At 62.5% G+C, this 42,441-nt stretch carries 41 protein-coding genes; 29 read left to right on the top strand and 12 right to left on the bottom strand.

Translation table 11 applies throughout. The features are described 5' to 3' along the window. Positions 1-18 precede the first annotated feature (18 nt). From P2Q66_RS17275 to P2Q66_RS17265, 3 genes are all read left to right on the top strand, one after another. Complete coding sequence (locus tag P2Q66_RS17275; protein WP_275730131.1) at positions 19-330, top strand: putative quinol monooxygenase; 312 nt, start codon at positions 19-21, stop codon at positions 328-330. Next, positions 330-866, top strand: coding sequence for a gluconokinase (locus P2Q66_RS17270; RefSeq protein WP_275730128.1), 537 nt, complete (start codon positions 330-332; stop codon positions 864-866). The genes P2Q66_RS17275 and P2Q66_RS17270 overlap by 1 nt, the downstream gene beginning before the upstream one ends. Positions 867-968: 102 nt before the next feature. After that, positions 969-2,060, top strand: coding sequence for an SDR family oxidoreductase (locus P2Q66_RS17265; protein WP_079598193.1), 1,092 nt, complete (start codon positions 969-971; stop codon positions 2,058-2,060). A gap of 24 nt (positions 2,061-2,084) precedes the next feature. On the opposite strand, the gene P2Q66_RS17260 is transcribed toward P2Q66_RS17265, so the two are convergent. The 6 genes from P2Q66_RS17260 to P2Q66_RS17235 all read right to left on the bottom strand — a co-directional run bounded on the left by P2Q66_RS17260 (position 2,085) and on the right by P2Q66_RS17235 (position 7,285). After that, positions 2,085-3,209: a glutamate--cysteine ligase gene (locus tag P2Q66_RS17260; protein WP_275730125.1), complete on the bottom strand. Its 1,125-nt coding sequence runs from the start codon at positions 3,207-3,209 to the stop codon at positions 2,085-2,087. 253 nt (positions 3,210-3,462) lie between these two features. Beyond that, positions 3,463-4,245, bottom strand: coding sequence for a PRC and DUF2382 domain-containing protein (locus P2Q66_RS17255; protein WP_115524968.1), 783 nt, complete (start codon positions 4,243-4,245; stop codon positions 3,463-3,465). A 47-nt stretch (positions 4,246-4,292) separates the two neighbouring features. Next, the gene (locus P2Q66_RS17250) at positions 4,293-4,754 is read right to left on the bottom strand and encodes a DUF4383 domain-containing protein (protein ID WP_275730123.1); all 462 of its coding nucleotides are present in this window, start codon (positions 4,752-4,754) and stop codon (positions 4,293-4,295) included. A 595-nt stretch (positions 4,755-5,349) separates the two neighbouring features. Beyond that, positions 5,350-6,045, bottom strand: coding sequence for a DUF3618 domain-containing protein (locus P2Q66_RS17245; RefSeq protein ID WP_275730121.1), 696 nt, complete (start codon positions 6,043-6,045; stop codon positions 5,350-5,352). Beyond that, complete coding sequence (locus P2Q66_RS17240; RefSeq protein WP_079598257.1) at positions 6,042-6,452, bottom strand: phage holin family protein; 411 nt, start codon at positions 6,450-6,452, stop codon at positions 6,042-6,044. Before P2Q66_RS17240 ends, P2Q66_RS17245 begins: the two co-directional genes overlap by 4 nt. A gap of 17 nt (positions 6,453-6,469) precedes the next feature. Beyond that, positions 6,470-7,285 carry a hypothetical protein gene (locus P2Q66_RS17235; RefSeq protein WP_258868518.1) on the bottom strand — a complete coding sequence of 272 codons (816 nt, stop codon included), beginning with the start codon at positions 7,283-7,285 and terminating at the stop codon, positions 6,470-6,472. A 417-nt stretch (positions 7,286-7,702) separates the two neighbouring features. Between P2Q66_RS17235 and P2Q66_RS17230 the strand changes: the two genes are divergently transcribed. Both P2Q66_RS17230 and P2Q66_RS17225 read left to right on the top strand, forming a co-directional pair. Beyond that, complete coding sequence (locus P2Q66_RS17230) at positions 7,703-8,500, top strand: GAF domain-containing protein (RefSeq protein ID WP_079598199.1); 798 nt, start codon at positions 7,703-7,705, stop codon at positions 8,498-8,500. A gap of 93 nt (positions 8,501-8,593) precedes the next feature. Next, positions 8,594-9,298 carry a GAF and ANTAR domain-containing protein gene (locus P2Q66_RS17225; protein ID WP_275730117.1) on the top strand — a complete coding sequence of 235 codons (705 nt, stop codon included), beginning with the start codon at positions 8,594-8,596 and terminating at the stop codon, positions 9,296-9,298. Between the two features lie 35 nt (positions 9,299-9,333). Here P2Q66_RS17225 and P2Q66_RS17220 read toward each other — a convergent pair whose 3' ends face one another. Continuing rightward, positions 9,334-10,383, bottom strand: coding sequence for a LacI family DNA-binding transcriptional regulator (locus tag P2Q66_RS17220; RefSeq protein WP_275730116.1), 1,050 nt, complete (start codon positions 10,381-10,383; stop codon positions 9,334-9,336). Positions 10,384-10,620: 237 nt separating this feature from the next. On the opposite strand from P2Q66_RS17220, the gene P2Q66_RS17215 reads away from it, so the two are divergent. The 17 genes from P2Q66_RS17215 (at position 10,621) to P2Q66_RS17135 (ending at position 28,566) form a co-directional block, all read left to right on the top strand. Beyond that, the gene (locus P2Q66_RS17215) at positions 10,621-11,949 is read left to right on the top strand and encodes an extracellular solute-binding protein (protein ID WP_275730114.1); all 1,329 of its coding nucleotides are present in this window, start codon (positions 10,621-10,623) and stop codon (positions 11,947-11,949) included. Further along, a complete protein-coding gene (locus P2Q66_RS17210; protein WP_275730112.1) occupies positions 11,946-12,881 on the top strand; it encodes a sugar ABC transporter permease in 936 nt (311 codons plus the stop codon). The genes P2Q66_RS17215 and P2Q66_RS17210 overlap by 4 nt, the downstream gene beginning before the upstream one ends. Position 12,882: 1 nt before the next feature. Next, positions 12,883-13,788, top strand: coding sequence for a carbohydrate ABC transporter permease (locus P2Q66_RS17205; protein WP_275730111.1), 906 nt, complete (start codon positions 12,883-12,885; stop codon positions 13,786-13,788). A 29-nt stretch (positions 13,789-13,817) separates the two neighbouring features. Then, positions 13,818-15,011 carry a Gfo/Idh/MocA family oxidoreductase gene (locus P2Q66_RS17200; RefSeq protein WP_275730108.1) on the top strand — a complete coding sequence of 398 codons (1,194 nt, stop codon included), beginning with the start codon at positions 13,818-13,820 and terminating at the stop codon, positions 15,009-15,011. Positions 15,012-15,038: 27 nt separating this feature from the next. After that, a complete protein-coding gene (locus P2Q66_RS17195; RefSeq protein ID WP_275730105.1) occupies positions 15,039-16,043 on the top strand; it encodes a sugar phosphate isomerase/epimerase family protein in 1,005 nt (334 codons plus the stop codon). Positions 16,044-16,098: 55 nt separating this feature from the next. Continuing rightward, entirely contained in the window at positions 16,099-16,797 is a 699-nt protein-coding gene (locus tag P2Q66_RS17190) for a ThuA domain-containing protein (protein WP_275730103.1), read from the top strand. After that, positions 16,782-17,906: a Gfo/Idh/MocA family oxidoreductase gene (locus tag P2Q66_RS17185; protein ID WP_275730102.1), complete on the top strand. Its 1,125-nt coding sequence runs from the start codon at positions 16,782-16,784 to the stop codon at positions 17,904-17,906. The genes P2Q66_RS17190 and P2Q66_RS17185 overlap by 16 nt, the downstream gene beginning before the upstream one ends. 3 nt (positions 17,907-17,909) lie before the next feature. After that, on the top strand, positions 17,910-18,911 hold the full coding sequence (locus tag P2Q66_RS17180; protein WP_275730099.1) for a sugar phosphate isomerase/epimerase family protein: 1,002 nt from the start codon (positions 17,910-17,912) through the stop codon (positions 18,909-18,911). A gap of 50 nt (positions 18,912-18,961) precedes the next feature. Then, on the top strand, positions 18,962-20,731 hold the full coding sequence (locus tag P2Q66_RS17175; RefSeq protein WP_275730097.1) for a dihydroxyacetone kinase family protein: 1,770 nt from the start codon (positions 18,962-18,964) through the stop codon (positions 20,729-20,731). After that, entirely contained in the window at positions 20,728-21,216 is a 489-nt protein-coding gene (locus tag P2Q66_RS17170; RefSeq protein ID WP_275730096.1) for a ribose-5-phosphate isomerase, read from the top strand. Before P2Q66_RS17175 ends, P2Q66_RS17170 begins: the two co-directional genes overlap by 4 nt. A gap of 2 nt (positions 21,217-21,218) precedes the next feature. Beyond that, a complete protein-coding gene (locus P2Q66_RS17165; protein WP_275730094.1) occupies positions 21,219-22,202 on the top strand; it encodes a 3-hydroxyacyl-CoA dehydrogenase family protein in 984 nt (327 codons plus the stop codon). Positions 22,203-22,317: 115 nt separating this feature from the next. Then, positions 22,318-22,533, top strand: coding sequence for a hypothetical protein (locus P2Q66_RS17160; protein ID WP_275730092.1), 216 nt, complete (start codon positions 22,318-22,320; stop codon positions 22,531-22,533). Positions 22,534-23,229: 696 nt separating this feature from the next. Next, positions 23,230-24,426 (top strand): hypothetical protein, encoded by a 1,197-nt coding sequence (locus tag P2Q66_RS17155; protein ID WP_275730089.1) that lies wholly within the window; start codon positions 23,230-23,232, stop codon positions 24,424-24,426. A gap of 215 nt (positions 24,427-24,641) precedes the next feature. Continuing rightward, on the top strand, positions 24,642-25,793 hold the full coding sequence (locus P2Q66_RS17150; protein WP_275730087.1) for a DUF4041 domain-containing protein: 1,152 nt from the start codon (positions 24,642-24,644) through the stop codon (positions 25,791-25,793). Between the two features lie 163 nt (positions 25,794-25,956). After that, the gene (locus P2Q66_RS17145) at positions 25,957-26,523 is read left to right on the top strand and encodes a recombinase family protein (RefSeq protein ID WP_275730085.1); all 567 of its coding nucleotides are present in this window, start codon (positions 25,957-25,959) and stop codon (positions 26,521-26,523) included. A gap of 251 nt (positions 26,524-26,774) precedes the next feature. Continuing rightward, positions 26,775-27,683 carry a hypothetical protein gene (locus P2Q66_RS17140; protein ID WP_275730082.1) on the top strand — a complete coding sequence of 303 codons (909 nt, stop codon included), beginning with the start codon at positions 26,775-26,777 and terminating at the stop codon, positions 27,681-27,683. Positions 27,684-27,879: 196 nt separating this feature from the next. Next, positions 27,880-28,566, top strand: coding sequence for a hypothetical protein (locus tag P2Q66_RS17135; RefSeq protein ID WP_275730080.1), 687 nt, complete (start codon positions 27,880-27,882; stop codon positions 28,564-28,566). 148 nt (positions 28,567-28,714) lie between these two features. Here the strand turns inward: P2Q66_RS17135 and P2Q66_RS17130 are convergent, their stop codons facing one another. After that, positions 28,715-30,232: an MFS transporter gene (locus tag P2Q66_RS17130; RefSeq protein ID WP_275730059.1), complete on the bottom strand. Its 1,518-nt coding sequence runs from the start codon at positions 30,230-30,232 to the stop codon at positions 28,715-28,717. Between the two features lie 577 nt (positions 30,233-30,809). On the opposite strand from P2Q66_RS17130, the gene P2Q66_RS17125 reads away from it, so the two are divergent. Further along, positions 30,810-30,983, top strand: coding sequence for a hypothetical protein (locus tag P2Q66_RS17125; RefSeq protein ID WP_275730058.1), 174 nt, complete (start codon positions 30,810-30,812; stop codon positions 30,981-30,983). An 89-nt stretch (positions 30,984-31,072) separates the two neighbouring features. Here the strand turns inward: P2Q66_RS17125 and P2Q66_RS17120 are convergent, their stop codons facing one another. The 4 genes from P2Q66_RS17120 to P2Q66_RS17105 all read right to left on the bottom strand — a co-directional run bounded on the left by P2Q66_RS17120 (position 31,073) and on the right by P2Q66_RS17105 (position 37,011). Then, a complete protein-coding gene (locus P2Q66_RS17120; RefSeq protein ID WP_275730057.1) occupies positions 31,073-32,584 on the bottom strand; it encodes an aldehyde dehydrogenase family protein in 1,512 nt (503 codons plus the stop codon). 79 nt (positions 32,585-32,663) lie between these two features. Beyond that, positions 32,664-33,563: a 4-hydroxy-tetrahydrodipicolinate synthase gene (gene dapA, locus P2Q66_RS17115; RefSeq protein WP_275730056.1), complete on the bottom strand. Its 900-nt coding sequence runs from the start codon at positions 33,561-33,563 to the stop codon at positions 32,664-32,666. Between the two features lie 340 nt (positions 33,564-33,903). Next, positions 33,904-35,175 (bottom strand): MFS transporter, encoded by a 1,272-nt coding sequence (locus tag P2Q66_RS17110; RefSeq protein ID WP_275730054.1) that lies wholly within the window; start codon positions 35,173-35,175, stop codon positions 33,904-33,906. Positions 35,176-36,249: 1,074 nt separating this feature from the next. Further along, positions 36,250-37,011: an SDR family oxidoreductase gene (locus P2Q66_RS17105; RefSeq protein WP_275730052.1), complete on the bottom strand. Its 762-nt coding sequence runs from the start codon at positions 37,009-37,011 to the stop codon at positions 36,250-36,252. A gap of 496 nt (positions 37,012-37,507) precedes the next feature. Here P2Q66_RS17105 and P2Q66_RS17100 point away from each other — a divergent pair, with 496 nt between their 5' ends. From P2Q66_RS17100 to P2Q66_RS17075, 6 genes are read left to right on the top strand one after another with little or no spacing between them, the layout of a single operon-like run. Further along, on the top strand, positions 37,508-37,726 hold the full coding sequence (locus P2Q66_RS17100) for a hypothetical protein (RefSeq protein ID WP_275730051.1): 219 nt from the start codon (positions 37,508-37,510) through the stop codon (positions 37,724-37,726). Further along, positions 37,651-38,904 (top strand): NtaA/DmoA family FMN-dependent monooxygenase, encoded by a 1,254-nt coding sequence (locus P2Q66_RS17095; protein ID WP_345795648.1) that lies wholly within the window; start codon positions 37,651-37,653, stop codon positions 38,902-38,904. The genes P2Q66_RS17100 and P2Q66_RS17095 overlap by 76 nt, the downstream gene beginning before the upstream one ends. Further along, positions 38,901-39,473, top strand: a complete 573-nt coding sequence (locus tag P2Q66_RS17090) for a flavin reductase family protein (protein ID WP_275730048.1) — start codon at positions 38,901-38,903, stop codon at positions 39,471-39,473. The genes P2Q66_RS17095 and P2Q66_RS17090 overlap by 4 nt, the downstream gene beginning before the upstream one ends. Before the next feature lie 47 nt (positions 39,474-39,520). Beyond that, positions 39,521-40,591: a betaine/proline/choline family ABC transporter ATP-binding protein gene (locus tag P2Q66_RS17085; protein ID WP_345795647.1), complete on the top strand. Its 1,071-nt coding sequence runs from the start codon at positions 39,521-39,523 to the stop codon at positions 40,589-40,591. Further along, on the top strand, positions 40,588-41,505 hold the full coding sequence (locus tag P2Q66_RS17080; RefSeq protein ID WP_275730046.1) for an ABC transporter permease subunit: 918 nt from the start codon (positions 40,588-40,590) through the stop codon (positions 41,503-41,505). The genes P2Q66_RS17085 and P2Q66_RS17080 overlap by 4 nt, the downstream gene beginning before the upstream one ends. A gap of 26 nt (positions 41,506-41,531) precedes the next feature. After that, positions 41,532-42,419, top strand: a complete 888-nt coding sequence (locus P2Q66_RS17075; RefSeq protein WP_275730045.1) for a glycine betaine ABC transporter substrate-binding protein — start codon at positions 41,532-41,534, stop codon at positions 42,417-42,419. Positions 42,420-42,441 lie beyond the last annotated feature (22 nt).

The following is a 42,441-nucleotide window of genomic DNA, read 5'->3' as shown; positions in this document are numbered from 1 at the left end:
AGCAAGGAGAACCCCAGCATGACCATCATTGTCACTGCAGCTTTCAGCCCGAAGGAAGGCGCCTTCGACCAGGTCGTCGCCGCCCTAACCCCCGCAATCAGCGAAGTGCATCAGGAACCCGGCTGCCTGCTCTACGCGATCCATGAAGCCCCCAACAACCAGATCCTCATGATTGAGAAATGGGAATCAGCCGCGCTGCTGGACGCCCATGGCGAAGGTGAACCGGTCAAACGCCTGAACGCCTCCCTCGAAGGCCTGCTGGAAAAGCCTGTCGTAGTGACCCGGATGGTTCCGATCCCCGCGGGAACAGCACAACAGGGAGCGCTGTAGTGCACAGCCCTCTTGTCGTCATGGGCGTGTGTGGTGCAGGCAAGACTGCGGTCGGCGCTGCCCTGGCAGCCCGGCTCGGGGCAACCTTCAAGGACGCTGACGACCTGCACCCTTTGCCGAACGTCGAAAAAATGACAGCTGGCATACCGCTCACCGATGAAGACAGGTGGCCATGGCTTCGCCTGGTCGGCGAAGAACTCGCGGCCGAACACCCCCAGGGGATCGTGGTTGCCTGTTCGGCCCTCAAACGCGCCTACCGTGACGCTATCCGCGCAGCCGCTCCTTCCACCAGGTTTATCCTCTTAAAGGTCGACCCTTCGGTACTGACGGAGCGGCTGGCCCAGCGCCCAGGACACTTCATGCCTCCATCCCTCCTTACCTCGCAGCTTGAGACACTTGAGACCCTTGGGACAGCCGAAGCCGGAATGACTGTGACATCCGAAGGCGGCATAGAAGCACTCACCGAGGAAATTCTGGCGAATCTGCACCAAGTGCATCCCGCAGTACCCGCCGGTACCGATCAGAACGGAAGATAAATTTCTGCCCCACGCCTCCGAGCGCCTAGCCGGGCTGCAGGAATATCTTCTCAGGGTCCGGGCTTGTCCCAAGTGGCAGGAGCAGCACATCTGAGGAGGACCATGATTACCGGTACAGAGTCAACATCAGGCGCCCGGCGTACAGCTTTGGTGGTAGGAGCCACGGGCATCGCGGGATCCGCGTTGGTGGACACCTTGACGGGAGAGGGCTGGGACGTCCTTGCCTTGTCCCGCCGGCCCGGAGCGGAGCGCGCCGGGGTTCGGTGGCTTTCGGCGGATCTGACCTCGGCCGCAGCCTTGGCCAATGTGCTTGAGCCGGAGAATCCATCGCACGTTTTTTTCACAGCATGGTCGCGCCGTGCCACCGAGGAGGAGAACATCAGGGTCAACGCCGGCATGGTGCGTGACCTGCTCGCCGCACTCCGCGGCAAAGACGTGAGCCACGTTGCCCTGATGACCGGCCTAAAGCATTATCTCGGACCCTTTGAGGCCTACGCGGCAGGAGAAATGGCCGACACACCTTTCCACGAGGAGGAGCCGCGCCTGCCGGTGGCGAACTTTTACTACGCGCAGGAGGATGAGCTCTGGGCCGCATCGGCCGAGCAGGGGTTCACCTGGTCCGTGCACCGCGCGCACACGGTCATCGGGCATGCGGTGGGCAACGCCATGAATATGGGACTTACGCTCGCCGCCCAGGCCACCCTTTGCAGGGAGAGCGGGGAGCCGTTTGTCTTTCCCGGGTCCGAAACGCAGTGGAACGGCCTGACTGACATGACCGACGCAGGTTTACTCGCAGAGCACATGCTCTGGGCATCCACGACGCCTCAAGCCGCAAACGAGGCCTTCAACATCGTCAACGGTGATGTGTTCCGCTGGCGATGGATGTGGCCGAAACTCGCAGCCTACTTCGGCCTGGAATGGGAGGGGTACCAGGGTGAGCCCCGGCCTCTCGAGCAGTCCATGGCAGGGCGCGAAGACCAGTGGAGGGAACTTGCCCGGCGCCATAACCTCAGCGAGCCGGACCTGGACCGCGTCGCCTCCTGGTGGCACACCGACGGCGACCTGGGCCGCAACATCGAGGTAGTGACGGATATGGGCAAAAGCCGGGACGCCGGGTTCACCGGCTATCGCCGAACACTGGATTCCTTCACCACACTCTTCAACCGGTACCGTGCGGAGACCCTCATCCCCTGATCGGTCGCGCTACCTGCGACCGCGTCAGAGGGTCAACCTGCTGCTGTTTGTTGCCGCCCGCAGTGGGGTCACCGGAAGGCAGGTGAAGTGAACGGCATCGGTGACCACATCTCGTGTGCTTGCGCCACGCGCGTAGGAGCCCCGCTGCACGGCTGCACCGGTCCCCCGGCTCAGGACTTGGAACAGCAGGAACTCGACGGTGTTGAACTCTCCCTGTTCCTCGAGCACCGGCCGGAGGTGGTCCATCAGCGCCGTTACCACCTCAAAGGCGCCCCGGGGCTTTCCTGTTATCGGGTCTGCCAGCTCACCCTGCAGTCCGTAGCGGCTGGCCTGCCAGGACGCGAGTTGCAGTTGGGTAGCCGAAGTGGGGAATGGACTGACGCCGTCGCGCCACTGCCGTGCCGCGGTTTCCGCCAACCCGCGGACCAAGGCCGCCAGCAGGACGGTGTCGTCGGCAAACAGGCACACGTCGGCGACCCGGACCTCTACGGTCGGGTGCTTGTGGCTGAGCCGTGCGTCCAAGTACAGGTTGGCTTTGTCCAAGGGCACGCCGGAGCTGAGGATCTGCCCGATTTCACGGTGGTACGCAGCAGCGGAGCCGTAAATGCCGGCTGCTCCGGTGGTGGGCCACCGCCTCCATGCCTGCCAGCGGTAACTCGCGTAGCCGGAGTCCACTCCGTTCCAATACGGTGAATTGGCGCTGATGGCCAGCAGGACGGGCAGCCAAATCCGGACGCGGTCCAAGATGGCGACGCCTTCTTCTTCGGACTCGATCTCCACGTGCACGTGGCAGCCTCCGGTTAGCTGTTCGACAGCGGTAAGCCCGAACCTTTCCATCAGCTGGCCACATCGTTCACCCGGGGCGATGGTGGACTCGACCGGCAGCGCCGAAGTTGCCAACGCAACCGCCCGCGCTCCTGCCCGCCTGGCCGCAGAGTCGGCGCTCTTCCGCCCGGCGGTAATGTCATCGGCGATTTCGGCGAGGGTGACCCGCGGCAAGGTGCAGGTTTCAATCTGTTCCTGCTTCATTTCGCTGGTTAGGCGGGGAAAATCGCTGAGCTGTTCCAGGACTTCGCCCAGCGGCAGGGGCTTCCCGCTCTCGCCGTCGACAATCAGGAACTCCTCCTCAACACCCATCCTGCGCGTCATCGCAACCCGCCCAGGACGTGAAGATCCCCCGCGTGCACCCACTCAGCTGCTCGGACACCGCCGTTCTTCCGGATAACGTAAGCCACTTAGCTCCTCGGCGTAGGTCCGCGGGTTGCATGCTCAACCCGCCCCATTTTCACATACGAAGTGGTCCGGAGGACCCTGGAAAAGACCATGGCCCGCCCCCCAACGGAAAGCGGACCATGGCGGTCTCATCGACGGTCCCGGGTGTTCTCCGGGTGGTTGCCGGCCGTTAGCGGTTGGTACGGGCGTCGTCGTCGAGGTCGATGTTTTCCTTGCGGACCTCTTCGGTGACGGTGTGCTCGTCGGTCACCGTTTCCTTGTCCAGGCGGACGCGTTCGACGGGGACGGCTTCCTTTTCCACCACGGGGCGTTCCTCATGGAGGATGACCTCGTGTTCTTCTTCGCTGATGGCAGGGCCGTCCAGAGCGGCGCCCCTGTTGGCATCGGTGATGGGCTCGCGTTCCAGGCGGACCTCTTCGCGCTGGACCGGGACGGTGGTGGTGACGTTCTCGGTGACTACGTACTTGCGCAGCCGCACACGGCCAGCTTCTTCCTTCCGGGTGCCGACGTGCAGTTGCTCCTCAGACCGGGTCATCGCCTCGTCCGTGGTGGGTCCTGAAGTGTCGTGACCCACCGTGCCGCGGCCTACGGCTGCGGCGTCAGCAGTGTTCGCGTCACCGTGACGGCTAAAGCCGTTGGAGAGACCGTAGTAGGTGTAGAGCTCGTCTTCCTCGGCGGGTTCCAGATGCCCGTCAGGGGCGACACGGGGCGCGTCCTTGACCTTGTCCTTGGTGTGGGCGACGACGATGTCGTTGCCGTCCTGCGAAGCGGAGCCCAGCGGGGCGAAGGACTCATGGGTTCCGAAGAGCCCGGTCTTGACCGTGACCCAGGTGGGTTCTGAGGTCTGGTCATCAACGTAGATTTGCCCGATGGATCCGATTTTGGTTCCGTCGGAACCGATGACATTGCCGCCGGCGGTGGTCAGTGCAGAAAGGTTTTCAGTGTTAAGCACGATGTTCTCCTTCTAATGCTGTTGATGAATCCGGCGTGGGGCGCTGGTTAGCGGTGGGTGGAGCCGGCGGTGCGCGTGGTGTTGCGGGAGAGCAGGATGGCCAGGGCGATCATGGCGATGCCGAGGACGAAGTGCAGCCAGTTATCCGCGGTGTTGACCGGGACGAAGTTGGCGGGGGTGTCGTGGCCGATGATGAGGCCGTAAAGCCACAGGATGAGGTAGATGACGCCGCCGTAGAGCAGGTAGCTGCGGGCCTGTGTGTTGGTGCGGGACATCAGGATCCCGGCGACGCCGAAGAGCAGGTGGACGATGTTGTGCAGGATCGAGACCTGGAAGATGCCCAGCAGGAGTGCTTCTGAGCCGTGTCCGGCGAAGGAGAGCGCTTCATAGTTGCTGGTGATGCCCGGAATGAAGCCGAGGACTCCGACCAGCAGGAAGACAGCGCCTACTGCCTGGGCAGCTTTCTGAAGGGTGGTTTTGGGTCCGGTAGTCCGGTTTGTTGTCGCCATATTGTTGCTCCTGTCGTAGTGAGATTTTTGCTTTGCCGACCGCTGTTTGTGTGCCGGGCGGCGGTGTTCCGCTCAGAGTTCCGGAGGCGAAGGATGTGTTGTTCCAGCTGTCGGCGGAACAACACCTCATCAGGTGCTTCCGCTTCGGTGCCCTCACGAATGAGGTTTCCGGCAGCGGAAAGGACGGCCCGGCCTTCCGGGGTGAGGTAGATGTCGGCGCTCCGGCCGTCCCTGCCTGGTTCCTTGGTCAGGAATCCGAGGCTTTGCAGCCGCCGCAGCACCTTGCCCAGGCTCTGCCGGCTCACGCAGAGCATGTCGGCAAGATCCGTCGCCGTGGTTGGTTCCAGTTCCGCCGCTGTCTCGAGTGCGTCCAGTGATCCTGTGGTCAGTCCGAGCCTGGCCAACCGTCGGTTGAGCCGGCGCTCATCAAGTCGGGCCGCAATGCTGACAAGCCTGTGGGTGGCCCATTGCTCCGGAACGGTCCCCGGCTGTGCCTTCATGTGCCGCGGCCCGCCGGCAGCGGGTTGTTGCTGGTCGGGGTCCGGCGGCCTCCCCGCTGGGTCGGGGGGAGGCTTGGGGACCTGGTCCCGGCCGCTCATGTGTTCTGGACGTTGTCCTTGGCATCTGCTGCGCGGTCTTTGACGTCACTCGCAGCGCTTTGGCCCTCGGCTTTGACGTTCTGCATTCCGTCAGCGGCGGTGGCTTTGACGCTTTCCATGGCTTCCTGGGCCGGTGCCTTGAGGTCCTGGACCATGTCCTTGGCCGCGTCGGTAACGTGGGTGGCCAGTGGCTGCGCGGCGGTCTTCAGCTGGTCGGCCGCTTCGCGCTCCTTCTGGCTGGCCGGGATCAGGGACGAGACGAGCATCCCGGCCCCGAACGCGATCAAACCTGCTGCCAGGGGATTTCCCTGGGTTTGGGCCTTGACCTGTGACGGGGCGGCGCTGATAGCGGAACCGGCATCGGAGAGTTTGCTGGCAACGGTGTCCTTTGCCCCGTGCAGGGTGTCGCCGGTGGAGTGCAGGGCGTTACCGGCATGGCCGGTCCCGGAGGAGACCTTGTCCTGAACGGTGGACACCTTGTCTCCAACAGTGGTCGTGGCGGAATCGGCGACTCCCATGACCTTGTCCTTCACCCCCGTAACTGCGTCCTTGACGCTGCCCTTCACCTTCTCGGTCTGGCGCTGGACGATGTTGGACGGTGTGACCTTGTCCGCGACCGCGTCCACGTTGGTGCCCAGGCGTGCGCGGGTCTCTTCTATTTCCTGACGAATTGCATCCGGGTTATCGCTCATCGGTTTACCTCACCTGGTTTTAGGGTTGGGGGAATTTCAGACAGTGTCTCGCCGGTCTGGGGCATGCCCTTGATCTGCTTGAGTTCCTTGCGCCCCATCGAGGCCAGGACCGCGGCGATGATGCCCCAGATCACGGCGACGATCACGGCGGCCCAGCCCAGCGGCATCAGGGCGCCCAGGGCGAACATCAGCGCCAGGGACAGGAACAACAGGACGAAGTGTCCGGCCACGCCGGCGCCGCCGAACATGCCCGCGCCCTTCCCGGCCTTGGTGGCGGACTGCTTGGCTTCAGCCTTGGCAAGCTCCACTTCCTGGCGCATCAGGGTGGACAGGTCCCGGGTCACATCACCCAGCAGCTCACCCAGCGACGCGTTATCCGCCTTCTGATGCGCCTCACTCGGCGGCATCTCCGGTATCTGGCTGCTCACAGGTGACGTCCTTCCTTTGACTCGTAGGGGTCATCCTCAAAGCGCAGGGGCGTATCTTCCGCTGTGCCTGAGGGCAGGGCCGAGGTGGATACCGGAGCTCCGCCGGCCACAATGGGCTCTTCGTAAAATTCAGGGGCGCTGCCGGAGGCAAACGCGCTCTCCTGCCGGGCCGGAGCTTCAACCGTCCGAAGGGTTTGCCCTGATGTAAGGGGTCGCTGGCCAGCGGAACCCTGGGATCCCGGGGCTCCTGCCTGCAGGCCGCGGCCGAGCCGGCCCACGAGGATCCCTGCCCCTGCTGCCAGTAGCAAGAACGTGCCGGGACGGTTGCGCGCGAACCTCTGGACCTCGCCGAGCAGGTCGCCAGGCTCCTTGTTCTCGATCCACGAAGCCACCGCTTCACTGCGCTGGGCAGCCTGCCGGATCAGGTCACTGGCGATGCCCTGCTGCTCGGGTGCCTCAGCCATGGTCTGCAGCTGGCTGGAAAGGGTGCGGATACCCTCCGCAGCCTTGTGCTGCTGGGTGCCTGCCTGGCCGGACAGACCCGATTTCGCCTGGGACAGCAGATCCTTGGCGTTGGATTTTGCCTCAGAGGCGACATGGGCGGCCTCTTCCTTCGCCGTCTGGGCAACACCCTGCGCGGCGCTGGTGGCATGCCCGGCGACATTGGAAGCTTCTTCCTTCGCGACCTGCTTTTTGGATCCGGGGGCGCCTTCGGACGCCGGGGTAACGGAAGGGGTAGTTCCGACGGTCATAATCTCGGTGTCCTGCGAGGACGACCCCGAAACGTTGGTCCACTGATTTTCTGTCATCATGCTCTCTTTCCGTCACGTCAGCTGCTATCGATGCATCAGCACTGACGTAATAGTAAGCATGATTACTAATAAATAGTAAGTAGCCTTTCTACTTATTGGTGGGATGGCATCCGTCGTACTGGGAGCGACACTCGCCAAGGCGTCCCGCCGCCCCCGCTTTCGTGGCATGGACGTGAAGCCGGTCTGACTGTTCGAACTGAAAGGACGCCGGTGCCGGGTGAAACCAACAAGCTGCAACGTCATCTCGTCCGACACGGCGGCGCCACGGCGTCCGCCGAAGGCATACTGGCCCTCACCCAAGACGTCACCGAGCGGCGCCCTGCTTCCTTAAGGTAATAAGTACACTTATCACTATGGCTTCTTGCACTACGAAACGCTGGGGTAGCCAGAAGCACTGCCAGATTGGAGGTGGAAGGGATGGATGAAGCGGCGAAGCGGCGGCTGGAACTTGCAGCACTGGTCGTCGACGGTTTGCAACCGCAGGTTCTTTGGCCCTCCTATTTCGGCCAAGCCCCGTGTTCTGAGTTCGAGTTGCGCGCCTACCTTCATGGCGTCCTTGCCCTTCCCGACTTTGAACACGGCCACGGCACTGACCCGAAGGGGAAGGAGGTCACGGCAAGGCGGCCTCCCCCACAGTCCATTCCGCGCGGATCCGGTCAACCGGATGGCGTGGTGAAAAGGTCTGATGAAGATCTCTTGGCTGCGTTGGGAGCGGCGGGCAGGTTCCTTCTTACCCCTGAACGGGCAGAGGAGGAACGGTTGGCATCGTTGCGGGAAACTGACCTCCTCCACACAGGTGCGGAGGAAACTTTTGATCGGGTAGTAAATGCTGCCCGAGAGTACTTCGGCGTAGGTGCTGCCTCACTGTCACTGATCGCGAAGGACGCCCAGTTCTTCAAGTCCGCTGTCGGCCCTCTCCGGGAGGAAACCCCACGTCAAATCGCACTGTGCACAGAGACAGTTAAGCGGGACTCAATGCTGGTCATAAACGACACGCTGACTGATGAGCAATTCGCTTCGAATCCACTCGTCGTCGGGGACCCTTACATCCGTTTCTATGCCGGCTATCCCCTGCACGGTCCGCGTGGGTGGAACATTGGGACTTTGTGCGTCATCGACCAGAAACCCAGGACGTTCACTGCATCTGACGAGCTGGTACTTCGGTCCCTCGCAGCCATCGCCCAGAACGACATTGACGCACGGACGTTGCGGTGATGAGGTCGTACCCGGGACGGCGCCGGGGATTGTCCATGACACAGCTCCCGTTTACGTTAAGGCATGCCCATGACCCCTGAACAACGGCCGCCCATGATGGAGCTTCAGAACCTCCTGATCAGTGCTGAAAGCGTTGAGGCCTTTTTCTGTGGCCTGTCGGGTGTCGCCGCCGCCACGTTGACTGGACGGACCCGGAGCACCATTGACTGCGGCATCACATTCCAGGAGGGAAGCCGCCGCGTTACCGTCGCCGGCAGCAGCCCGCGCGCTGTCCGTCTGGACCAAATTGAGCAGCGCCTGGGCCAGGGACCCTGCGTAGAAGCCCTGCGAACCCTTGCCCCGGTGCTCCTGGAAGATGTCGAGAGTGACCCTCGCTGGCCGTCCTATCAGCAGGAACTCGCTTCCCAGAACTGCCGAAGCGTTCTCGGCATGCCCCTAGACATCGGCAGAGACTCCACTGCCGCACTCAATTTCTTTGCCTCCGGCCGGGTCTTCGATGACCAGACGATCAAAGAAACCGCTGCCTTCGCAGGCGCAGCCTCACAAGCTATCCGCCTCGTGCTGAAAATCAACGACGCCCAAAACACCGTAGGAGAGCTGAGGTCAGCCCTGGAAGGCCAGACACCCGTGAGCATCGCTTGCGGGATACTCATGGCCCAGAACCGTTGCAGCCAGGACGAGGCCATGACCATCCTGACAAACGCGTCGAAGGCCAGCGATAAAAGGCTGCAGGACCTCGCCAAAGAAATCGTCACCCACCTCTCCGGAGAAACCCCCGCTACCTTCTTCCAAAGTTGAAGCCCCTCAGCGAAAGAAGCAGCATCGGCGGAAACTCATCCCTTTGCAGCGCCCGCGGGAGGGGCGGTGGAATCCCGGACAATCAGGTGCGTGGCAAGTTCGACGCGGTGGGAGTCCAGGACTTCCCCGCGCGCCTGGCGCAGCAGTGACCGAAGTGCCGCGCGGCCCATCTCCTCCAGCGGCTGGGCCACGGAGGTGAGTGACGGCACCGATTCCTCACCCTGTCTTGTCCCGTCGAAACCGATGAGGCTGATGTCCTCGGGAACCCTGACCCCTCGTCGGCCCGCTTCGCTGAGGACACCCAGTGCGATGGCGTCGCTTCCGGCGAAGATGGCCGTGGGCCGCTGGTCCAGCTGGAGCAGTGCCTGGAGTCCGGCAACGCCGCTCTCGCGGCGGAACCTGCCACCGGGCACGATGTACTGGGGATCCACCGTGACGCCCCGGGCCATCAGGGCGGCCATGTAGCCGTGCAGCCGGGCCTGGTTGCATTCGGCCTTTTCTATCCCGCCGATGTACGCGATCCGCCGGTGCCCCAGGTCAAGCAGATGTTCCGTCGCGGCCTTGCCGCCGGCCCAGTTGGTTGCCCCGACGCTCACCACATCCGCTGAGGGCGGGTTGAGCGGGTCAATGACAACAACGGGAATCTTGCGTCGGCGGAACGCCTGCAGTTGCGCCTCGCTGAAAGCGGACGTCACCACGATCATTCCCGCCCGGCCTTCATCCAGCATGCGCTGCGCGCGGCGCTCAGGGGTGCGCAGGTTCGAGGGTGACGGGCCGGTGACGCTGACCATGATCTCGACGTCGGCAGCGGCGGCAAACTGCAGGATTCCGTTAAGGACCTCGATCATGTAGGCGGAGTCCAGGACGTCGATGACCACCTCGACAACAATGCCGGTCTCTCCGGCCGAACGGCGCTGCAGCGGGGACTGGTACCCTGCCTGCTCGAGAGCCGCCAGGACGCGGGCACGGGTCTCCGGCGCCACGTCGTCGCGGCCGTTCACCACCTTCGAAACGGTTGGGGCCGAGACGCCGGCCTGCAGCGCGACCATGGCAAGCGTCGGCTTGGCCTGCTCTGATATCTTCATCGATCTCACGCTTCGCAACCTTTCGAAATTTTCGTGAGCTTCATTCTGCAGAAGCAGCAACGCAACGGTCAAGGGAAGCCCTGTCCTTGTGCCAAAAATTTCGGCCGCGACCTATTGACCTCCACCAGACAGCCACTTTAGTTTAGAGCGTGACCTAAATCACCCTTTCGAAATGTTTCGAACTGGTCAGGCAGAGACCCGCACCTTGCAAAGAAGCAAACCCCAGATGGAGAAGCAATGAAGCAGCCCCAGACGTCCCGCCGCTCTTTCCTCGCCCTTGCCGCCCTCACTCCCTTCGCTGTCGCAGCGACCACTGCCTGCGGCACTTCCGGACCGGGCGCCTCCAGCGCCGGCGGGGGCGCCGGCATGTGGTACCTCTCCGGTGAGCCGAACCAAACCACCATGCAGAAGGCCGTGGACGCCTTCAATTCGGCGAACCCCGACAACAAGATCGAAGTAACCTACTTCCAGAACGACGCCTACAAGACCAAGATCAAGACCGCCATCGGCGCCGGCCAGGCCCCCACCATCATCTACGGCTGGGGTGGCGGCACCCTGAAGACGTACGCCGAGGCCAACCAGGTGGACGACCTGACCAGCTGGTTTGACGAGAACAAGGACCTGAAAGAGAAGTTCTTCCCCGCGTCCTTCGGTGCAGCCACCGTCAACGGCAAGATCTACGCGCTTCCCAACCAGTACGTGGCCCCGATCGTCCTGTTCTACAACAAGGAACTGTTCGAAAAGGCCGGCGTGCAGCCGCCAAAGACCTGGGATGACATCATGTCGCTGGTCAAGACCTTCAACGGCATGGGTGTGGCACCCTTCTCACTGGGCGGACAGTCGCGCTGGACCTCCATGATGTGGCTGGAATACCTGCTGGACCGCATCGGCGGCCCCGGCGTCTTCACCGCGATCTTCGAAGGCAAGCCCAACGCCTGGCTGGACCCCGCCGTCATCGAAACGGGCACCAAAATCCAGGAACTCGTGACGGCGGAAGGCTTCATCAAGGGCTTCTCATCGATCACTGCAGACTCCAACGCGGACCAGGCACTGCTGTTCACGGGCAAGGCTGCCATGATGCTGCATGGGTCGTGGACCTACGGCGCCATGAAGAAGGGCGGCCAGAATTTCGTCCAGGACGGAAAGCTGGGCTTCGTCCAGTTCCCCACCGTTGCCGGCGGCAAGGGCGACGCCAAGAACGGCGTCGGGAACCCTGCCCAGTACATGTCGATCTCCTCGAAGGCGACAGAGGAGGAAAAGGAGTCGGCGAAGAAGTTCTTCAAGGACGGCATCCTGACCGAGACGGTGATCGACACCTACATCAACTCCGGATCCGTTCCCATCGTCAACGGCATCGAGGACAAGCTCAACACCTCTCCGGACAAGGACTTCCTGAACTTCGTGTACGACATGGCCAAGAACGCTCCCAGCTTCCAGCAGTCCTGGGACCAGGCCCTGAGCCCCACTGCCGCCGAGGCCCTGCTGAACAACATCGACCAGCTGTTCCTGAAGTCGATCACGCCGCAGCAGTTCGCCGAGAACATGAATGCCACCCTCGGAAAATGAGTAACGCCGTCTCCACCGCTCCCACCACTGCCGCGGCCAGGACCGAGTCGGAGCAGACCGGGAAGCGCCGCGCCGCCCTCGCGTGGCTGACGCTGCCTGCGTTGTTCTTCTTCCTGGTCTTCGCCGTCGTGCCGCTGGCCGGCGTCTTCATTCTGAGCTTCACCAGCTGGGACGGCATCGGCGCCATCGGGGCGGCGGGCCTGGGCAACTGGTTCTCGGTACTTGCCGACCCCGGGCTGTACAACGCCCTGGGGCTGACCTTCCTGATCATGATCGCCTCCTGGCTCGTCCAGACCCCGATCAGCCTCCTGCTGGGTGTCTTCACTGCAGGAAGCCAGCGCTACCGGGCCGCCCTGGCAGTGCTGTACTTCCTGCCCCTGCTGCTCTCGTCGGCTGCAGTGGCCATCGCCTTCAAGGCCCTGCTGGATCCGAACTTCGGCCTGGCAACCGGCCTGGGACTGCCCTTCCTTGCCCAGGACTGGCTGGGTGTCCCGCATCTGGCCCTGGGCCTGGCCATCTTTGTGATCGCATGGCAGTTCGTGCCGTTCCATACGCTCATCTACCAGGGCGGCGTGCGGCAGATCCCCAAATCACTCTACGAAGCGGCCGAGATCGACGGGGCCGGAACCATCAAGCAGTTCTTCCACATCACGCTCCCCCAGCTGAAGTACACCATCATCACCTCGTCCACCCTGATGGTGGTGGGGTCGCTGACGTACTTCGACCTGATCTTCGTCCTTACCGGCGGCGGCCCCGGTAACTCCACCCGGATCCTGGCGCTGGACATGTACCTGCGGGGCTTCCGGGCCAACCTGATGGGCCCGGCAAGCGTCATCGCCGTCATTCTCGTCCTCATCGGCCTTGCACTTGCCTTGCTCCTCCAGCGCCTTGGGGGCAAGGACAAGCAGGGCAGCCAATTGGAAGGCCTGTAGCGTGAGTACCGTCCTGAGTAACAGCACGGAGGAGGCCCGGGTCGGCTCCCCCGCCAATATCGCCGCCGCGAAGCGGGGGTTCGGTTCCCGGCTGAGGCAGTTCAACATCCCGGCCGGCCTCGGCGGCTGGATCTGGCTCGCCATCATCATCATCCCGGTGTACTACGTGGTCATCACCAGCCTGAAGACGCAGGAAGGCTACTTCGGGCAGAATCCGCTGGCACTTCCCACATCACCGACTTTGGAAAACTACCAGCTGGTCCTGGAAGCCGACTTCGCCACGTACTTCATGAACAGCTCCATCGTTACGATCGGTTCGGTGGTTCCGGCGGTGCTGGTTTCATTTATGGCCTCGTTCGCCATCGTCAGGGGCAGCGGCAGGTTCCTCAAACTGGTCAACGGCCTGTTCCTTATGGGACTGGCCATCCCGCTCCAGGCCACGATCATCCCGATCTACCTGATGATCATCCGCCTCAACCTGTACGACAGCCTGCTGGCGCTGATGCTGCCGTCCGTAGCCTTTGCCATCCCGCTGACGGTGCTGATTTTGTCCAACTTCATCCGCGACGTGCCAAACGAGTTGTTCGAGTCGATGCGCCTGGACGGCTGCAGCGAGTGGCAGATCATGTGGCGGCTGGCCCTCCCGCTGACCCGTCCCGCCATCGTGACCGTCGCAATCTACAACGGCCTGCACGTCTGGAACGGATTCCTGCTTCCGCTGGTCCTGACCCAGAGCCCGGACCTGCGCGTCCTGCCCCTCGGGCTGTGGACGTTCCAGGGCGAGTACAGCGTCAACATTCCGGCTGTTCTGGCTTCGGTGGTGCTCAGCACGCTGCCCATCCTCGTGCTCTACGTCGTGGGCCGCCGCCAGCTGCTCAGCGGCCTCACCGCCGGCTTCAGCAAGTAGGACCACGATTCTCACGAAAGGAAATGCACATGACCACCGCAAAACCCCTGCGGGTCGGCATGGTGGGCTACGCCTTTATGGGTGCAGCGCACTCCCACGCCTGGCGAACGGCCCCACGGTTCTTCGACCTGCCGCTGCAGCCGGAGCTCACCGCGGTTGCCGGCCGGAACGCCGAGGGCGTCCGCGCCGCCGCGGACAAGCTGGGCTGGGAATCCGTCGAAACGGATTGGCGCCGCCTGATCGAGCGGGACGACATCGACCTCATCGACATCTGCACGCCCGGCAACACCCACGCCGAAATTGCCATCGCCGCCCTTGAAGCCGGCAAGCATGTGCTGTGTGAAAAGCCGCTGGCGAACTCAGTGGAGGAGGCCGAGCGGATGACCCTTGCGGCGGAGACCGCCGCCAAGCAGGGCATCATGTCAATGTGCGGCTTCAGCTACCGCCGTACGCCCGCCCTGGCCCTGGCCAAGCGGTTCGTGGAACAAGGCCGGCTGGGCGACATCCGGCACGTCCGGGCACAGTATCTGCAGGACTGGCTCTCCGATGCCAACGCCCCCATGACGTGGCGGCTGGACAAGAGCAAGTCCGGGTCCGGCTCCCTGGGCGACATTGGAGCACACAGCATCGATGCGGCCCAGTGGGTCACTGGCCACACCATCAGCGGTGTGTCCGCCCTGCTCGAAACGTTTGTCACCGAGAGGCCGCTGGCCGGTGACCTGGTGGGCCTCGGCGGCCACGGGGACGCCGGCAGCGACGCGCCCCGGGGAGCGGTCACCGTGGATGACGCAGCGATTTTCAGCGCAAAGTTCGACGGCGGCGCTGGCGCCATGGGCACGATCGGCGTCTTCGAAGCCACGCGTTACGCGCTGGGCCGGAAGAACGCCATGCGCCTGGAAGTCAACGGCACCAAAGGTTCACTGGCCTTCGACTTCGAGGACATGAACGTCCTGTCCTTCTACGACGCGGCCGAATCCCCGGACGCCGGCTTCCGCAAGATCTTCGTCACGGAGCCCGAGCACCCGTACGTCGGCAACTGGTGGCCCACAGGCCACGGCCTGGGCTACGAACACGGCTTCACCCACCAGGTAGTGGACCTGGTGACGGCGATCGGCGAGCGCCGCCAGCCCGAACCATCGTTTGCCGACGCCCTGCAGGTCCAGCGGGTGCTCGCGGCCGTGGAAGCCAGCGCCGCCAACTCCAGCCAATGGCAAAAGGTCTAGGCAATGACGACAGGACAAGGAACGGCCATGACACGACCCATCACGCTTTTTACCGGCCAGTGGGCCGACCTGCCCTTTGAGGAGGTGGCCCGGCTCGCCGGCGAGTGGGGCTTCGACGGGCTCGAGATCGCCTGCTGGGGCGACCATCTGGACCCGCGCCGCGCCGCCGAGGACGACAACTACCTCCAGGGCCGGCTGGACATCCTGGAGAAGAACCACCTGAAAGTCTTCGCCATCGCCAACCACCTCACCGGCCAGGCCGTGTGCGACGACCCCATCGACGAACGCCACCAGGGCATCCTGTCCGCTGGGATCTGGGGCGACGGCGATCCTGAAGGAGTGCGCCGCCGCGCCGCCGAGTCGATGAAGGACACAGCCCGCGCAGCCGCGCGCCTCGGCGTCAGGACCGTTACAGGTTTTACCGGTTCCTCCATCTGGAAGGCCGTCGCCATGTTCCCGCCCGCCTCCGAGGCAATGATCGACGCCGGCTACCAGGACTTCGCCGACCGCTGGAACCCCATCCTGGACGTCTTCGAGGAGGAGGGTGTCCGCTTCGCACTGGAGGTCCACCCCTCCGAAATCGCCTACGACTACTGGACCGCCAAGCGCACCCTGGAAGCCATCGGCCACCGCAAGAACTTCGGACTGAACTTCGATCCGTCCCACTTCATCTGGCAGGACCTGGACCCGGTGATGTTCCTGCAGGACTTCGCCGAACACATCCTGCACGTCCATGTGAAGGAATCGGTCCGGCAGCTTGATGGCCGCAACGGCCGCCTGGGCTCCCACCTGGCGTGGGCGGACCCGCGGCGCGGCTGGGACTTTGTCACGGCCGGCCACGGCGACGTCCAGTGGAACCGGATCTTCAGGACCTTGAACGCCATCGGCTACGACGGCCCCACCAGCATCGAATGGGAGGACGCCGGAATGGACAGGCTCATCGGTGCACCGCAGGCGCTGGCCATGGTCCAGGAACTCGCCCGGATTGCCCCGCCCGCAGCGGCCTTCGACGCCGCGTTCGCCAGCCGCTGACCCGAACCTCCTGCCGGCCCTCAACGTGCCGGTGGATAAACAAAGGAACTCCTCAATGACAGATCGCAAGAATGCCCTGGTGGTCCGCGGCGGCTGGGACGGCCATCAGCCCTACGAGGCCACCGAGCTCTTCATTCCCTACCTCAAGGACAACGGCTACGACGTCCGCGTCGAGGAATCCCCCAAGGTCTACGCCGACGCCGGCTACATGGCGGGTGTGGACCTGATCATGCAGTGCATGACCATGAGCACCATCGAAAAGGACGAGTTGGCCGGGCTGCGGACCGCCGTGGAAAACGGCACCGGCCTGGCGGGCTGGCACGGCGGGATCGCCGATTCCTACCGGAACACCTCGGACTACCTGCACCTGATCGGCGGCCAGTTCGCCTGCCACCCCGGCAAGCATCCGGACGAGTGCGTTGGGGAGCAGTCCGACAACTATGTGCCCTACACGGTGAACATGCTGCCGGCGGCCGCGGAACACCCCATCACCAAGGGCATCCCGGACTTCGACCTGGTCACCGAGCAGTACTGGGTTCTCTCGGATGACTACATCGACGTCCTGGCCACCACCACCCAGAAGGTCCGGGAGTGGGACCCGTGGAACCGCGAAGTCACCTCACCGGCCATCTGGACGCGCCAGTGGGGCAAGGGCCGCATCTTCGTCACAACTCCCGGCCACCGTGTCGAAATCCTCCAGGACCAGAACGTCCGCACCATCATCGAAAGGGGCCTGCTGTGGGCAAGCCGTTGAAAGTAGGAATCATTGGCTGCGGAGCCATCATCGCGCAGTATCTGGCCAGTTTCCGGAGACTCGGGGACATCCAGCTGGTGGCGGTGGCGGACCTCGACCCCGCACGCGCCCAGGCCGTCGCGGAGCAGTACGAGGGCGTCCGGGCCGTTTCCGTTGAGTCGCTCCTCGCGGCGGACGACGTCGAACTCGTCCTGAACCTGACCATCCCGGCGGCGCACGCCGAGGTGGCACTGAAGGCAATTGCCGCAGGCAAAAGCGTGTACGGCGAGAAACCCCTCGCCGCCACAACCGGCCAGGCACGCAAGATGCTGGACGCAGCGCGCGAGGCGGGCGTCGTCGTCGGCTGCGCTCCTGACACGGTGCTTGGCACCGGCATCCAAACCGCCCGCAAGGCGATCGATGACGGGCTGATCGGCGCCCCCATCTCCGCGAGTGCCACCATGGTGACGCCCGGGCACGAGCGCTGGCACCCCAATCCGGACTTCTACTACCAGCCCGGCGGCGGACCCCTCCTGGACATGGGCCCCTATTACGTGACGGCCCTGGTCACCCTGCTGGGCCCCGTCGTCTCAGTCATCGGCGCCGCAAGCCACACCCGCGATGAGCGGACCATCGGCTCCGGGCCGCGCCAGGGCGAAAAGGTCCCCGTTAATATCGATTCCCACGTGACCGGCGTCCTGGTCCACGCCTCCGGCGCACTCTCCACCCTGGTGATGAGCTTCGATGCCGTGAAGTCCAAGTCGCCGAACATCGAGATCCACGGCGAGCGCGGATCCCTGGTGGTGCCGGACCCGAACCACTTTGACGGCGACGTCCAGCTGTTCGCCCTCGGCGCTGACGCCTGGGAAACCCTTCCCGTCTCCGCCGGATACGTTGACGCCGGACGCGGTTTCGGCATCGCCGACCTGGCCTCCACGCCGCAGGGCACCGAGCCCCGGGCCGGCGGAACCCTGGCCTACCACGTCCTGGAAGTGATGGAGTCGGTCCTCGAATCAGCCCACACCGGCTCGACAGTGCCCATCACCAGCACGGTTGAACGGCCGGAGAGCGTGGAACTGACTGTCCTGGCCGACGATGTGGATGCCCTCCAGCCCCAAGAAGCTTCCTAGGGCATGGCCTATACAGCCGACACCTGGCCCATCGCCGCGGCCATGCTGCCGTTCCCGGGCACGGACGCCCAGGGAATGCACATCAACGACGCCGATCCCTCGGCCTGGGCGGAAGCGTTCACCGAGGTCAAGGACGCCGGGTTCGCCAACGCAGACCTGACGGACAGCTGGGTCCGTCCCGGTGACCTCAGCCGGGACCGCCTCGCGGAGTTCAGGCAGGCGGCGGAGAACGCCGGCCTCGGCATCCCGGCCATCTCCGCCATCCGCCGCAGCGTCATTGACGAAGCCAACTGGGAAGCCAACCTGGCGTACAGCCACCGCACCATTGACGCGGCGGCCGAGCTGGGCTGCGAGGTTGTCTCCGTCGGACTCCACCAGGCCATCAGGCCGGAGCAGCAGAAACAGCTGTGGTTCTGGACGGTGGACGGCCACAAGGACCCGGTGGGAGACGAGGAAACCTGGACCAACGCCGTGGTCCGCCTCCGGGAACTGGGCCGGCATGCGGCCGAGGTGGGAGTCCTGCTCTCGCTTGAGATGTACGAGGATACGTACCTGGGAACCGCGGATTCATCGGTGCGCCTCGTCCAGGACATTGGCCTCCCGAACGTGGGACTGAACCCGGATCTCGGCAACCTGATCCGCCTTCACCGGCCGGTGGAGGACTGGCGGGAGCTGGTGGCCAAGACCCTTCCCTACTCCAACTACTGGCACATGAAGAACTACTGCCGCGACGAGGACGTGGCGCGGGACATGTACGTCACCATGCCGGCTCCCATGGAGAGCGGCCTGATCAATTACCGCGAAGCCTTCAAGCTGGCCTTGTCCGTGGGGTTCCAGGGCATCCTCTGCACCGAACATTACGGCGGGGATGGCCTGAGCGTGGCGGCCAGCAACCAGGACTACCTGCGGCGCCACGTCCTGCCAAAGAAGGACGGCTATGCGCTCGGCAAGAGCCAGGTGGTCCAGGGCCGGCAACAGCCGGCGGCGGAACCCGCCCGCGTGTAACCGGTGCAGGCCTTCACGGCTACATACCAAGGATTTTCAACGAGGAAACCATGACCCTGATCTTCGACAACCCTGCCAACTTTGAGCAGGAGGCGCTGGACGGTTTTGCCGCCGCCAACCGCGGCTACGTGGCCCGCGTGGACGGCGGCGTGGTCCGCTCCACCGATGTTCCTGCCGGCCAGGTGGCCGTGGTGGCGGGCGGCGGTTCCGGCCACTACCCCGCCTTCGCCGGTCTGGTAGGCCCCGGCCTGGCTACTGGTGCCGTATGCGGCAACATCTTCACGTCGCCCTCCGCCGGGCAGGCCTACCGCGTAGCCAAGGCGGCGGACGCCGGCGGCGGGGTGCTGTTCAGCTACGGCAATTACGCCGGGGACGTGATCCATTTCGGCGAGGCGCAGCAGCGGCTGAAAGCCGAGGGCATCGAGACCCGCACGGTGCTGGTCACGGACGACATCGCCAGCGCTCCCCTGGACCAGATGGACAAGCGCCGCGGCATTGCCGGTGACCTGACGGTCTTCAAAATTGCGGGCGCGGCGGCCGAAGCGGGACTGGACCTTGACGCCGTCGAACGGCTTGCTGTCCGCGCCAACTACCGCACGCGCTCCCTCGGCGTGGCCTTCGACGGCTGTACGCTGCCGGGCGCTGCGGAACCGCTCTTCCACGTGCCGGCCGGCAAGATGGCTCTGGGCCTGGGCATCCACGGTGAACCGGGGATTTCCGAGCATCCAATGCCCACGGCCTCCGAGCTGGCCGAACTGCTCGTCTCCCGGCTGCTTGCCGACAAGCCCCAGGACGCCGGAGACCGCGTGGTGGCCATCCTCAACGGTCTGGGCCGGGTGAAGTACGAGGAATTGTTTGTGCTGTTCGGCAAGATTGAGAAGCTTCTCACCACCGCCGGCCTTACCGTCGTGGAGCCCGAATGCGGTGAACTGGTCACCAGCCTGGACATGTCCGGCCTGTCCCTGACCCTGCTGTGGCTTGACGAGGAGCTGGAGCACTATTGGGCCGCCCCGGCTGACACTCCTGGGTTCCGCAAGGGCAGCATGGCACCGCGCGCACGGCGGGAACTGGCAGGGCCGGAAGATGCCGTGGCCGCTGAGACGGAAGGCACGACGGCGGCAGCGGCTGCGCTGGGCCGGCTGGCAGCCGCCGTGCTGGCCCAGGCGCGGGACGCCGTCGTCGAACATGTTGAGGAACTGGGCAGGCTGGACGCCATTGCCGGCGACGGCGACCATGGGATCGGCATGCGGCGGGGCGCGGTAGCGGCGGCAACTGCCGCGCGGGACGCCGCGGCAGCCGGAGTTTCCGTGCAGCGTGTCCTCTCGGCGGCGGGGGAAGCCTGGAGCGAACGCGCGGGAGGAACGTCCGGGGCGCTGTGGGGATCCGCCGTGGCCGCTGCCGGCAGGACTCTCGGCACCAAGGACTCGTACCGAGGGGAGGACGCGGCGGCCGCCGTGGCAGCATTCACTGATGCCGTCACCACCCTGGGCAAAGCGCAGCCGGGCGATAAGACCATGGTGGACGCGCTGCTTCCCTTCCGGGACGCCTTCCTGGCCGCGCTCGACGACGGCGCACCAGTGACCGGGGCGCTGGCCTCAGCGGTCACCGCCGCCCGGCAGGCAGCCGACGCCACCGCATCCCTGCGCCCGCTGAAGGGGAGGGCCCGGCCGCTGGCCGAGAAAAGCCTGGGGCACCCGGATCCCGGAGCGGTTTCCTTTGCCCTGATCGCGACACGGATTTCTGATTACCTCGACTTTTCGCAGCCCCTGCCCGATTCCCGGCTGGCCGCTTCCGTGGCCGGAAATGGAGCCCGGGCGTGAGTGCGGAGGGCGCAGCAGGCTGGCGCATCGTCATCGGCAACGACGAGGCCGGCGTCGAATACAAGGAGGCGCTGAAGGCGCTGCTCGCAGCGGACAGCCGCGTCGCGTCCGTCGTGGATGTGGGGGTCGGTGCCGGCGACACGACCGCCTACCCCCATGTCGCCGTCGACGCCGCCCGCAAAGTGGCGCAGGGCGAGGCGGACCGTGCGCTGCTGATTTGCGGTACCGGACTGGGCGTGGCCATCGCGGCGAATAAGGTGCCGGGGATCCGCGCCGTCACCGCCCACGACGGCTACTCCGTTGAACGGTCGGTGCTGAGCAACAACGCGCAGGTCCTCACCATGGGCCAGCGGGTCATCGGCCTGGAACTGGCCAAGAAGCTGGTGGGCGAATGGCTCGGCTACCGCTTCGACGAAAATTCAGCCTCCGCCGCGAAGGTGGATGCCATCTGCTCCTACGAGCCCGAATCCACGAAGGCAGTCTGATCATGACCGAAACAGCAACCATCCCAGCATCTGCGGGCGCCCGGAAAATCGCCATCGTCGGCTCGGGCTACATGGGCGGCGGGATCGCGCAGGTCCTGGCGCTGGGAGGGGCGCGTGTGGCCCTCTCCGACGTGTCCGCAGAGGTGGCCCAAAGCAATTACGACCGCCTCCTGGTGGAGTCTGACCAGTTCGTGGCCGACGGGCTGTTCCCCGCCGGCTCCACCGAAATCCTGAAGCAGAACCTCTGGGCCGCAAAGGACATCGAGGAGGCCGTGGCCGACGCCGACTTCATTGAGGAAGCCGTCCCCGAGGTTATGGAGATCAAGCACCAGACGCTTTCGCGGATCAGTGCCGCTGCCCGGGCGCATGCCATCATCGGCTCCAACACTTCCACCATCTCCATAGCTGAGTTGTCCCGGCCGGTGAGCAACCCGGAGCGGTTCCTGGGCGTGCACTTCTCGAACCCGTCCCCGTTCATTCCGGGAGTCGAGATCATTCCGCATGCTGGCACGTCTGCCTCCACCGTGGGTACGGTCCGCGAGCTGGCCCACGCCGCCGGCAAACAGACCGCCGTGGTCAAGGACGTCACCGGTTTTGTGCTGAACCGCCTGCAGTACGCGCTGTTCCACGAGGCGGCGCAGCTGGTGGAGCAGGGCATCGCGACGGCGGACGACGTGGACACCCTGGTCCGCACCACCTTCGGCTTCCGGCTGCCGTTCTTCGGTCCGTTCGCCATCGCCGACATGGCCGGGCTGGACGTGTACAACTTCTGCTACAAGTCACTGCAAAAGGACTTCCCGGAGCGGTTCGCCACGCCTGCGATTCTGTCCGATCTGGTGGAGGCCGGAAAGCTCGGCACCAAGACCGGCGCCGGGTTCCTCAACGTCCCGGCCGATCGGATTCCCGAGCTGATCGCCTACCGCAACAAGGCCTACGTGGCCATGCAGAAACTGCTGGATGAGCTGGGCCCGGCGCCGCTGGGCTGAGACGGGCGGCTTCCGCTGCTGAAGTGCTCATGGGCCCACCGATCGACTTAGCATTGGAGTCGATTCGTACCGCAAGAGTTAAAGTGAATGGTCCAACCCAAGGACGGAGGATTCCATGGCCGCCGAGAGTTCCGAAGAGTCCCAGCCTTTGCACGGTTCAATCTACGAAAACGATCAGGAAGTCATCGAAGAGGCGGTGCGGATGCTGCGCGAACTCGACGACACTCCCCTGCATCAGATGACCCCGCTTTTCTACCAACACGGGTACGAGGAGTTGCGCCTTCTGACCCTCGAGCTGCTTCGCATCTTGGGTAGTGACCCCAAGGCGTAGTGGCAAGGTCGGCGGATTCGCCGGGTTCAAGCAGCGAAGTCTTATCGAGCTGCGCCTGGACGTCACGCTTCACCTGAAGTCGGCCCACCAGTTGGTGCGCTTTCAAGCCGACAACGGACCTTATGTAAAGCTGGCGCCGCGAGGGGCTCCCGGAAGGTTTCCTGTGCCACCCCGGAACGACCCTCCAGGTCTTCGTCAACCACGCCAATTCAATTCACCATGTGTTCGGGCAGGGCCTGAACCGTGGCGATCTGAAATTGGCGAAGCTCCAGTCAAATAGCGGTTGACCGGAGCTCCGGTCCATTATGTGCCGGTAAACCTGAGGATTCCCTGTGAGTTCGGCATGGTGGTTGTTATGGTGGTGGCCGTTATGTAAAGCCGGAGCTCCGGCCTTCCCAGCAAAAACTAGGCCTCGATTATCAATCGATTCAACGGCTTCCACAAGCTCGGAGAGGCCGCGACGGAGGTTTCGCGTGACCCTGCCCACTAGCCTGCAGCCGAGGTGATCGTATTGCGACAGAGCCGCCTGCTGTCAGGACTCGCTTTTGATGCAGGCTACTAAATAATTTCGGGTCGGCCTGCTAGGTGAATACTTTAATCTTTCAGTTACTTGCTAATGTGAACGAAGACTGTATCTGGGGGTTTGATTTGGCACGGCGTCGTGGCTTTTTAGCGGAAATGCAGCACCAAGCGAGAGTGGCCGAACAGCGCCAGCGAGCCGCGGCACGGGAACAGGCGGCGTCGGCGCGCCGGGCCGAGCAGGCATGGAAAGCTGAGCAAAGGGCGCAGGCTGCACTGCAGCGTGCTTCCGAGGCGGACCGCAAACGCCTTGAGAAGGAAGCGCATGACGCCCACGTGGCCAGCCGCCAGGCCGAAGTCGAGCAGCTGAACGCCCAGCTTGCAAGCGTTTACGATCAGGTTGACAGCCTCCTTGAATCGACTCTGGCAGTGGATGATTACGTTGACCTTGCCAGCTTGCGCAGAAGGGCTGAACATCCCCCGTTTGACCGGAGGCTCGAGACCCCAATTCCCGCGCCTGTACCCCTGCCCGATCCCCCGGCCCCGGTGTTCGAACCCCCCGCTCCCCCGACCGGGCTGTTTGGCCGCAAGAAGAAGCTTGCTGAGGCCCAAGCCCAAGCCGAGGCCGCGTTTGCCGAAGCTTATTCGTCTTGGGAGCATGAGATGGCCCAGTTGCCCGGGCGGCGGCAGGCGGTTGCTGATAGGTATGCGGCCGATGAGAACAACCGAAAGCAAAGGCTGGCGGCAGCACAAGCCCGGTACCAGGACGAATGCGCCGCGCGTGAGACCGAGGTTGCTGAGCACAACGCCTCGATCGACCAACTCATCACAAATCTCAGTTACGGTTCCGTGGAAGCGGTCCAGGAATACGTAGGCATCGTGCTCGCCAACTCCGTCTACCCCGACGGATTCTCCGTAGAGCACGAGGCAGAGTTTGAACCTGGCACAGCAGAACTCGCGTTGCGCGTCCTCATCCCAAGCCCAGACCAGGTCCCCACGATCAAGTCCTACAAGTACGTAAAGGCCAGCGACGAGATCACGCCGGTAGCGCTTTCACAGAAAGAGTCGAAGGACCGATATGCGGGAATCGTCCACCAGGTCGTACTGCGGACTTTGCATGAAATCTTTGAAGCTGATCGTCGCGCGCTGATACAAAGCATCGCGCTGGAAGTCGGAACACAGACAATTAACCCGGCGACAGGCAACGAAACGTACATACCTTTCGCCGCAGTCGGGGTATCACGTGAGGCCTTTTCTGCCATCGACCTGTCAGCGGTGGTGCCTGCGGCTACTCTGGAACACTTGGGTGCCGCAGTCTCAAAGAACCCACTCGGGCTGGCACCCGCGAATGTCGCAGGAGTTCGGCGCTCCTGATGACGACGGCTGATCTGGTTTTCAATCCGCCTCCTGGCTGGCCCCAGCCCCCCGCGTCCTGGCGGCCACCGACAGGCTGGACGCCGGACCCTTCGTGGCCGGCACCCCCGCCAGGATGGCAACTCTGGCTGCCATCAGGAGATTCGCCCTCCCCGGCCGACACGGAGCCGGGACCTGAATCATCACCGAGCAAAGAGGAACCCACCGTATCTTCAGTGGCTGCACGGGTTGCATTTCTTGAGGCAGAAAATGAACTTCTTCGGCGGCAACTCTCCGATGCTACCGACGCATCCACTCCATACGTTGAACTCGACGACGCGCGAGTGCTCCAGGAAGTCGGCATTTACCGGTATCACCACCCGCTTGAGAATGCTGCATCGTTTCGTGACCGGCTAGACGAGGTGGAAGGGCGAATCGCGGAACTGGTTAAAGCCGGGCAGGCGATCGTGAAGTCGAATCTGTTCACCTTCAACAATTCCCTCGCCAAGGGCCGGCGCATGACCGATGACCTGGCCAAACTGATGCTTCGCGCCTATAACGCCGAGGCGGACAACAGCATCAGATCCTTAAAGCTAGGCAATGTTGTCACGGCGAAGCGTCGCCTCGATGCGTCCCGCATGGCAATCGCAAAACTGGGCGCACTGATGGAAATGCACATCAGTGATGACTTCCACGCTCTGCGCGTCGAAGAAATCGAGCTCACTGCCGACTGGCTCATGAAGAAGCAGGAGGAGAAAGAAGCAGAACGAGAGGAAAAGGCTCGTCTGCGCGAGGAACGCCGCGTCGAACGCGAACTCGCCGAGGAACGGGCCCGGCTCGACAAGGAACGCGCCCACCTCCTTAATGCTCTCAACGCGATGCGAGCATCTGGTCAGGGGGATGCCGATCTCGAGCGGAGGCTCGAGCTTATCGACGAAGCCATCGCTCAGAACGACTTCCGGGCAGCTAACATCCGCGCTGGCTACGTTTACGTGATCTCCAACCGCGGAGCCTTTGGCGATGACGTCGTCAAGATCGGCCTGACACGGCGGCTCGAACCCGCGGAACGCGTCGCGGAGCTCAGCGGCGCATCAGTACCGTTCCGCTTCGACATCCACACTCTTTTCTTCTCTGAAGATGCCGTCACCTTGGAAAACGAGCTCCATAAACATTTCGCGACGAAGGCCGTGAACCAGGCCAATCCACGGAAGGAGTTCTTCTTCGCCACCCCAGCTGAGGTGCGGGACGTACTGGTAGAAAAAGTCGGGAACCTTCTGGAATTCAGCGAACAAGCGGACGCTACCGAATACCTTCAATCCATCAAGCACTGGCCGGACCGGCCTTCCCAAGAACCGACGGTTTCATCACTGCCCATCGCTAAGCAATAGAGACGTTTCCCGCGGCGCTCAGCAGTTGGGCGGTGGCCATCATTCGCTTGCAACTGCGGCCGCAAAACCAGCTGGTGCACCTCGAAACGGTATCCACAATGCCTTGACTTCCTTCCTGAACGGGCCTAGAACTCAACCTGACAGGACGAGGATAGGAGGCCACGTGAGCGGGCAGCGGATCGGCTACGTGCGGGTGAGCACTTTGGACCAAAATGAGAAGCGCCAACTCGAAGGCCAAATTCTGGACCGGGTCTTCATGGACAAAGCCTCAGGCAGGGATACTGCCAGACCGGAGCTCACGCAACTGCTGCGGTTCGCACGAGATGGGGACACCGTGGTGGTTCACAGCATGGACAGGCTCGCCCGCAACCTCGATGACCTGCGAGCCCTGGTCCAGGGTCTCACCCGCAAAGGCGTGCGGGTGGAGTTCATAAAAGAGAGCCTGGTCTTCACCGGTGAGGACTCCCCCATGGCCAACCTCATGCTCTCCGTCATGGGCGCCTTCGCTGAATTCGAACGCTCCCTCATAAAGGAACGCCAAAAGGAAGGCATCGCCCTAGCCAAGCAACGCGGCGCCTACAAAGGACGGAAAAAGACCCTCACACAGGAACGGGCCGCCGAGCTCGTCCAGCGCGCCGGCACCGGAGTTCCAAAAGCCCTCCTTGCCCGTGACTACGGAATCAGCAGGGAGACCGTCTACCAGTATTTGCGCCAAGCCAAGCTGGAGTGAGCCGCTCCCCTGTCTCCGCCGTCGATGTGCAATAGTTCGCGCAGCCCTAGCTTGACGGAACGTCGGCTATCGGCACTGCGCAGGTTTGGTGACAAGTGATCATGTTGGGGAAATCGGTGGGGCTGCGTCGGGCAGAATCCTGCGTAATGAGAGCCCCCCCTAATAGCAGCCTAAGAATAGGCCATAGCGCGTTTTGCGCCAGTCCTGGAACTCACGCGTGCAAAGATGTCTTAGCACATAAGGAGGCAAACGTGGCCAAAGAGGACTGGGACAACGTCCCGCGAACGTTCCGAGATCTAAGCTGGGGTTTGCAAACCATCGTAGTGGTTTCTTTCTTAGCCGCCCTCGCCTGTATTTTGCTTGGTATCAGTATGGATTCTCAGCAGTGGTGGCGAGAGAGTCCGTTCCTGGTCAACCTAGCGTCCTCAGCAGCAGTAGCTTTCTTCGGCTTTCCTTTAGGGCTGGTTTTAGTAAAAGCCATTTCCGTTCGCCAGGACGAACGCATCGAAAGACTCAGTGCCTACCGGCTAGCATTGGCTTCCGCAAAGGACTTGCGTGAACGCGCCACCCGTCTGGAGCGCGGGAACCTCACAACTGATGCTTTGAAGGATCTGCTTAAAAGGGCAGAGGCCAGCGTCCATTGGAGTCGCCACCTGCTGATTGACGAAAGCGACAGGGGTACTAGCCAAAAAGAAAAGGAAGACCAACTAGCCTATGCTTCCGCACTCGTAACGGAGTCGGAGGAAGCCTTCAAGGAATTCGGGCCGACCGATGACGAAGATAGAAGCGTTCTGGAGCTCGAAGACGCATGGCGATATTGGGACAGGTCTATCCGCCCGCGGTTACTGAGCGCCGGCGTGGATTGGGTGACTAATAAAGCTGATGCGCCAGGACGAAGCCTGCGGTGGACGAACCTTTTCGAAGGCACTCAAAAAATCACACTCAATATGTGGCCTCATTTTGAGAACTTTCGTCAAGGCCGTAGGCCTCTGGAAACAATTGTTGAGGACTTAGAGAGAATTGAAAAGCAACTGCGACCAAGGCAAAGGTCAGTGGACTACGCTATTGCGCTGGCCGACTTTGCTTGTGCCCTTGTAGCGGCCATAGAGTCGCACGAAGAAGCTGACGTCATCAATGGAAGGCAGAGGGCCAAGGTGTAGGCGAGTAGCAAAGCTAAAAGCATAGGTCGCTTATCACGCGTTTATGCGGCTCTTTCAGTTGCTACTTGACATAATCTTTATTATCGGCTCTTTAAAATGGGCGGGGGAGAGGCCTGAGCTTGGCCCTGCGCATATCTACCGCCCGGTAGGATGGTCAGCGTCGCCGGGTGAGGGTGGCGTTATTGGGGGAGAAGTAATGAAAGTTCCAGTCAGGCATGAGCTCGGCAGAAAAATCACGACGGCGGCTGCCGCACTTGTGCTGCTGCCCGGCATCAGCGGCTGCAGCCTGTTCCCGTCGCCGCCGCCTCTGCCGGATATCGCTCCAGCCACGCCTATGTCGGCGCTTCCGCCGGAGTGCCCCTTCGTCGGCCAGAACGACCTAACGCCGGTCCGGATCCCCCTGGGCACCCCGCGCGAGACGATCGGCAGTGTCCTGAACGCTTACAGCGGCTGGTTCAACGCCGGTTCCGAACTGATCGCCGCCTGGAGTCCAGGCACGGCCGTCCCAGAGAGCTGTGTTGAGCGGCTCGCCGCACGGAACACGGAGGCCTACTCGGCCACCCTGTTCACCACGCACAGCGACGTGGCCTGGCAGCAATACTTCACCTCTGTAAAGGTGATGAACCAGCAGAACCTGGCAGCGGTCCGCTCTGCCGAGCCGGAGGGCAGCGGGCGGGGGACGTTCGAACTGTTGCAGGAGATGGATTCGAGCGCCACAGACAGCGGAACGTTCCTGAAGTTCGATGCCGTCTACCGCCCCGCAGTGGCCGGCCAGGGCAATTGGGAGGACCTGGACAAGCCGACCCGCTGGTACGTGGAACTGGTCCCGGCGGGAGAGTTCCTGGTCATCAACTACATCGAGACCAAACCCGCCGCCGGTTAGTGACTCTCCTCTATCAACCAATTTAGGTTTGACGGAATATCCGTTATCGGCGTTCGCTCTGAAGGCTCGTTAGATGAGGGAAACGCCCATTTGCTCGAGGATTGTCCTGGAATGCGGGACTGCCAAAGGCAAGGACTGGGGAAGAGAGTCAGTGAGCAGCGTCCACCCGCTCCTGGGAGGGGCGGGCTGGGGTGAGCAGCATCGTTGCAGTGTCGATGCGCTCATCGGTGTCCTGTCCCTCCACCAGTGCCACGGCTTCGCCGCGGTTTGACACCACCGGGACCGAACCGAGGAGCGGCCGGGACGCAGTCTCACGCATCTTCAGTAGCGCGAAGAGGGCGACGACGGAGAAGAACATGATGTAGAACGCCGGTGCGTAAGAGTTGCCGGTGACCTCCACGAGGATTTGGCTCACCAGCGGCGTAGTGCCGCCAAAGATGGATATGGAGAGGTTGTGCGTTACGCCTACACAGCCAAAGCGCGAGGCTGTGGGGAACAGTTCGGACATTACTGCACCGGTCAGTGCGAGGAAGCAGGCGCTGGGCAGCGATACAAGGAACAGTGCCAGGTACAGTGACCACAGCGTCCCTACCTGCATCAGGGAGAACGCCGGCAGCAGCAGGACAAGGTTGCCGATCGTAGCCACTGCGTAGATGGGGCGACGCCCAATCCGGTCCGACAGGCGGGCCACTAGCGGAATCATGACAGCCAGCAGCACAAGCACCACCACGGCGGCAATTGCGGTGTGCACAGAGTTTGCCCCGACCTCTGTTTCCAGGTAGGTGGGCATGTAGCTTGTGAGCATGTAAGCCGAAGTGCCGTCGGCGGCGACAAGTGCGCAACCGATCAAAATCTGGGGCCAATAGTGCTTCAGGATGTTCGGCAGGTTATGCCTTACGAACATCGGGCTGATGTCTCCACGTTCGGATTTCTCGTGGGCAACTTCAAAGCTGGGTGATTCCGGGATACGGCGGCGCAGCGAAATGGCCAGAATGCCCAGGGGCAGTGCGATCAGGAAGGGAATGCGCCACCCGCCTTCGCGCATCGCATCGTCGCCCCACAGCGAAGTCGTGATGGCGGTCGTTGCGGCCACGACACCGGCACCGGCTGCGAAGCCCAGCATTGACCCGGAGTTCAGGAGGGAGGTCATGAAGCCGCGGCTGCGGTCAGGGGAAAATTCAGCGATGTACGTCGCCGCTCCGGAATACTCGCCTCCGGTGGAGAAGCCCTGCAGCATTTTCAGCAGGTAGAGAGGGATGATGACCCAAAGCCCCACCTGCCCGGCCGTGGGGAGCAAGCCGATGAGGGTAGTGCCTGCGGCCATGAGGGCCATTGTGAAGAAGAGCACCTTGCGGCGTCCGATCCTGTCACCCAGCGGGCCCAGGATCATTCCGCCGAGGGGCCGCACCACAAAGGAGACGGCGAAGCCCAGAAGCGTGACGAGTAGTCCCATCCTCTCGTCCATACCCTCGGTGAACACAGAGGTCATGGTGACCGCCAGGTATCCGTAAATACCTATGTCGTACCACTCGATGAAGTTCCCGACGCCGGCCCCCACCTGGGCTTTGCGGAGTTCGCCTTTGTCGACGACGATGCAGTCGTCAGCCTGCAGGCGGCGGGTAGTCCCCGTCAGTGCTGCACGTTGGGTTTTCGGATATTGGGACATCGTTGTCTTTCTGTCGTGATGGGAAACGCAGCTGGTGACCACATGGACGTTCTACGCGACCAGTGCCTGCGGCTGGCAGTGCAAGGCCGGCACATATCGTGGCTGCGAATGCGCTGACTACGTTCACTAAATGAACGACGCATCTAGTTATTGAACACCAAGGATAGGGTGGCGCAGGACACACCGTCAAGTTCTGAAACCGTCCGGGCTTATTTCACGGCGCCCTCTGATGGCGAATCTCACAGGGTTCCCGTACCCGACGGGAGTCGCGGGACTGGCAAGATTGAGGACAGGACTTCAAGCAAGGACGGTCGCATCAAACGGCGACGATGCACCTGTTCGCCCCAGCACAAAGCCATCCCGCAGGTCGGCAGTTCCTTTCTGACACCGCCACGCCTCGGCGCATCCCTTGCCCCGCTTCTGGTCGCCAACCCCCACGTTTACGGCATGCGTCAACCACGAGTTAGGAACCAACATGCTTAAAGAATCGATCTACTGCGACGTTTGTTGGACCAATCCTGGTCACGCACACATCCGCGATTTGCCTATCTGCTCGTCATGCATTGAAGAGTTCAATATGGTCGGCCTCCACCGTCTCGTGTACTGGGACAGTGAACCGTATGAGGCGCCGGACGGGCAGCGAATGACTCACGACGAGGCCCAAGGCACTCCCGGGCCGGCCCTCTTTGTTCCCCGCGACAGTGAAGAGCTCTTCCTGGCCCGGTTCGCCACCCTCGTAGCGGCATTCTGACCAGTCCCATGCCGTGGATTGACCGCCGCTGTTAGCCGGATGTCCTCCCGGGGGAGGACATCCGGTTGGCTGCGACGGGGAGCTGGCTGTTATCGGGCCTTGTTGTGCATCACGTGCTTGGTGCGGGAGTAGTCGTCCAATGCGTAGGCTGACAGGTCCCGTCCGTACCCGGAGCTTTTGAATCCGCTCCATGGCATTTCGTTCGCGAGCACCAGGTGTGAGTTGACCCAAACGGTGCCGGCCTCGAGCCTGGAGGCCATGGCGTGGCCGAGCTGGGGGTTGAGAGTCCAGACTGAGGCTGCGAGCCCGTAGGGCACCTGATTGGCACGGCTGACGGCCTCGTCCTCGGTGGAGAATGTTTCGATGGTGACGACGGGTCCGAAGATTTCTTCCAGCGTGCAGGCGGCGCCTTCAGGGACATCGACCAAGACGGTGGGGGCGACAAAGTAGCCTTTCCCTTCCAGTGCGCCTCCGCCGAGGGCTGCCTTCGCCCCGGCTGCCTTTGCCCGTTCGAGGTGTCCGAGGACGCGGTCGAAATGGGCTTTCGAGATCATCGGGCCGATTTCGACGTCTGCACCGGCGGTGGGTTCACCGACGACGAGGGTACGCACCTGTTCGACCAAAAGCTGGGAGAACTGTTCTGCGACCGATTCGTGGACGAGGACGCGGCATCCGGCGCCGCACTCCTGTCCTGAGTTCCAGTACCCTGCCGCGCGGAGGGACTCAGCGGCTGCTGCCAGGTCTGCGTCTGCGAAAACGACCACCGGTGCCTTGCCGCCGAGTTCCAGGTGGACGCGTTTGACGGTTTCCGCTGCGGTCCGGGCGACGGCACGTCCGCTGTTCACGGAGCCCGTCAGTGCGATCATGTCCACGTCGGGGTGTCCGGCAAGGCGTTCACCGATGACCGGGCCCAGCCCGGTGACAATGTTGAGCACGCCTGCCGGCAGCAGGTCTGCGGTCAGCTCGGCAAACTTCAAAGTGGTGAGCGGGGTCTGTTCGGAGGGTTTGAGGACAATCGTGTTGCCTGCGGCCAGGATGGGGGCAATTTTCCAGACAGCCATCAGCAGGGGGTAGTTCCATGGCGTGACTACTCCAACCACTCCGAGCGGTTCGCGGAGAATCACGGACAGGTGGTCCTCGGCGTATTCGCCGGCGGCAAGGGAGGTTGTGGCCCGGGCAGCGCCTGCCATGAAGCGGAATGAGTCAATGGAGGAGGCTACATCGTCCTCCGAAACCATCAGGGGCTTGCCAGTGTTCAGCGACTCCAGCCGCGCCAGCAGATCTGCGTTCTCCTCCAGGCGGTTTGCAATCGCAAGCAGGATCTCTGCCCGTTTCTTGGGTAAGGTCCGGCCCCACGCTTCCTTCGCCTGCATGGCTGCGAGGACGGCGGCATCCGCGTCGGCGGCGGTGCCCTGGGCGACCTCACAGATAGTGGTTTCAGTACAGGGGTCTATCACGGCCTGTTTTTCGTCGGTGGTTCCAAGCCGGAACTCACCGTTGATGAAATGCTGGCCCGGCGGCAGCGCATCGATGCCGAAAATGGGGGCCGTGTCCGTGCTGCGTCGAACGGTGCCGGGAGCAGTTACTGCCGTGGTTGTCATTGTCACTCCTGATTGTTGGTGGGATGTTTGAGGGCGTTTGCTTGGTCGATGAGTGTTGGCTGCAGGGCGTATCCGCGGTCTAGGCGTTGGCCGCCTCGAGCTGCAGTTCGGCGATGAGCTTCTCGATCCGGGTCAGTAGCGCAGCGTCGAGATCTGCGGTGGGCCGCCGCGGAGCACCAATGGGAAGACCAAGTATTCCGAGTGCGGCCTTGACCGCAGGCACGTAGGGTGCGGAGGAGATGGCATTAATCAGGGGGTAGATGCGGTTCCATTCGGCTCGGGCCGCCGCGAAATCGCCGGCTGCGACGGCACGGTGGACTGCAACGATCTCGCGCGGCAACAGGTTGGCGGTACCGGCCATCACCGCAGTTGCCCCTTCCGTCAGGGCGGCCAGAACCAGCGTGTCCGCGCCGATGATGGCGGTGATGTCTTCCCCCAGCTCGTGGATCAGCTGCGCCGCTTGATGCATATCGCCACTGGAGTCCTTGATGTATCGGATGTTCTCAACATCGCGGGCCAGAGTACCCACCGTTTCCGGGTCGAGATTGACTCCTGTGGCCGCCGGGTAGTTGTAAAGCATTACCGGCAGTTCCACCGATTCAGCCACAGTCCTGAAATACCGGGCGGTCTCCCCCAGCGTGAGCTGCTCATAGTATGGGGCGACCACCATGAGAACGTCGGCCCCGCATTCCTGCGCGTGGCGGGACAGGCGGATGGCCTCCGCCGTGCTGGTCGCCCCGGTTTGCGCCACAACGGGCACCCGTCGGCCAGCATGCTCGACTACGGTCTCCACAACCAACCGACGTTCCTGGGTGCTCAATGCGGCGAACTCACCGGTGGAACCACAAGCCACCACCCCATCCACTCCCCCATCAACGGAACGGTCCACAAGGAGACGAAGACGTGCTGCGTCGATTTCGCCGTCGGCTGTGAACGGGGTGGCGAGGGCGGTGAGTACACCGTGAAGCTGTGGAGACATGGTTTTTCCTGTCTGCTGATGGTGGAACGGAATGATCGATCAAGAAAGCTGCGGGTGGTTTCCCGACGTCGGTGGAGGCGTGGAAGGAAACCACCGGAAGAAGTACCGAATGTTCATCTACTGAACGTCACGATCAAGTATTGCCGAGTAAAACAGGCCGGGCAAGCGTTTTTTCAAATAAGTAGGCGTCCGCCTCAAACTGGTACATCCCGGAAATATCGGCGAAACAAGGCCGAAAAGTACAGCCGTCGACCGCACCGTCTGCCACATACTGCGGCGATGGCCCCTGCTGAGTGAAGTTGTCGTCCAGCAGGGGCCACACGTGGTTAATTCGGCACCGCTAGTGCGTGTAGCCTGCCGCTGCCTCGGTCAGGGTCTTGCCCTTGGTTTCAGGGGCCAGCCACTGGGACAGCCCGGCACCGGCAAGGGCGACGCCGGCTGCAATGAGCATGGTGGGGCCGGACCCGAGGCTTTCCATCGACATCGGCAGCAGGAAGATGCCGATGCCGGCTCCAACACGGCTGACAGCCGCGGCGAAACCCGTTCCCAGTCCTCGGATTTCGGTTGGAAGCACCTCACTCGGGTAGACGCCCGTCAAGGAGGTGTACATCGCGTTGAAGAACGAAAAGATCAGGAACAGGATCAGTACAACGGCGGCGGGCGCGCCAGCCCAAATACCGATAATTCCAAGGACGACGGCGCACAGCCACTGGGGCGGGACCGTCAGCACGCGACGGCCTGCCTTATCGATCAGCAGGAAAGCGACGACGACCCCCGCCAAAGCGACCGCGGAGAGTCCGACTCCACCGGCGAGACCGCCGGCGAGGCCGTACTGATTGAGCACGCTGTCGGCGAACGTGGCAATGGCAAAGTACGGCGTCACCGCGCAAAACCAGAATCCGGAGATGAACAGGGTGGACCGCCAGTACTGCTTCGAGAACAGCATCCCGAAGCTGCCCTTGCGGACGTCCTCGTGCTGCACGTCGTCAAGCGCATCATCCGGCAGGTATTTGCCCGCCAGGGTCCGGGCCTCATCCTTGCGGCCTACACTCCACAGCCAGCGCGGCGACTCCGGCATGCCGAGGCGGCCGAGGAACAGGGCAACCGCGATGAACGTGCTCGTACCCAGGATGAAGTGCCAGCTCAAGTCCGTGTACTCGTTGAGCAGGTGGCCGATCAGGAATGCGAGCATGAATCCGGCGTACCAGGCAATCTGCATTGAGGCCATCAGGCGGCCGCGCAGGTGGGTGGGAGAGAACTCGCTCATCAGAGGCCATCCAACGGCGTATTCAGCGCCGATCGCAACACCCATCATCAGCCGCACCACGACCAGCCACACTGGCGAGTCAATGAAAAACTGCATGCCGGACGCAACCGCAAACAGACCAATATCGAACATGAAGATCGACTTTCGGCCCCACTTGTCCGCGGCCCAGCCACCCAGAGGTGATCCGACCAGAATGCCGATCAGCGCGGCCGCCGCTATCAGACCCTGCCACAGCACCGTGAGCTGCAGGTCCTCAGCCATAACCCCGGTTACCGGCCCGAGTATGCCCAGAACATAGCCATCGAGGAACATGCCACCGATCAGGACAGTGACCATCCTGATCATAAAGCGTCGCTTGCCTGCCGCCGAGGCATCACCACGATGGGTAGTTGAATTATTAATCGTGGACATTGGACATTCCCTCACTTGGCGTGCATGACATGGGTTCCGCCTCATTCGCGGGACTGAAAGGTTGCATCTGGAGCATGCTTTGACTCCCTGGTCAATGAAGGCACTGGGCGTGCCATGAGCACTCAGGCGCCGTGCACATCCATGTGCACGGAATTCCCGGCGCATAACCCGCTCAATGCGACTTTGAAGTTGTTCTATTCGGTTAGCCACGGCCGCCCGCTCGCCAGCACGGGCCCACACCCTAGTTTCTTTAGTGTGCTCCCCTGCCGGACTCTCATGCATCACCCACTGATAAGTTCCCAGCGGCTGAAGCAGACCATCGCAGCGTTCACTAAACGAACGCTCTGATCAAAAATATGACAGCAATCACACCCGAGGTCAAGCCCCGCGCAAATATGAAGAGACCGCTGGAACGTGCACCTTGCGCTGAGATGTGACGACTGGCATAATCGAATTATCGTTCAATCACTGAACGACGCGTTCAAAAATATCGAGCGCGACACATTGATAAGCCTCTACTTACTGCCTTATGGATTGCTTCAGAGAGGAAGCCACCATGACTATCGCCCAGAGCGTTTTGTCACTGTCACTCGGCCGTCACGACCGTCGGCGCCTAGCAGGAACAGCGGTGCGCCCTTCGAATAAGCCGCTGCAGTGCTCGGGTTCTGCCGGTATGACCTGTGAGCCATGGGGAGGCCTCTACCTCCAGGAAGCGGAAGCGGCTCCTGCAGGAGCGTCCGTTCCCGATCTGGAAGCGGAACGCCGTCACCCCCAAGTCCGGTGAATAGCGTCCGTACGGACGGATCCGTGTTAATCGAAAGAAGCTGTCACGTCGTAGATGACTCGGGCGATTGCTTCTTTTGCACAGGCCCTGAGACTGACTGACGTCCAATAGACCCCGGAGCCCTCCGTTTCGCAACGCGGGGGGCTCCGGTACCAACAGTGCGTGGACCACAATGAAGTCGTGCGGTTAACCGTTCTTGCTCCACGTATCGGTGGAAACCTGCGTCAGGACGGCAGAGGGAGCTTCGCTGTGCGGCCCCCGTCCAGCACTATAACTTCACCCGTCAAAAAGCTGGACCGGTCACCTGCCAAATAGACGGCCAGGTCCCCAACATCTTCCGGACGACCTGTCCGACCCAAGGGGTGCAACCGGTTGAGGGCGCCGCGTGCGGCAACGGGATCGGGAAGGGTGGTCAAGTAGGTTTCACTGAGTTCGGAGTCGATCCATCCGGGGGCAATCGCATTGCAGCGGATGTTGTCCTCTCCGAGGTCCACAGCCATGGCGCGGGTCATCCCGTGGAGACCGGCTTTCGTCGCGCAGTATGCAGCGTGCCCCGGGTTGGCCGCCAGCCCCTCGATGGAGCCGATGTTGATGATGCTCCCTCCGCCGCGACGGCGCATGTGGGGCAATGCTGCCTGCGCCAGGAAAAGAGGTGCCCTGAGGTTGAGTGCCATCATCAGATCCCACTCCTCCGGGCGGATCGCGGGAACACTTCGCTCAAACATGATGCCGGCATTATTGACGAGGATATCGATGCCGCCGAAATGGGCGACGGCGCTCTCCACGGCGTCCGCCGGCGCCGACGCCAGACTCAGATCAGCCTGAACGCCGAAAACCCGCGGGTGTCCCTGCAGCGCAGATTCGAGGGGGCGCCGCTGGACGATCGCTACCCTGGCACCTTCTTCAAGGTAGCGGTCCACGATGCCGCGGCCGATCCCCTGTCCCCCGCCTGTGACCATGGCGATCTTGCCTTCGAGTTGCATCATGCTTCCTTTCAACGTGGCTGCTTTCACATCATGCCCTTCCCCTGATGGGAGGGTTCCGGGCAGACCGTTGATTCGACAGGGCAGGCTGCCCTGTCGTGGGCCGAGCCGTGCGCTCTTCTGCCGGAAGCTCGGTGGAAGCGAATCAACGCTACGGCAGCAATCGCTCCCCACGCGAGGTTCAAGGCCACTGAAGGCCACGCACCGTGATAACTGCCGTTCACCAGAAGGGCTGCCGACCCACCCAGGTTGCACAACTGAAAGATCCGTCCATCGCCAATCCACCCGAGGGAAAAGGCAGCATAGCCCGCAAGGACAACCACAGCCCCATGTACCAGCTCCCCCTTGCACGATTGCCACGCCATCTCTTTGCCTCCTGATCCTTGGCCTTGCGACATAGTCGCCACCGCCTATTGACGATGTGACCTCGACCACTCTATTGTTCTGTTCAGTCCTTAATCAATCTGTTCAGTTTATGAACGCAAAGAAAGTCGTCGTTATGACTCAGATGAGACTCTTCGCTTTCGATTTCACCGGCCCGGCCCACCTTTCGGCCGGGCTGTGGAGGCATCCTCAGGATCGTGGCAGCCAGTACAAGTCGGTTCAGTACTGGATTGACTATGCGCGCATGCTGGAACAGGCGTGCTTCGACGGCATTTTCTTTGCCGACACGTCGGCTACCACGATGTCTACCGCGGCAACGTGGACGCTGCGCTGAAAGATGCGGCCCAGATCCCAGCCAATGATCCCGCCTTCGCTATTCCCGCCATGGCTGCAGCTACGAAGCACCTGGGGTTCGGCGTCACGTCCACTACTGCATACGACCACCCCTACTCGCTGGCCCGGAAGTTCGCGACCCTGGACCACCTCACCGAGGGGCGGATTGGATGGAACGTCGTGACCTCCTACGCGGACAGTGCCGCGAGGAACCTCGGCACGGGAGCCCAGCGCGCCCATGACGACCGGTACGAGGTGGCCGAGGAATTCATTGAGGTAGCCCTCAAACTTTGGGAAGCGTCATGGGAAGAACGCTCAGCCGTGATGGACGCGGATTCCTCCACCTATATCGACCCTGAGAGGGTCCACCCCATAGAACACTCCGGCAAGCACTTCACCGTGCCCGGCATATTTCTCTGCGAACCATCATCCCAGCGCACCCCGGTGATCTTCCAGGCGGGCGGCTCCAGCCGCGGTGTTGCCCTGGCTGCAGCCACTGCGGAAGCGGTCTTCATGAACGCCACCTCAAAGCCGGGGCTCAAGAAACAGGTCGACGCCTTGCGCCAGCAGGCCGTTGGAGCAGGACGAAACCCTGCCCACATCGCAGTACTGCAGATGATCACTGTCATCAGCGCCCCCACCGATGCCGAAGCGCAGGCCAAGTACGAGGAGTACCGCAAGCTGGTCTCCTACGAAGGCGCCATGGCGCGTTACAGCGGGTGGAGCGGGTTGGACATGTCCACCTTTGACCCGGACGTTCCCCTGCGCCACGTCAAAACCAACGCAGGCCAGACGATGGTGGACATCTTCTCAAAGATGGATCCGCAGAAGGAATGGACGCCGCGTGACATCGCGGAGTACATCGGGATTGGAGGAACAGCCCCGGTGGTTGTCGGCGGACCAGAGACGGTGGCCGAGGAGCTCACGTCATGGATGGAAGAAACCGGAATCGATGGTTTCAACGTCGCCCACGCCGTCAAGTACCAGGACATCAAGGACTTCACCGAGTACGTCGTCCCCGAACTTCAACGACGGGGTGCCATGCGCACCGCTTATGAGGGGTCCACATTGCGTGAAAACCTTTTCGGCTCAGGGCAGGCGCGCCTTGCTGCCGACCACCCAGGAGCTGTCTACCGCGATTCCTTCACCGCCAAATCGCTCTCGGGAGACCAATCATGACCGCAGTAACCGTGCCCGCGACCATCACCCCGGGTGTCTACCGCCAGGTTTTCGGCCTCCTTCCCACAGGGGTCGTCGCGATCACAGGCCTAACCGACGGCGGTAAACCCCTGGGATTCGTCGTCGGAACCTTCCAGTCGCTGTCCCTGGAGCCCCCACTGGTCACCTTCTGTGTGGATAAGTCCTCCAGCACCTGGCCCGCCCTTCGGTCCCTGGGACGATTCACTGCCAACATCCTCTCCACGGAACAGCTCGGTGTCTGCAAGGCACTGTCCCGAAAGGGTGAGGACAAGTTCCAGGGCATTGACTACGAGGGAAGCGTCCTGGGTACCCCCCGGATTCTGGGCTCGACGGCCTGGATAGATTGCCAGGTGCTCTCCGAAGTGGTGGCCGGTGACCACTTCATGATCGTCGGAGCCGTAAAGGCCATGGAGGCCGGCGCCGGCGACGCCCTCCTGTTCCGGGGTGGAAAGTTCGGAGACTACAACCAGTGGCCCACACCATCGGCCGCACATTCCCAAGCCATAAACATCTCCAGCCCAGACAACGAAGTCAGGAGCAAACCGTGAACGCCATGCACCTCGAGGCACCGACACACGAACATCGCAAGGAAACTATGAATTCCGAAGTCCCCTTCATCAAGGTGGAGCACCTCACCAAGATCTTTTATCCGGCCAAGAGTACGTCCGTGCTGCGAAGGAAGTCCCCGCAGCACGCCGGCTTCAAAGCCGTCAACGACGTCTCCTTTGAGGTCAAGCGAGGCGAAATCTTCGTCATCATGGGCCTGTCGGGTTCCGGAAAATCCACAATCATCCGGATGCTGAACCGGCTCATCGACACCACCGAAGGCTCGATCGTCATCGATGGGAAAGACGTCGGAGCGCTCGACCCGGCCGGACTCCGGTCCTTCAGGAACGAGACCATCAACATGGTCTTCCAACATTTCGGCCTGTTCCCCCACCAGTCGTTGCTGGACAACGTGGCATTCGGCCTGAAAGTGCGCGGCGTCGACAAACAGTCACGTGAAGCGAAAGCCACCGAAGCCCTGAGGCTCGTCGGTCTCGGTGACCGGACGCACGCCATGCCCGACCAGCTCAGCGGCGGCATGCGGCAGCGCGTCGGCCTCGCCCGCGCACTGGCCACCGACGCGGAAATCCTCCTGATGGACGAGCCTTTCAGTGCCCTCGACCCCCTGATCCGCCAGGACATGCAGCAGCTCCTGATCGAACTGCAGCGCAACTTCAAAAAGACCATCGTGTTCGTCACCCACGACCTGGACGAGGCAATGTACCTCGGCGACCAGATCATGGTGATGAAGGAAGGCCGGCAGATCCAGCGCGGGACCGCCCTGGACCTCCTGGAAACCCCCGCCGATCCCTACATCGAAAAATTCGTCGCGGAGGTGAACCGCAGCAAAGTCCTGCACGCCGGGATGCTCGCCGAGCCGCTCGCCGGCGCCGACCATGAAGACGGCTGCCGCACAGGCGTCCGGCCCGTCAGCGCCACCACCAACGGTTCATCACGGGTGGAACACGTCAACGGCGCCACAATCATCGCCGATCTGCTCCCGGTGTTCGCCGCCGGTTGCGACCGCCTCCATATCACTGACGAACAAGGCCTGGTCATCGGTCAACTCACCGCGAACAAAGTCTTCGCCGCACTCTCCCCGAAGGAGTCTGTCAAATGAATCTTGATGTCGGAGGGTGGTTTGAATCCCTCATCAATTGGTTCCTCGCGAACCTCGGTTGGTTCTTCGACGGCGTCGCCTGGCTGACCAGCCAGATTGTCGGCGGCGTCGAGTTCGGACTGGTAGCCCTGCACCCGCTGGTTATCATCGCCCTGCTCACCGGCCTGGCTGCCTTTATGACCCGCAGCGCCGGAATCACGATCTTCTCCGCCGTGGCCTTCCTGCTCATCCTCTCCATGGGATTGTGGCTTGAAACGATGACAAGCCTGTCCATCGTGCTCGTATCGGTCGCTGCCGCTCTCCTGATCGGCATCCCGCTGGGGATCTGGGCCGCCCTGAGCTCCCCGGTCAGCGCAGTCATGCGGCCCATCCTGGACCTCATGCAGGCCATGCCCGTCTTCGTCTACCTCATCCCGGCCGTATTCTTCTTCGGGGTCGGAACCGTACCCGGCATCGCAGCCACCATCGTGTTCTCCATCCCCCCTGCAGTCCGACTGACCGAGCTCGGCATCCGCCAACTGGACCACGAACTCCTCGAAGCGGCCCAGGCCTTCGGCGCCAAGAAGAGCTTGATCCTGCGAGACGTCCAGCTCCCCCTGGCCTTCCCGTCCATCATGGTCGGCGTCAACCAGGTCATCATGCTCGCCCTGTCCATGGTCGTCGTCGCCGGCTTGGTTGGCGCAGGCGGACTCGGCGGAGTTGTTGTCCAAGGCGTCGCCCAGCTCGACACAGCCCGCGGCTTCGAAGGCGGCCTCGCCGTCGTCATCCTCGCCGTATACCTGGACCGCGTCACCGGTGGGGCAAGCTCCCTCGCCGGCGTGCTGCGCAAGAGCAGCCGCCTCCGGAAAGAACGTGCAGCCACCACAGCCGCCACCCCCCGCATCAGTGCCGATGCAACCCCAGCAGTTCAATAACCCCACATCCTCACTAGGAGACAACCTTGAAAAACCTGCTCAAAACCACCCTTGCCGCCGCTGCCATCGTCGTCAGCGTCAGCGCCTGCTCCGGAGTCGCCCCAGGAGGAGCAGCAGGAGGTGACAGCGACAAGACCCTGACGTTCGCCAATGTTCCCGGCTACGATGACACTGTCGCCATCAACGCTCTTTGGTCTGTACTCCTGGAAGAGAAGGGCTACAACGTCGAAACCACGAACGTTGACCTGGCAGCTGGATTCTCTGGGATTGCCCGCGGAGACCTCGATGGATATCTCAACGCTTGGCTTCCGTCAACACACGCAACCTACGTCGATAAGTACAAAGACGACCTTGTCGTCCTCGAGGACTCCTTCTTTGAAAACAACCGGCTCGTGTTGGCAGTTCCAGAATCCGTGAGCGAAAACAGCATCAGCGAAGTGGCTCAAAATGCGGAAAAATACGAATCGAAAATTATCGGGATCGAAGCCGGCTCCGGACTGATGAAACTGCTCCCCGACGTCATGGCCAAATACTCCGCCCAGAACAAGCTAAAGATCGTGGAAGGCAGCACCCCCGCTGCCCTGGCCGCCCTTGAAAACGGAGTCAACAGCAACAAACCCGTAGTCGTGGCACTTTGGGAGCCGCACTGGGCCTTTGCTTCCATGCCAATCAAAAGCCTTGAGGACGACCTGCAGGGGTGGCCGAAACCTGATAGCTCCTACCCGGTACTCTCCAAGGAGTTCGCCGAGAAGCACGCCGACGTTGTCGGGTGGCTGTCCAAGTCGCAACTGACAGAGGAACAGTTCGCCTCACTGATGCTCTCCATCAGCGAAGCAAAGGACCCCACCGAAGGGGTCCAGAAATGGCTTGAAACTCCAGAAAACCGGACAGCCGCCGACGAATGGCTGAAGTAACCCGTCTCAAGCCACCCCATAC

Origin of the sequence: Arthrobacter sp. Cr_A7, from assembly GCF_029222765.1 — a bacterium.
Lineage (GTDB): Bacteria > Actinomycetota > Actinomycetes > Actinomycetales > Micrococcaceae > Arthrobacter.
This window is presented reverse-complemented; position numbering and strand designations above follow the sequence as displayed.

What these genes read in the sequence shown, in the direction of transcription:
- P2Q66_RS17195 (WP_275730105.1), top strand. Translation starts at nt 15,039, where the DNA reads ATGACACGACCCATCACGCTTTTTACCGGCCAGTGGGCCGACCTGCCC.
- P2Q66_RS17275 (WP_275730131.1), top strand. Translation starts at nt 19, where the DNA reads ATGACCATCATTGTCACTGCAGCTTTCAGCCCGAAGGAAGGCGCCTTC.
- P2Q66_RS17250 (WP_275730123.1), bottom strand. Translation starts at nt 4,754, where the DNA reads ATGGCGACAACAAACCGGACTACCGGACCCAAAACCACCCTTCAGAAA.
- P2Q66_RS17160 (WP_275730092.1), top strand. Translation starts at nt 22,318, where the DNA reads ATGGCCGCCGAGAGTTCCGAAGAGTCCCAGCCTTTGCACGGTTCAATC.
- P2Q66_RS17215 (WP_275730114.1), top strand. Translation starts at nt 10,621, where the DNA reads ATGAAGCAGCCCCAGACGTCCCGCCGCTCTTTCCTCGCCCTTGCCGCC.
- P2Q66_RS17180 (WP_275730099.1), top strand. Translation starts at nt 17,910, where the DNA reads ATGGCCTATACAGCCGACACCTGGCCCATCGCCGCGGCCATGCTGCCG.
- P2Q66_RS17245 (WP_275730121.1), bottom strand. Translation starts at nt 6,045, where the DNA reads ATGAGCGATAACCCGGATGCAATTCGTCAGGAAATAGAAGAGACCCGC.
- P2Q66_RS17200 (WP_275730108.1), top strand. Translation starts at nt 13,818, where the DNA reads ATGACCACCGCAAAACCCCTGCGGGTCGGCATGGTGGGCTACGCCTTT.
- P2Q66_RS17220 (WP_275730116.1), bottom strand. Translation starts at nt 10,383, where the DNA reads ATGAAGATATCAGAGCAGGCCAAGCCGACGCTTGCCATGGTCGCGCTG.
- P2Q66_RS17235 (WP_258868518.1), bottom strand. Translation starts at nt 7,285, where the DNA reads ATGATGACAGAAAATCAGTGGACCAACGTTTCGGGGTCGTCCTCGCAG.
- P2Q66_RS17210 (WP_275730112.1), top strand. Translation starts at nt 11,946, where the DNA reads ATGAGTAACGCCGTCTCCACCGCTCCCACCACTGCCGCGGCCAGGACC.
- P2Q66_RS17105 (WP_275730052.1), bottom strand. Translation starts at nt 37,011, where the DNA reads ATGATGCAACTCGAAGGCAAGATCGCCATGGTCACAGGCGGGGGACAG.
- P2Q66_RS17240 (WP_079598257.1), bottom strand. Translation starts at nt 6,452, where the DNA reads ATGCCGCCGAGTGAGGCGCATCAGAAGGCGGATAACGCGTCGCTGGGT.
- P2Q66_RS17120 (WP_275730057.1), bottom strand. Translation starts at nt 32,584, where the DNA reads ATGACAACCACGGCAGTAACTGCTCCCGGCACCGTTCGACGCAGCACG.
- P2Q66_RS17125 (WP_275730058.1), top strand. Translation starts at nt 30,810, where the DNA reads ATGGTCGGCCTCCACCGTCTCGTGTACTGGGACAGTGAACCGTATGAG.
- dapA (WP_275730056.1), bottom strand. Translation starts at nt 33,563, where the DNA reads ATGTCTCCACAGCTTCACGGTGTACTCACCGCCCTCGCCACCCCGTTC.
- P2Q66_RS17230 (WP_079598199.1), top strand. Translation starts at nt 7,703, where the DNA reads ATGGATGAAGCGGCGAAGCGGCGGCTGGAACTTGCAGCACTGGTCGTC.
- P2Q66_RS17265 (WP_079598193.1), top strand. Translation starts at nt 969, where the DNA reads ATGATTACCGGTACAGAGTCAACATCAGGCGCCCGGCGTACAGCTTTG.
- P2Q66_RS17175 (WP_275730097.1), top strand. Translation starts at nt 18,962, where the DNA reads ATGACCCTGATCTTCGACAACCCTGCCAACTTTGAGCAGGAGGCGCTG.
- P2Q66_RS17260 (WP_275730125.1), bottom strand. Translation starts at nt 3,209, where the DNA reads ATGACGCGCAGGATGGGTGTTGAGGAGGAGTTCCTGATTGTCGACGGC.
- P2Q66_RS17135 (WP_275730080.1), top strand. Translation starts at nt 27,880, where the DNA reads ATGAAAGTTCCAGTCAGGCATGAGCTCGGCAGAAAAATCACGACGGCG.
- P2Q66_RS17080 (WP_275730046.1), top strand. Translation starts at nt 40,588, where the DNA reads ATGAATCTTGATGTCGGAGGGTGGTTTGAATCCCTCATCAATTGGTTC.
- P2Q66_RS17090 (WP_275730048.1), top strand. Translation starts at nt 38,901, where the DNA reads ATGACCGCAGTAACCGTGCCCGCGACCATCACCCCGGGTGTCTACCGC.
- P2Q66_RS17100 (WP_275730051.1), top strand. Translation starts at nt 37,508, where the DNA reads ATGACTCAGATGAGACTCTTCGCTTTCGATTTCACCGGCCCGGCCCAC.
- P2Q66_RS17085 (WP_345795647.1), top strand. Translation starts at nt 39,521, where the DNA reads ATGAATTCCGAAGTCCCCTTCATCAAGGTGGAGCACCTCACCAAGATC.
- P2Q66_RS17190 (WP_275730103.1), top strand. Translation starts at nt 16,099, where the DNA reads ATGACAGATCGCAAGAATGCCCTGGTGGTCCGCGGCGGCTGGGACGGC.
- P2Q66_RS17110 (WP_275730054.1), bottom strand. Translation starts at nt 35,175, where the DNA reads ATGATCAGGATGGTCACTGTCCTGATCGGTGGCATGTTCCTCGATGGC.
- P2Q66_RS17130 (WP_275730059.1), bottom strand. Translation starts at nt 30,232, where the DNA reads ATGTCCCAATATCCGAAAACCCAACGTGCAGCACTGACGGGGACTACC.
- P2Q66_RS17225 (WP_275730117.1), top strand. Translation starts at nt 8,594, where the DNA reads ATGATGGAGCTTCAGAACCTCCTGATCAGTGCTGAAAGCGTTGAGGCC.
- P2Q66_RS17165 (WP_275730094.1), top strand. Translation starts at nt 21,219, where the DNA reads ATGACCGAAACAGCAACCATCCCAGCATCTGCGGGCGCCCGGAAAATC.